55 protein-coding genes (2 of these 55 only partly in view) are annotated in these 56200 nt (G+C 71.3%); 21 read left to right on the top strand and 34 right to left on the bottom strand.

Going from position 1 to position 56200, the window contains the following annotated elements:
• Positions 1 to 473: the 5' portion of an enoyl-CoA hydratase/isomerase family protein gene (locus tag AC1DWR_RS08035; protein ID WP_477624189.1), read on the bottom strand. Its footprint begins 352 nt before the window's first position; 473 of the gene's 825 nt are visible here — the first part of the coding sequence; it begins with the start codon at positions 471 to 473; the stop codon falls past the left edge of the window.
• Positions 474 to 604: 131 nt separating this feature from the next.
• Between AC1DWR_RS08035 and AC1DWR_RS08030 the strand changes: the two genes are divergently transcribed.
• The 3 genes from AC1DWR_RS08030 (at position 605) to AC1DWR_RS08020 (ending at position 3244) form a co-directional block, all read left to right on the top strand.
• On the top strand, positions 605 to 763 hold the full coding sequence (locus AC1DWR_RS08030; protein WP_091788997.1) for a DUF5679 domain-containing protein: 159 nt from the start codon (positions 605 to 607) through the stop codon (positions 761 to 763).
• Between the two features lie 163 nt (positions 764 to 926).
• Complete coding sequence (locus AC1DWR_RS08025; protein WP_477624188.1) at positions 927 to 1910, top strand: hypothetical protein; 984 nt, start codon at positions 927 to 929, stop codon at positions 1908 to 1910.
• On the top strand, positions 1907 to 3244 hold the full coding sequence (locus tag AC1DWR_RS08020; RefSeq protein WP_477615691.1) for an ABC1 kinase family protein: 1338 nt from the start codon (positions 1907 to 1909) through the stop codon (positions 3242 to 3244). Before AC1DWR_RS08025 ends, AC1DWR_RS08020 begins: the two co-directional genes overlap by 4 nt.
• A 285-nt stretch (positions 3245 to 3529) precedes the next feature.
• On the opposite strand, the gene AC1DWR_RS08015 is transcribed toward AC1DWR_RS08020, so the two are convergent.
• The 8 genes from AC1DWR_RS08015 to AC1DWR_RS07980 all read right to left on the bottom strand — a co-directional run bounded on the left by AC1DWR_RS08015 (position 3530) and on the right by AC1DWR_RS07980 (position 9849).
• Complete coding sequence (locus AC1DWR_RS08015; protein ID WP_477615690.1) at positions 3530 to 3724, bottom strand: hypothetical protein; 195 nt, start codon at positions 3722 to 3724, stop codon at positions 3530 to 3532.
• Positions 3725 to 3729: 5 nt separating this feature from the next.
• Entirely contained in the window at positions 3730 to 4323 is a 594-nt protein-coding gene (locus AC1DWR_RS08010; protein ID WP_477624187.1) for an HhH-GPD-type base excision DNA repair protein, read from the bottom strand.
• Between the two features lie 25 nt (positions 4324 to 4348).
• Positions 4349 to 5830, bottom strand: a complete 1482-nt coding sequence (locus AC1DWR_RS08005) for an alkaline phosphatase family protein (RefSeq protein ID WP_477624186.1) — start codon at positions 5828 to 5830, stop codon at positions 4349 to 4351.
• A 149-nt stretch (positions 5831 to 5979) separates the two neighbouring features.
• Complete coding sequence (locus tag AC1DWR_RS08000) at positions 5980 to 6111, bottom strand: hypothetical protein (protein ID WP_477615687.1); 132 nt, start codon at positions 6109 to 6111, stop codon at positions 5980 to 5982.
• A 68-nt stretch (positions 6112 to 6179) separates the two neighbouring features.
• Positions 6180 to 6467: a WhiB family transcriptional regulator gene (locus tag AC1DWR_RS07995; protein WP_477615686.1), complete on the bottom strand. Its 288-nt coding sequence runs from the start codon at positions 6465 to 6467 to the stop codon at positions 6180 to 6182.
• A 264-nt stretch (positions 6468 to 6731) separates the two neighbouring features.
• Positions 6732 to 6971, bottom strand: a complete 240-nt coding sequence (locus tag AC1DWR_RS07990; protein WP_477615685.1) for a hypothetical protein — start codon at positions 6969 to 6971, stop codon at positions 6732 to 6734.
• A 148-nt stretch (positions 6972 to 7119) separates the two neighbouring features.
• Complete coding sequence (locus AC1DWR_RS07985) at positions 7120 to 9327, bottom strand: ATP-dependent DNA helicase UvrD2 (RefSeq protein WP_477624185.1); 2208 nt, start codon at positions 9325 to 9327, stop codon at positions 7120 to 7122.
• A gap of 36 nt (positions 9328 to 9363) precedes the next feature.
• Positions 9364 to 9849, bottom strand: coding sequence for a PPOX class F420-dependent oxidoreductase (locus tag AC1DWR_RS07980; protein ID WP_477624184.1), 486 nt, complete (start codon positions 9847 to 9849; stop codon positions 9364 to 9366).
• Positions 9850 to 9985: 136 nt separating this feature from the next.
• Between AC1DWR_RS07980 and AC1DWR_RS07975 the strand changes: the two genes are divergently transcribed.
• A complete protein-coding gene (locus AC1DWR_RS07975) occupies positions 9986 to 10255 on the top strand; it encodes a glutaredoxin domain-containing protein (RefSeq protein WP_477615682.1) in 270 nt (89 codons plus the stop codon).
• A gap of 24 nt (positions 10256 to 10279) precedes the next feature.
• On the opposite strand, the gene nudC is transcribed toward AC1DWR_RS07975, so the two are convergent.
• On the bottom strand, positions 10280 to 11257 hold the full coding sequence (gene nudC, locus AC1DWR_RS07970; RefSeq protein WP_477624183.1) for an NAD(+) diphosphatase: 978 nt from the start codon (positions 11255 to 11257) through the stop codon (positions 10280 to 10282).
• Between the two features lie 41 nt (positions 11258 to 11298).
• On the opposite strand from nudC, the gene AC1DWR_RS07965 reads away from it, so the two are divergent.
• Positions 11299 to 12651 (top strand): phosphotransferase, encoded by a 1353-nt coding sequence (locus AC1DWR_RS07965; protein ID WP_477624182.1) that lies wholly within the window; start codon positions 11299 to 11301, stop codon positions 12649 to 12651.
• A gap of 16 nt (positions 12652 to 12667) precedes the next feature.
• On the opposite strand, the gene AC1DWR_RS07960 is transcribed toward AC1DWR_RS07965, so the two are convergent.
• Genes AC1DWR_RS07960 through moeB form a run of 4 tightly spaced genes read right to left on the bottom strand, consistent with a single transcriptional unit; the run spans position 12668 to position 20985 of the window.
• The gene (locus AC1DWR_RS07960) at positions 12668 to 16120 is read right to left on the bottom strand and encodes an ATP-dependent helicase (RefSeq protein WP_477624181.1); all 3453 of its coding nucleotides are present in this window, start codon (positions 16118 to 16120) and stop codon (positions 12668 to 12670) included.
• The gene (locus AC1DWR_RS07955) at positions 16120 to 19329 is read right to left on the bottom strand and encodes a PD-(D/E)XK nuclease family protein (protein ID WP_477624180.1); all 3210 of its coding nucleotides are present in this window, start codon (positions 19327 to 19329) and stop codon (positions 16120 to 16122) included. The genes AC1DWR_RS07960 and AC1DWR_RS07955 overlap by 1 nt, the downstream gene beginning before the upstream one ends.
• 56 nt (positions 19330 to 19385) lie before the next feature.
• Positions 19386 to 19748, bottom strand: coding sequence for an MGMT family protein (locus AC1DWR_RS07950; RefSeq protein WP_477624179.1), 363 nt, complete (start codon positions 19746 to 19748; stop codon positions 19386 to 19388).
• A 10-nt stretch (positions 19749 to 19758) separates the two neighbouring features.
• The gene (gene moeB / locus AC1DWR_RS07945) at positions 19759 to 20985 is read right to left on the bottom strand and encodes a molybdopterin-synthase adenylyltransferase MoeB (RefSeq protein ID WP_477624178.1); all 1227 of its coding nucleotides are present in this window, start codon (positions 20983 to 20985) and stop codon (positions 19759 to 19761) included.
• 91 nt (positions 20986 to 21076) lie between these two features.
• Here moeB and AC1DWR_RS07940 point away from each other — a divergent pair, with 91 nt between their 5' ends.
• The 3 genes from AC1DWR_RS07940 (at position 21077) to AC1DWR_RS07930 (ending at position 22460) form a co-directional block, all read left to right on the top strand.
• Positions 21077 to 21718 (top strand): TetR/AcrR family transcriptional regulator, encoded by a 642-nt coding sequence (locus AC1DWR_RS07940; protein WP_477615675.1) that lies wholly within the window; start codon positions 21077 to 21079, stop codon positions 21716 to 21718.
• 79 nt (positions 21719 to 21797) lie between these two features.
• Positions 21798 to 22019: a DUF3107 domain-containing protein gene (locus AC1DWR_RS07935; protein ID WP_477615674.1), complete on the top strand. Its 222-nt coding sequence runs from the start codon at positions 21798 to 21800 to the stop codon at positions 22017 to 22019.
• A 174-nt stretch (positions 22020 to 22193) separates the two neighbouring features.
• Positions 22194 to 22460 carry a GlsB/YeaQ/YmgE family stress response membrane protein gene (locus AC1DWR_RS07930; RefSeq protein WP_477615673.1) on the top strand — a complete coding sequence of 89 codons (267 nt, stop codon included), beginning with the start codon at positions 22194 to 22196 and terminating at the stop codon, positions 22458 to 22460.
• 64 nt (positions 22461 to 22524) lie between these two features.
• On the opposite strand, the gene AC1DWR_RS07925 is transcribed toward AC1DWR_RS07930, so the two are convergent.
• The gene (locus AC1DWR_RS07925) at positions 22525 to 23217 is read right to left on the bottom strand and encodes a ferritin-like fold-containing protein (protein WP_477615672.1); all 693 of its coding nucleotides are present in this window, start codon (positions 23215 to 23217) and stop codon (positions 22525 to 22527) included.
• A gap of 208 nt (positions 23218 to 23425) precedes the next feature.
• Here AC1DWR_RS07925 and AC1DWR_RS07920 point away from each other — a divergent pair, with 208 nt between their 5' ends.
• A complete protein-coding gene (locus tag AC1DWR_RS07920; protein WP_477624177.1) occupies positions 23426 to 25060 on the top strand; it encodes a DEAD/DEAH box helicase in 1635 nt (544 codons plus the stop codon).
• A gap of 63 nt (positions 25061 to 25123) precedes the next feature.
• Here AC1DWR_RS07920 and AC1DWR_RS07915 read toward each other — a convergent pair whose 3' ends face one another.
• The 7 genes from AC1DWR_RS07915 to AC1DWR_RS07885 all read right to left on the bottom strand — a co-directional run bounded on the left by AC1DWR_RS07915 (position 25124) and on the right by AC1DWR_RS07885 (position 30455).
• The gene (locus tag AC1DWR_RS07915; protein ID WP_477624176.1) at positions 25124 to 25672 is read right to left on the bottom strand and encodes a GNAT family N-acetyltransferase; all 549 of its coding nucleotides are present in this window, start codon (positions 25670 to 25672) and stop codon (positions 25124 to 25126) included.
• 25 nt (positions 25673 to 25697) lie between these two features.
• Positions 25698 to 26744 carry an NAD(P)-dependent alcohol dehydrogenase gene (locus AC1DWR_RS07910; protein WP_477624175.1) on the bottom strand — a complete coding sequence of 349 codons (1047 nt, stop codon included), beginning with the start codon at positions 26742 to 26744 and terminating at the stop codon, positions 25698 to 25700.
• A gap of 101 nt (positions 26745 to 26845) precedes the next feature.
• Positions 26846 to 27586, bottom strand: coding sequence for a ParA family protein (locus AC1DWR_RS07905; protein ID WP_477624174.1), 741 nt, complete (start codon positions 27584 to 27586; stop codon positions 26846 to 26848).
• A 99-nt stretch (positions 27587 to 27685) separates the two neighbouring features.
• Positions 27686 to 28546 (bottom strand): RecB family exonuclease, encoded by an 861-nt coding sequence (locus AC1DWR_RS07900; protein WP_477624173.1) that lies wholly within the window; start codon positions 28544 to 28546, stop codon positions 27686 to 27688.
• A 10-nt stretch (positions 28547 to 28556) separates the two neighbouring features.
• Positions 28557 to 29174, bottom strand: a complete 618-nt coding sequence (locus AC1DWR_RS07895; RefSeq protein WP_477615666.1) for a MarC family protein — start codon at positions 29172 to 29174, stop codon at positions 28557 to 28559.
• Positions 29171 to 30031, bottom strand: coding sequence for a PHP domain-containing protein (locus tag AC1DWR_RS07890; protein ID WP_477624172.1), 861 nt, complete (start codon positions 30029 to 30031; stop codon positions 29171 to 29173). Before AC1DWR_RS07890 ends, AC1DWR_RS07895 begins: the two co-directional genes overlap by 4 nt.
• Positions 30032 to 30080: 49 nt before the next feature.
• A complete protein-coding gene (locus AC1DWR_RS07885) occupies positions 30081 to 30455 on the bottom strand; it encodes a YciI family protein (RefSeq protein WP_477624171.1) in 375 nt (124 codons plus the stop codon).
• A gap of 182 nt (positions 30456 to 30637) precedes the next feature.
• Between AC1DWR_RS07885 and AC1DWR_RS07880 the strand changes: the two genes are divergently transcribed.
• Complete coding sequence (locus AC1DWR_RS07880; RefSeq protein WP_477624170.1) at positions 30638 to 31156, top strand: MaoC family dehydratase; 519 nt, start codon at positions 30638 to 30640, stop codon at positions 31154 to 31156.
• A gap of 46 nt (positions 31157 to 31202) precedes the next feature.
• Here AC1DWR_RS07880 and AC1DWR_RS07875 read toward each other — a convergent pair whose 3' ends face one another.
• Complete coding sequence (locus AC1DWR_RS07875) at positions 31203 to 31742, bottom strand: MarR family winged helix-turn-helix transcriptional regulator (protein WP_477624169.1); 540 nt, start codon at positions 31740 to 31742, stop codon at positions 31203 to 31205.
• A 197-nt stretch (positions 31743 to 31939) separates the two neighbouring features.
• Between AC1DWR_RS07875 and glpK the strand changes: the two genes are divergently transcribed.
• The 8 genes from glpK (at position 31940) to AC1DWR_RS07835 (ending at position 41524) form a co-directional block, all read left to right on the top strand.
• Positions 31940 to 33463: a glycerol kinase GlpK gene (gene glpK / locus AC1DWR_RS07870; protein ID WP_477624168.1), complete on the top strand. Its 1524-nt coding sequence runs from the start codon at positions 31940 to 31942 to the stop codon at positions 33461 to 33463.
• Positions 33447 to 35186 carry a glycerol-3-phosphate dehydrogenase/oxidase gene (locus AC1DWR_RS07865; protein ID WP_477624167.1) on the top strand — a complete coding sequence of 580 codons (1740 nt, stop codon included), beginning with the start codon at positions 33447 to 33449 and terminating at the stop codon, positions 35184 to 35186. The genes glpK and AC1DWR_RS07865 overlap by 17 nt, the downstream gene beginning before the upstream one ends.
• Positions 35187 to 35280: 94 nt before the next feature.
• Positions 35281 to 36696 carry a cryptochrome/photolyase family protein gene (locus AC1DWR_RS07860; RefSeq protein ID WP_477624166.1) on the top strand — a complete coding sequence of 472 codons (1416 nt, stop codon included), beginning with the start codon at positions 35281 to 35283 and terminating at the stop codon, positions 36694 to 36696.
• Positions 36693 to 37451 (top strand): CPBP family intramembrane glutamic endopeptidase, encoded by a 759-nt coding sequence (locus AC1DWR_RS07855; protein ID WP_477624165.1) that lies wholly within the window; start codon positions 36693 to 36695, stop codon positions 37449 to 37451. The genes AC1DWR_RS07860 and AC1DWR_RS07855 overlap by 4 nt, the downstream gene beginning before the upstream one ends.
• 4 nt (positions 37452 to 37455) lie before the next feature.
• Complete coding sequence (locus AC1DWR_RS07850) at positions 37456 to 38496, top strand: NAD(P)H-binding protein (protein WP_477624164.1); 1041 nt, start codon at positions 37456 to 37458, stop codon at positions 38494 to 38496.
• A complete protein-coding gene (locus AC1DWR_RS07845; RefSeq protein ID WP_477624163.1) occupies positions 38496 to 38924 on the top strand; it encodes an SRPBCC family protein in 429 nt (142 codons plus the stop codon). Before AC1DWR_RS07850 ends, AC1DWR_RS07845 begins: the two co-directional genes overlap by 1 nt.
• A 6-nt stretch (positions 38925 to 38930) precedes the next feature.
• Positions 38931 to 39932 carry a DNA topoisomerase IB gene (locus tag AC1DWR_RS07840; RefSeq protein WP_477624162.1) on the top strand — a complete coding sequence of 334 codons (1002 nt, stop codon included), beginning with the start codon at positions 38931 to 38933 and terminating at the stop codon, positions 39930 to 39932.
• A gap of 101 nt (positions 39933 to 40033) precedes the next feature.
• On the top strand, positions 40034 to 41524 hold the full coding sequence (locus tag AC1DWR_RS07835) for an aminopeptidase P family protein (protein ID WP_477624161.1): 1491 nt from the start codon (positions 40034 to 40036) through the stop codon (positions 41522 to 41524).
• 18 nt (positions 41525 to 41542) lie between these two features.
• On the opposite strand, the gene AC1DWR_RS07830 is transcribed toward AC1DWR_RS07835, so the two are convergent.
• Positions 41543 to 42286, bottom strand: a complete 744-nt coding sequence (locus AC1DWR_RS07830) for a PIG-L deacetylase family protein (RefSeq protein WP_477624160.1) — start codon at positions 42284 to 42286, stop codon at positions 41543 to 41545.
• 50 nt (positions 42287 to 42336) lie between these two features.
• Positions 42337 to 43005, bottom strand: a complete 669-nt coding sequence (locus AC1DWR_RS07825; protein ID WP_477624159.1) for a Crp/Fnr family transcriptional regulator — start codon at positions 43003 to 43005, stop codon at positions 42337 to 42339.
• 201 nt (positions 43006 to 43206) lie between these two features.
• Between AC1DWR_RS07825 and AC1DWR_RS07820 the strand changes: the two genes are divergently transcribed.
• Positions 43207 to 43392 (top strand): hypothetical protein, encoded by a 186-nt coding sequence (locus AC1DWR_RS07820; RefSeq protein ID WP_477615651.1) that lies wholly within the window; start codon positions 43207 to 43209, stop codon positions 43390 to 43392.
• Between the two features lie 145 nt (positions 43393 to 43537).
• Here AC1DWR_RS07820 and AC1DWR_RS07815 read toward each other — a convergent pair whose 3' ends face one another.
• From AC1DWR_RS07815 to AC1DWR_RS07790, 6 genes are all read right to left on the bottom strand, one after another.
• Complete coding sequence (locus AC1DWR_RS07815) at positions 43538 to 45118, bottom strand: peptide ligase PGM1-related protein (protein ID WP_477624158.1); 1581 nt, start codon at positions 45116 to 45118, stop codon at positions 43538 to 43540.
• Positions 45115 to 46245 carry a response regulator gene (locus AC1DWR_RS07810; protein WP_477624157.1) on the bottom strand — a complete coding sequence of 377 codons (1131 nt, stop codon included), beginning with the start codon at positions 46243 to 46245 and terminating at the stop codon, positions 45115 to 45117. Before AC1DWR_RS07810 ends, AC1DWR_RS07815 begins: the two co-directional genes overlap by 4 nt.
• Positions 46238 to 46633, bottom strand: a complete 396-nt coding sequence (locus AC1DWR_RS07805) for a response regulator (protein WP_477624156.1) — start codon at positions 46631 to 46633, stop codon at positions 46238 to 46240. The genes AC1DWR_RS07810 and AC1DWR_RS07805 overlap by 8 nt, the downstream gene beginning before the upstream one ends.
• A complete protein-coding gene (locus tag AC1DWR_RS07800) occupies positions 46630 to 49338 on the bottom strand; it encodes a response regulator (RefSeq protein WP_477624155.1) in 2709 nt (902 codons plus the stop codon). The genes AC1DWR_RS07805 and AC1DWR_RS07800 overlap by 4 nt, the downstream gene beginning before the upstream one ends.
• Before the next feature lie 138 nt (positions 49339 to 49476).
• Positions 49477 to 50058 (bottom strand): YflT domain-containing protein, encoded by a 582-nt coding sequence (locus tag AC1DWR_RS07795; protein WP_477615646.1) that lies wholly within the window; start codon positions 50056 to 50058, stop codon positions 49477 to 49479.
• A gap of 97 nt (positions 50059 to 50155) precedes the next feature.
• Entirely contained in the window at positions 50156 to 51358 is a 1203-nt protein-coding gene (locus AC1DWR_RS07790) for an acyl-CoA dehydrogenase family protein (protein WP_477624154.1), read from the bottom strand.
• Positions 51359 to 51753: 395 nt separating this feature from the next.
• Between AC1DWR_RS07790 and AC1DWR_RS07785 the strand changes: the two genes are divergently transcribed.
• Together AC1DWR_RS07785 and AC1DWR_RS07780 are read left to right on the top strand one after the other, a co-directional pair.
• A complete protein-coding gene (locus AC1DWR_RS07785) occupies positions 51754 to 52590 on the top strand; it encodes a serine protein kinase RIO (RefSeq protein ID WP_477624153.1) in 837 nt (278 codons plus the stop codon).
• A 52-nt stretch (positions 52591 to 52642) separates the two neighbouring features.
• The gene (locus tag AC1DWR_RS07780) at positions 52643 to 53431 is read left to right on the top strand and encodes an alpha/beta fold hydrolase (RefSeq protein WP_477624152.1); all 789 of its coding nucleotides are present in this window, start codon (positions 52643 to 52645) and stop codon (positions 53429 to 53431) included.
• On the opposite strand, the gene AC1DWR_RS07775 is transcribed toward AC1DWR_RS07780, so the two are convergent.
• From AC1DWR_RS07775 to AC1DWR_RS07765, 3 genes are all read right to left on the bottom strand, one after another.
• Positions 53425 to 54306, bottom strand: a complete 882-nt coding sequence (locus tag AC1DWR_RS07775) for a L,D-transpeptidase family protein (RefSeq protein ID WP_477624151.1) — start codon at positions 54304 to 54306, stop codon at positions 53425 to 53427. The two genes, AC1DWR_RS07780 and AC1DWR_RS07775, sit on opposite strands and share 7 nt — an antisense overlap.
• Positions 54307 to 54539: 233 nt before the next feature.
• Positions 54540 to 55442, bottom strand: coding sequence for an HpcH/HpaI aldolase/citrate lyase family protein (locus AC1DWR_RS07770; protein WP_477624150.1), 903 nt, complete (start codon positions 55440 to 55442; stop codon positions 54540 to 54542).
• 1 nt (position 55443) lies between these two features.
• Positions 55444 to 56200, bottom strand: the 3' portion of a protein-coding gene (locus tag AC1DWR_RS07765) for an HpcH/HpaI aldolase/citrate lyase family protein (protein WP_477624149.1). Its footprint extends 335 nt past the window's final position; 757 of the gene's 1092 nt are visible here — the last part of the coding sequence; its start codon lies beyond the right edge, outside the window; it ends in the stop codon at positions 55444 to 55446.

Below are 56200 nucleotides of genomic sequence, written 5' to 3'. Positions count from 1 at the left end.
GCCATGCCCGGGTGCAGCCCCAGGGAGGTGAACGGCACGCCCAGGCTCGCGTCCGCGGCGGCATACCGGATGTCGCAGGCGAGCGCGACGGCGCAACCCGCACCGATCGCGGCGCCGTTCACGGCCGCGATCGTGGGCACCTCGAGGTCGCGGATCGAGAGCCACGACCGGTAGAAGGTGAGCATGCGCGTCCGCAGCTCGCTGACCGACGCGTCAGGGTCCTTGACGATCCACGACAGGTCACCACCGCCGCTGAAGGCGGGGGCCGCGCCGGTCACCACCACCGCCGCGAGCGCCTCATCCGTGCGCAGCAGCCCCATCAACCTCACCCATGACCCCGTCATGGCGGTACTCATCGAGTTCCGACGTTCCGGCAGGTTCAACGTCACCACCGCGATTCGCCGGCCCGAGGCCTCTCGCAGCTCGGCCCGCAGGTCCTCGAGCTCGGTCTCCCACCACGGCTGTGCGCTCATGGGGCGAAGACTAGGGGTGGGCCCTGAGCACGACGCACAGGCCCCCCTTGCGCCATTTTGTGCTCAGCATGGTCTAAGTTGGCCGAAGTCCGACGGCGCACCGTGTGCCGTGAACAAGAGGAGACATGGCGATGGCTGAAGAGACCTACAAGGGCGAGTTCTACTGCGTGAAGTGCAAGGAGAAGCGCGAGGCCGAGGGCCGTGTCGTGGAGACGAACGGCCGTCGCATGGCCAAGGGCGTCTGCCCCGTGTGCGGCACCAACCTGAACCGCATTCTCGGCAAGGCCTGACACCAGCACCACCCAGGCTTTCCATCGCGAGGGGCGGGCCCGACTTCGGTCGGGTCCGCCCCTCGCGGCGTTCCCGGCTGAGACGTCCAGCCCTGCTCCGCACGTCGGGCAGCCCTGTGGATGACCGGCAGACGGCCCCGGCGGCTGTGCGAGATTGGGCCGCGTGACCGGACGACCCCTCCTCAAGACCCTGTGGCCTGTCTTGCGGCGGGGCGGCGGATGCGTGCAGTTCGGCACGGACCCGGACCACGCGGTCGTCCTCGACGGGCTGCGCGAGGACGAGGTGTCCGCCCTCGAGTCACTCGACGGGACTCGCGAGGTGCCTGCGGCGCTGCGCTCGCCGGCAGGGCAGGACCTGCTCGACCTGCTCCTCGGGCACGGGCTGGTCGTCGAGGCCGGTGACCCGATCTCGTTGCCGCCACCGGTCCGTGCCCTGCTCGCCCACGACGCCCAGGCGCTGCTGCGCACGGCCACGCCACCACTGCAGGGGTATGCCGCGCTGGCCAGGCGCCGCGCCGCCCACCTGTTCGTCGTGGGTCGCGGAGAGCTCCCGGCAGCGGTCGCTGCCGAGCTGCGCCACGCCGGAGTGGGGACCGTGCGACAAGGTTTCGAGGTGGCCGACGACTGGGAGCAGTCGCTCGCCGAGCGGAACGGCCTGGCGGGGCCCGCGCTCGTCGTCCTCGTCGGCAGCTGCGCCCTCGACCCGGCGGCCGCGGGACCGTGGCGAGACCGCGGCATACCCGTCGTGCCCGTGGTGCTGCATGGCCTGGAGGCCGTGGTGGGGCCGGTCGTCGTGCCGCACGGGCCCTGCCTGCGGTGCCTGGACCTCGCCCGCGCGGACCGCGACCCCGGGTGGCCGGCCCTGCTCGGCCAGCTCCTTCCTGCCCGGGTCGGTGCCGGCACCGAGGTCAGCGGCGAGACCACCCTCGTCGGGCTGGCCACGTCGATGACCGCGATGGTGGCCCTCGCGGTGCTCGACGGACAGGTGCTCCCGCTGGGGCGTTCCCTGGAGGTCTCGCTGCCGTGGCCACGGGTGCGACAGCGGCAGTGGGAGGTGCACCCGCGGTGCGGCTGCGGGGCCGGATCCGACACGTCTGGGCGACCCGCCCACGTCGACACCCGCGCACAGGCGAGAATGGCCGGGTGAACGAACTCCCCCGCCGCGCCGTCACCCGCACGGCCCGCCTGGCAAGCCTGCCCCTCGGGTTCGCCGGGCGCACCGCCATGGGGTTCGGCAAGCGGGTCGGGGGCAAGCCCGCCGAGGCCGTCGCCGCCGAGCTCCAGGCGCGCACGGCCGAGCAGCTGTTCAAGGTGCTCGGCGAGCTCAAGGGCGGGGCGATGAAGTTCGGGCAGGCGATGTCGGTCATGGAGGCGGCGCTGCCCGAGGAGATGGCCGGGCCCTACCGCGCGACCCTGACCAAGCTGCAGGAGGCGGCACCCCCGCTGCCCGCAGCCACCGTCCACAAGGTGCTCGCCGAGGAGCTGGGGCCGCGCTGGCGGACGGCGAAGTTCCAGTCCTTCGAGGACACGCCCTCAGCCGCCGCCTCGATCGGTCAGGTGCACAAGGCGGTCTGGCGGGACGGCCGCGAGGTCGCCGTCAAGATCCAGTACCCCGGGGCCGGCAAGGCTCTGCTGTCCGACCTCAACCAGCTCGCCCGCGTGGCTCGCCTCGCCGGGGGCTGGATCCCCGGCATGGACATCAAACCCATCACCGACGAGCTCAAGTCGCGGATGAGCGAGGAGCTCGACTACAACCTCGAGGCGGCCAACCAGCGCACCTTCGCCAAGGCGTTCCGCGGCGACCCCCACTTCGCGGTGCCCGACGTCCTGGTCAACAGCGAGCACGTCATCGTCTCGGAGTGGATGGATGGCACCCCGCTGTCCCGGATCGTGGCGTCAGGCACCCCGGAGGAGCGCAATGCCGCCTCCGCGCGCTACATGGCGTTCCTCCTGGTGGGACCGGCGCGCGCGGGGCTGCTGCACGCCGACCCGCACCCGGGCAACTTCCGGTTGCTGGACGACGGGCGGCTCGGCGTCATCGACTACGGCGCGGTCAACCGGCTGCCCGCAGGCCTGCCCCCGGCGATGGGTTCGCTCGTGGGCGCGGCCCTGCGGTCGGAGGCAGCGGAGCTGGAGAAGGGCCTGCGGTCCGAGGGGTTCATCAAGCCGTCGATGTCGCTGGACGCCGAGGCCCTGCTCGAGTACCTCCAGCCGTTCATCGAGCCCCTGACGCACGCGGAGTTCACCTTCAGCCGGCCCTGGCTGCGAGGGGTCGCGGCGCACGTCAACGACATCCGGCGGCCCGAGTTCCTCGTCGGGATGAAGCTCAACCTGCCGCCGTCCTACCTGCTGATCCACCGGGTCTGGCTGGGCGGGATCGGTGTGCTGTGCCAGCTCGGGGGGACCGTGCCGGCCCGCCAGATCGTGGTCGACCACATGCCCGGTATGCAGCTGCGCCACCTCCCCCCGCCCGTCTCCTGACGCTGCGACCCCTCTGCCACTTGTTGCCGGCAGATCGTCACGGACCGCCTGTTTGGGGGGCTCCGTGACCACCAGGCGGCAACACGTCCCGCCCCTCCCCGACGTGTTGCCGGCAGATCGTCACGGACCGCCTGTTTGGGGGGCTCCGTGACCACCAGGAGGCAACACGCCCCACCCCTCCCCGACGTGTTGCCGGCAGATCGTCACGGACCGCCTGTTTGGGGGGCTCCGTGACCACCAGGAGGCAACACGTCGCGCGCCGATCGGCTCTGAGGGCAACGCGGTTCACCACCAGGCGGAGTCGAGCTTGCCCTCGATGCTGCGCAGGTGCTCGCGACTGCAACGGTCGCAGGTCCAGGTGTCCCTGCCGTTCTCGACGCCGCGGGTCCAGGTGATCGCGGCCAGCGACGCGTCAGGCGCCACCGTGCCGCAGGTCGCGCAGACCGGTGGCTGCAGGGTCGGTCCCGCGGACTCGGCCACGGCTACTACTTCTTCGTGACGGTGGCGGCTTTGGCCTTGGCCGCTGCCTTGGCGGCCTGCTTGAACTCGCGCACCTTGGCCAGGGACGACGCGTCGACGACGTCGGCCACCGACCGGTAGGAGCCGTCCTCGGCGTACGGGCCGATCGCCTCCTGCCAGCCCGCCGGTCGCACGTCGAGCTGCTTGGCCACCAGTGCCGCAAAGATGCGGGCCTTCTGGTCGCCGAAACCGGGCAGCGCCTTGAGCCGGTCCAGCAGGTCGCGGGCATCCTTTGCGTCGGTCCAGATCGTCTCGGCGCGGCCGTCGTACTGGTCGCGCACGACGGTCGCCAGCTGCTGGACACGCCCCGCCATCGACCGGCCGTAGCGGTGGATGGCAGGCGGCGTCGCGCACAGGTCGGCGAAGGCCTCGGCCTCGGCCGCTGCGATCGCATCGGGCGCCAGCGTGCCGAACCGGTCGAGGATCTTCCACGGCCCCCGGAACGCGTGCTCCATCGGGTACTGCTGGTCGAGCAGCATGCCGACCAGCAGGGCGAAGGGGTCGTTGCTGAGGACCTCGTCAGCGGCCTCGTCCTGGGCGATCCGGATCTGCGTAGCCATGCGCGCCAGCCTAACTGGGCGATGCTCAGAGGAGATAGACGAAGCCGGGGCCCTCGTCCCGATAGGGGATGCCGAGCGCGTCCAGCGCGGGTTTCCACGAACCGGTGACGCTCTGGTCAGCCCCCTCGAACCCATGGTCGGCCGTCAACAGGAAGGTCACCTCAGCGAGTACCCCCAAGGACTCCAGGTGGTCGAGGAACGCCACCAGCCGGGCATCGCTCTGCCGCAACGAGTCGCGCGCCATCTGCGAGCGCGGGCCGCCCGCGTGGTGCCCTGCGTCGGTCACGACGTGCGCCCACCAGGTCAGGGTCGGCGCCCCTTCGGCGTCCTCCCAGAGCTGGAGCATCTGTTGCAGCCCCATGTCGTCGACCTGCACCCCCCAGCGGAAGTAGGCGTCCTCGAGGTCCTCGGCGCGCTGCACGAACGGCGAAGCATCCGGGTCCGGAAGGAGGTCGCCCATGCCGTTCGTCGACGCCTCGAACCCGCCCGCCGCCCGCAACAACGCCATCGTGCCGTAGTCGGCCCCCCGGTCGATCGCCTCGTCCACACTCGCCGTTCGCGGCGAGTCCCCTTGCTGCACATGGTCGTTCACCATCTCGAACACCGTGCGCACACCCGGCCGCAGCCACTCTGCACTGCGGTGCCAGGTCTCGGCATTGTTCGGCACGACCTGCTCGTCCAGCGCTCGGTCGTAGTAGACGTTCCCCAGCACGCCGTGCCGCCCCGGTCCGACTCCGGTCAGGATCGACGTGTGGTTGGTGAGGGTCACGCTGGGGAACTCCGCCACCGCACCGCCCCGCAGTGCCAGTCCGCGAGACAAGAGTCTGGCCACCCCGGGCAGCTCGCCGGCCTGGGCGAGCTGCAGCAGGTCGCCGCAGTGCGCACCGTCCCACAGGATCCCCACGACCCTGCGCCGCTGCCCTGCGGGCAGTGGTTCGAGGTATGCCGTGAGCGGCCGACCGTCCAGTGCCTCACCTCGGCCGTCGCGCAGGTCCGCCTCCGGCACCCCGGACATCACGGCCAGGGTCGGGGCCACGTCGACCAGCCGGGCGTGGTCGTCGACGAGACCGAGTCGTGCGACGCCTGGTCCGGACATCACCAACGGCGCCCGCGACTGGATCACGTCGAGCGAACCGTGCTCGCCGAGGTGGCCGCCCTCGTCGGGGAAGTAGTGCCTCGGTGAGTGCACGACCGCGACGTCGGGGCTGCGGTCGGCGTCGCCGAACAACGACAGGATCCGTTGCGCGGCATACGGGTAGGCGTTGTCGGTGGACACCCGCGGACCGGCGGCCGCGATCTCCGCCTCGTAGGGCAGGAACGCCATCGGGTCCTCGCTCGCCACGGGATCGAGGCCCGCCACCACCTCGTGGCTGCCGTCCTCGTGCAACCGCACCACTCCCAGGTGGTTGGCGGCGTGGGCGACCCCCTCGTCCACCCAGAGAACGAGGTCGACCACGGCGGACAGTTCGGGGGCGGTCAGCGCCGTGACGACGGCTTCGCGGGACATGCCCGGACGATAACGAGTCGAGAGTGCACGACACGCTGACGACGCGGGCCGGCCGTCAGCGTGTCGTGCACTCTCGACGGCCCCGGACATGAAGAACCCGCCGGGACGACCTCCAGAGCGGAAGGTCCCGGCGGGTTCGGGCACGGGGGTCACCGGGCCAGCATGCGAGGCAGGGCGAGCAGCATGTCGTGCTGCGCCTGCGCCTCGAGCCGGCGCTGGTACTCCCGTTGACGGCGCTTTCGATGAGCGCGCGCCAGGTCGGCGTACAAGGCCTGGAACATGGTGAAGCTCCTGGTGGGTGAGAACTGGAAATGGGTGATGTGGTCGGCACCGTGCGTCGTGGACGACATCAGGCGGCGACCGGGTTCTTCCGCGGCCTGCCCCGCGGCCGCTTGCGTGCGACGACGGCTCCCTGGACGAAGAGCTCACCGCCCCACACGCCCCACGGCTCCGACCGCTCGAGGGCACCCGCAAGGCAGGCGGCCAGGGCCGGACACGTGTGGCACAGCGCCTTGGCGAACTCGACGTCGGCCGGGCTCTCGGCGAACCACATCTCGGCGTCGTTGTCTCGACACGGGATGCCGGCGCCAACGCTCGCGGCCTGCTCGTTCAGGTCGTGGAGTGCGCTCAGATGCATCGGGTGTCACCTCCCTCTCGTCGTCCCGCCACGGTGGTGGCGAGTTCTGGTTCCGTCTGGCCGGCTGGTCCCCGGTGGGGGGCCGACCCGTTCTCTTCGGTGTCGAACTTCATCTGGTGGTGCTTCTTCCTGCTTGCGGTGGTGCGGAAGAAATCTGTGCTGCTGTCTGACCGGCTGGGCGACCAGCCGTCGGGACAAACAGAAAGGCCGCGGATCCCGGATATCGGGTTCCGCGGCCTTGGAGAGGGCCTGCTGGCTGGTGGCCTAGACAGGTGGCTCTCCGAAGGGACGGAACTCGAGATCCTTGGTGGTGGCGCCGAAGCTGCCGACGTAGAACGTCGGAACCGGGGCATCGGTGATCACACGGGCGGCGACGGGCGCGGGCACAGTGGTCCCCTGGACCCATCCACGGTTGCCTGCGAGGAGGACACGGCCGACCTCGGGGCACACGGAACGGACGCGGGACATGTGAGTCGCGTCGATCGTCATCGTGATGTTCTCCATTGGGACCTTCCCTCCTTCGGCTGCTCGTGGACGCCGGCGCATCGCGCGCGACCCCCTGGGCTGGTGTGTTCATCCAGAGTAGGGGACGCCCTGCGGCGGCAGCAACGCATTTAACGAGATTTCCCGCAAAGAATTGGTGAACGAACGCCTAGTCGTCGGAATCCGTTGCGGTAGAACGACTTTCGAGCACGGATTCGACGTCCTCGCCACCGATGAGGGCCAGCACCTGCGCGCCGTAGAGTCCGAGCTTGCGGGCGCCGACACCCGAGATCTGGGTCAGCTCCCCCTCGGAGGTGGGCTCGCGCTCCGCGATCGCCGTGAGCGTGGCGTCGGTGAAGACGACGTATGCCGGCACGCTGGTCTCGCGCGCGACGGCCAGTCGCCAGGCACGCAGGCGCTCGAACGTCTCCTCGGAGTAGGTCGGTGGGCAGGTGTCACACCGGCCGGTCTTGCGCTGTGCCGCCGTCGTCAGCTCGGCGCCGCACGTGCGGCAGTGGACGGGGAGAGCGGCCTTGAGCTGCTTGCCCCGGCCTCCCCTGCCGGACCCGCCCGACCCGGACCCGCCGACCTTTCCGGAGCCCTTGGGGGTCGACCGGGCGCCGTCGCCGAGGATGCTCGCCGCACCGTCGAGGAACCGGGACGGGCGGCGGCTTGCCCGGGCCCCCGGCGTCCGCGCGCCCGACCAGGACAGCCGCAGCTCGCGCCGGGCACGGGTCACCCCGACGTAGGTGAGGCGCCGCTCCTCCTCGATCGCCTCAGGGGTCTCGGCCATCATGATCGGCAGGTAGCCGTCGGAGACTCCGGCGAGGAAGACGACGTCCCACTCCAGCCCCTTCGCCGCGTGCAGGGAGGCCAGCGTGACGCCCTGGACAGCCGGTGCGTGCTGGGCAGAGGCGCGCTCGTCGAGCTCACGCACGAAGTCGGGCAGGCGGGCTTCGGGCGACGCCACCACCAGGTCGTCGGACAAGGCGGCGAGCGCGCTCAGGGACTCCCACCGCTCGCGGCCGGCGCCCCCCGAGGCCGGCGCCTCTCGGGTCCAGCCAGCCCCGAGCAGCACGTCGCGGACCAGCTCGGGCAGCGGCTTCGACGCGTCGTCCGAGCGGGCCGCCCCGCGCAGCAGCAGGATCGCGTCGCGAACCTCCCTGCGCGAGAAGAACCGTTCCCCTCCCCGGACGAGGTAGGGAATCTCCTGCTCGGCCAGCGCGGACTCGAACGCCTCGGACTGCCCGTTGGTTCGAAAGAGCACGGCGATCTCGGCCGGGGACACTCCGTCGGCCACCCGCTTGGCGATCTCGCCGGCCACCGCCGCCGCCTCGGCCGGGTCGTCCGGATGGGAGCTCAGCACCGGTGTCGGGCCGTCGGCGCCCTGGGCCTGCAGCTGCACGGCGTTGCTCCGCATCGAGCCCGACGGCCCACGCACGACGAGGTTGGCCAGCCCCACGATCTGGGGGGTCGACCGGTAGTTGCGGACCAGTCGGACCACCTGGGCCTTGGGGTGCCGGGCCTGGAAGCCCAGCAGGTGCGCCGGGCTCGCCCCGGTGAAGGAGTAGATCGTCTGTGCCGGGTCGCCCACGACGCACAGGTCGTCGCGCTGTCCCACCCACAGGTCGAGCAGCCGTTGCTGCAGCGCGTTGACGTCCTGGTACTCGTCCACCACGAAGTGGCGGTACTGCGAGCGCACCGCACGGGCGATGTCCTCGCGCTCCGCGAGGATCCCGACCGTCAGCAGGAGCACGTCCTCGAAGTCGATCACGCCGCGTTGGGTCTTCACCTGCTCGTACGCCTCGAGCACCCGCGCCATCGCGGTCGCGTCCAGACCGGGAGGCTCGCGGCGCGCGGCACGCGCCCCCGCGGCATACGTCTCCGGGGTGAGCATCGAGACCTTGGCCCACTCCACCTCGGCGGCGAGGTCGCGGATGGCGGTGCGGTCGCGGGCGAGGTCGAGCCGCAGCGACGCGGCGGCCTGGGCCACTGCCGCGGCCTTCTGGCTCATCACCTCGGGAGCTGCGCCGCCGATCGCCTGCGGCCAGAAGTAGTGCAGCTGCCGCAGGGCGGCCGCGTGGAAGGTGCGTGCCTGCACGCCGGCGACGCCGAGCGTCCGAAGGCGGGTGCGCATCTCACCGGCTGCGCGCGCGGTGAAGGTCACCGCCAGCACGCGCTGGCCCTGGTAGGCGCCGGAGTGCACGCCGTAGGCGATGCGGTGGGTGATCGCCCGCGTCTTGCCCGTGCCGGCACCGGCCAGCACCACCATGGGCCCCAGGGGGTGCGCGGCCACCTCGCGCTGCTCGGGGTCGAGAGCGTCGAGGATGTCGTCTGCGGAGGCGTGCACGGGTATGCCGCGGGGCTGGATAGGCATCGGCGCGATCCTGTCATGGGCGACCGACGCCCGTCGTCACTGGATCAGGCCGTAGACCCGGGTCACGCGCAGCCGCAGGATCCGCCGGTGGTCCTGCACCATCGCGCGCCGGTAGTCGTCCCAGTCCGAGTGCTCCTCTCCCCGGATCGTGCGGAACAGCTCGACCAGCTCCTCCACGGTCTCGTCGTCCCGCGCCCTCGCCACGGGCGAGAACTCGACGTCACCCTCGAGCACGGCATACGACCAGCCGTCGGGTGAGGTGACCAGGAGCGAACCCCTCGGGTCGCGCAGCAGGTTGGCCACCTTGGCCCGGCCGTCGACCACGGACACCCGAACGGTGGGGTCGGTGGGGCTGGTGAGGTCAGCAGGGCTGGTGGGGCTAGTGGGGTTGGCCTGGTGCAGGGCGAAGTTGACCATCGAGAGCTGGGGCCGGCCGTCCCGCTTGAGGGCGGCGAGGGTGCCCAGGTTGCGCCCCGCAGCCAGGGCGAGCAGGGCGGGGTCGTGCGCGGAAGTCTGCGGCATGGGACATCATGGTCACAGAGATCACACTCCGGCACGGAAGGTCAGCGGCCCGGTCGGTGTTGACCAACGCGTAGACCCCCGGTCCGTACGACCGCCCCCACCTGCGACCCCACCTTCGAAAGAGACGACGCGACGCATGAGCGCCACCGCCCTGAAGTCCCCTGCCCCCGGCTCCGTGACGATGTTCAGCACGTCCTGGTGCGGGTACTGCAACCGCCTCAAGGCCCAGATGGGTCGCGAGGGCATTGCCTTCACCGAGGTGAACATCGAGGACGTGCCGGAGGCCGTGAAGTTCGTGATGGACGCCAACGACGGCAACCAGACGGTCCCCACGCTGCTCTTCCCGGACGGCTCCTCGGCAACCAACCCCTCGATCCACGAGGTCAAGAAGAAGCTCGCGTCCTGACGCGCTGAGCCCCCCGGACACCCCTCAGCCGGGTGTCACGTCCTCGAGGTCGTGGCCCAGCCAACGCTCGATGATCCGGCGGGCGATCGACAACCGGGTCGACGCGCTGACGTGACCCGCGGCCAGGATCTCGCGGTACTCGTCCCGGGTGAACCACCGGGCCTCGGCGATCTCGGACTCCTGCAGCCGCAGCTCGCTGGAGGCCGCGCGCGCGGTGAACCCCACCATGATCGAGTTCGGGAACGGCCACGGCTGGTCCCCCAGGTACTCGACGTCGCTGACCACCAGGCCGACCTCCTCGTACACCTCTCGCGCGACCGCCGCGGCCAGGCTCTCGCCCGGCTCGAGGAAGCCCGCCAGCACCGAGAACCGCCCTGTCCCCCAGCCCGCGCCCCGGGCCAGCAGGATCCGGTCGCGGTCGTCGATGACGGACATGATGACCGCGACATCGGTCCGCGGGTAGTGCTCGCTGCCGTCCCGCTCGCACCGGCGCAGCCACCCTCCCTGGACAGGCGCGGTCGGGGCGCCGCAGCGCGGACAGTGGGTGTGGGTGGCGTGCCAGTTCGCCAGCGCCAGCGCGGTGGCGAAGATCGTCGCGTCGCGGTCGGACAGGTCCGCGCCGACCTGACGCAGCGAGCGCCAGTGGTCGCCCTCACCCTCCAGCCCCTCACCGTCCGGCACCTCACCCTGCGCAGGGACCGGCTCCGCCACCGCGAGGTATGCCGTGCCCTCGCCGTCCTGCCCCAGGTAGAGGACCAGCGCGGCCGAGTCGGACGCCATGGGAGGTCGCAGCAGCAGTGCCGGATCGTCCGAGGCCGCGTCACCCGAGCCGACCACGGAGGTGACCACGGGGACCTTGTCACCGCGGACCACGAGCACCCGGGTGGCGGGCTGGGCCAGCAGCTGTGGCACGAGGTCCGGATCAGCCCGGCGCTCCGCGTGACGGTCCAGGCCGGGACGGGCGAGCGAGACATTCGCGAGAGTTTCGGTCAGGAGGCCCACGCCTCCACCCTAGGCGCGCCCGCACGGCATACGGTGACGGTGTGGACCGCAGCCCCCTCTTCCTCGCCGCTCTCGCGAGTGCTGCCGTGCCGGGCCTCGACCCCGCGAGCGTCGAGGCCCTCCCCGGTGCGCACGAGCACCCCGAGCGCGCCAACAGCTACGACGTGGCGTTCGTGCAGGACACCCAGCACCGACGGTGGGTCGTGCGCGTGCCGCGCAGCCAGGCGGCCGCCGCCCAGATGGAGTCGACCTTCGGGCTGCTGGCCCTGTTGGCGCGACGGCTGCCGTTCAGCGTGCCGACGCCCAAGGGTTTCGCCGCGCTGAAGGAGGGCGGCCGGGCCGCGATCTACCCCTACCTGCCGGGGCAGAACATCGACTTCTCCCAGCTGTCGGGCGGTCCCGGGCTCGCCGCCGAGCTCGGGCGGGCCATCGCGGCCCTGCACAACGCTGACCACGGGCTGTTCGACGAAGCCGGGCTCCCGGCCTACGACGCCGACACCTACCGCACTCGGCGACTCAGCGAGCTGGACCGGGCGGCGGCCACCGGACACGTGCCGACGGGGCTCCTGGCGCGCTGGGAGAAGCTGCTGGAGGACGTCACCCTGTGGCGGTTCGCGCCGACCCCGACCCACGGGGACCTCACCGGCGACCAGGTGCTGGTGGTCTTCGACGACGAGGAAGACGCCTCGACCGGCCGGGTCAAGGCGCTCACCGGCTGGGAGGACGCCAAGGTCGCGGATCCCGCGGACGACTTCTTCGCACTGGTCACCCAGGCGTCGCCGAGGGCCATGGAGACGTTGATGGAGGCCTATGCCCACGCCCGCGCCGAACGCCCTGACGTCCACCTGTTGACCCGGGCCCGGCTGTGCGCCCAGATGCGGACCCTGTCACAGCTCATGTCCGCCGTGACCGGAGGCGACCGGCTGGAGGTCGAGCGCCACGCCTCGGCGTTGCGCCGACTGGACGCGCGGGTGCATGCCGAGGAAGAGGAAGCCAACGACTACCGGCGCGCGGGTCTGACGCCTGCTCGGCCCAAGAGCCCGGTGCTCGTGCCGCCGACGGTCGTCGATGACGAGGACGACGAAGAGGACGACGTCGAGGTGATGTTCGGCCGGACCGCTGACGCTGACCCTGACCCTGACCCTGGAGACGGCGAGGACAGCCGCGACAGCGACGACGAAGCGCTGGCGGCGCCGGACGAGGAGGACAGCGATCTCGAGGACGACGGGTCGCCTCAGTTCGGGCTGGCCGAGAACGACGTCACGGCAGAGATCGACGTGTCCGAGCTGCGCGCTCCCGAGCCGATCGAGGGCGAGGACCCCGGACCGGAGTTCGAGCCCGGCTACAGCCCGCGGTCCTCGCAGCGCGGCCCAGTCGGGCACGCCGACTCCTAGCCGCGCACGCCGACTCCTAGTCGGGCACGCCCGCCAGCAGCTGTGCCAGGGCGTCGGCGTCGGGTAGGTCCGGCCAGACGGTCTCGCCCGTGGCGGCGTAGTAGAACGCCGCATCGACGGAGTCCAGCTCGAGGCCGCGAAGGCGCGCAAAGGCGACGCGGTAGGCCGCGAGCTGCAGGGCACGTGCCGCCCCGGAACCACCCCGCGGCGTGGCACCGGTCTTCCAGTCGACGATGGTGAAGCCACCGCCCGGCCGGGGGAAGACCGCGTCGATGCGGCCCCGGACCGCGATCCCGTCGATCACCGTCTCGACCGCGATCTCGATCTCGGCCGGGGTGCGGTGTGCCCAGTCGCTGGCGAGGAACCGCTCCTTCATCAGGGGAAGGTCGTCATCATCACCGGGGTCGTCGTCGGCGCTGCCGGGCAGGTCGAGGATGTCGACCATCGCGGCTTGGGCGAAGTGCTGCTCCACCCACGCGTGGAAGGCCGTTCCGCGGCGAGCGGCCAGCGCAGGGGGTTCGGGCATGGGGCGCCGCAGGGCCGACGCGAAGCGGGCAGGATCCTGGGCCAGTGCCACCACGGCCGACGCGGAGAGGTGCCGCGGCATGAGGACGGTGACGTCGCCACGGTGGGCCAGCCGGCGGCGTTCTTCGAGCAGGAGGTCGAGCTCCTCGAGCACCGGCAGCGCGGCGCCGGGCATCGGCAGGATCCCTTGCTCGGCGGCCTCACCGGGTTGGCTCGACCCCTCGGCGTGCGCCTGTACGGCGGACCGGACGGCAGCCGCACCGGTCGCCAGGGCGGCACGGCGCTGGGCGAGCGGGTCGGCCGGCCACTGGACGGACACCGCCTCGGCCGCCGAGGGGTTCACCGCCTCGTCGGGCAGCGCGGGGTCAGGAAGGTCGACCCACGCGAGGCGCTCGACGGGCAGGACCTGCTCGGCCTCCACGACCTCGGTGAGGAACCGCGAAGTGACCTTGGGCGTCTTGCCGTCGGTCCAGACCGGCGCCGTCAGCAGCATGTCGGACCGGGCCCGGGTGAAGGCGACGTAGGCCAGCCGACGTTCCTCGTCGACACCGTGGTGTCCCCCGGCGCGCAGGAAGTCCTCGACCCGAGTGTCCATGTCCTTCCAGTCCGACGCTGCCTGCCAGTCGAGCAGGGGGAGCCCGTCACGGTCGCCACGCAGGGCGTAGGGGATGCCGCCGTCGGACAACCCACCGATCCACCCGCGCTGCTTGGGCGGCGACATCCGCCACTGCTCGCCGTCGGAGCGACTGGCCGCCGAGGACAGCGCCGGGAACGAGCCCTCCACGAGCCCGGGGACGGCGACTGCGTCCCACTCCAGGCCCTTCGCCGCGTGCACCGTCAGGATCTGGACCGCGTCGGAGGAGGCCTCGATGTAGCCCTTGTCGAGCCCTCGCTCCTCCTTGAGGGCGGCGGCCAGCCAGGCGAGGAACCCGCCGAGGTTGGGTCGGTCAGCGCTGACGGTGAAGGTCGCTGCGACGTCGGCGAAGGCGTCGAGGTGGGCGCGAGCGGCGGCCGGCGTGTAGCCCTCTCGGGCCAGCACCTCGATGTCGAGGCCCAGGGCGCGTTCCGCCTCTCCCACGAGATCGGCCAGCGGCAGGGCCGACAGGGACCGAAGCCGGCGGATCGCCTGCTGCAGCCCGCGCAGCCGACCCAGCCCCACCTCGCTGACGCCCTTGCCGTCCCAGCTGGTCCAGCCCGGACGGGGCGGGTCGTCGACGGCCTCGACGATGCTGACCCGGTCGGAGCTGTCGGGCGCCTGGTCACGGGTCGTGCGAGCGGCTGGCCCCGCCACCGCCCCTTCGGCGTCGTCGTCGTCCTGTGGCGCGTCGCGGTCGTCGACACCCAGCCTCAGGTCCTGCTGGTGACGGGCCCACGCCATCAGCCCGTCCAGGTCGGCCGCCCCCAGACGACACAGAGGGCCGGTGAGCAGCCGCATGAGCTGGTCCCCCCGACTCGGGTCGTTGACGACGTGCAGCAGGGCGGTGATGTCCTCGACCTCGGGGGTGAGCAGCAGCCCGCCGAGGCCGACGACCTCGTGGGGGATCCCCCGGGAGTCGAGCGCGTCGATCAGGGCAGCGAACTGGGACCGCTTGCGGCACAACACCGCGGACGACGTGGCCCCGGCCGCTCGACGGTCCTGCAGCCACGTGGCAACCAGGGCAGCCTCGTCGCCCGCCGTCTCGACACGGGCAGCCACCACCCGTCCGGGCCCTGCGCCCGCACGCGAGACGAGCTCGTCGACGGGGACCTTGGACCCCGCCCGCAGGGGACCGGCCACCGCGTTGGCCACCCGGAGCACCCCCACGTCGTTGCGCCAGCTGGTCGCCAGGGGCAGGACCGGAGCCAGCCCGCCGTCGGGGCCGAACGCGCTGCGGAACTCGCTCAGGGTGGTCGCGCTGGCCCCTCGCCAGCCGTAGATCGACTGGTGCGGGTCGCCCACGGCGGTCACCGGCGACGGCTCCCCCGGCGCGACGAACAGCGACCGCAGCAGCTCGAGCTGGGCGGCCGAGGTGTCCTGGAACTCGTCGAGCAGGACAGCGCCGAAGCGCTGCCGCTCGATGGCGCCGATGTCGGGGAAGGTCATCGCCAGTCGGGCGGCCAGCGCCATCTGGTCGGCGAAGTCCATCGCGTCACGAGTGCGCTTGAGCGCGAGGTAGCGCTCGACCATCGGCAGCACGCCGGCCCGCGCCCGCAGCTGCTCGCGCATCTTCTTGACCTCGCCGGGCAGGTCCTTGCCACGTGCCCCGGCGTGCGGGGGCAGCGCGGCCAGTGCATCGAGGACCCGGTCGAGGTATGCCGCGACGTCACCGACGCCGACCAGGTGCTCGGCCATCTCGCCGGCCAGGTCGACGACGGCTGCCGTCACGGTGGACTCGGCGAACTGCACGTCGTCCATCGGCCCGTCGTAGGCGGCGACCACCTCGGACGCGTACTGCCACGCGGCGGCCTCGGACAGCAACCGTGACTCGGACTCGTAGCCCAGCCGCAGCGCGTGCTCGCGCACCAGCCGCCCTGCATAGGAGTGGTAGGTCGACACGGTCGGCGTCCCGCCCAGGACCTCGGCCCCCGTCTCGGCGTCGTCGGTGCGAGGGTGCCACACGTCGCGCTGCTGGAGCAGCCGCAGGCGGGCCCCGATGCGCTCGGACAGCTCGGTCGCGGCCTTGCGGGTGAAGGTGAGGCCGAGGACCTGGTCGGGCTCCACGAAGCCGTTGGCGACCAGCCACACGACGCGGCCGGTCATCGTCTCGGTCTTGCCCGACCCGGCTCCGGCCACGACGAGCAGCGGCGACATCGGCGCCTCGATCACCTCGACCTGCTGAGCCGTGGGCTCAGGTTGGCCGAGAGCATGGGCAATCTCCTTGGCGGACAACAGATCTCGCCCCATCGGCACCTGCGTTGCCAGATCCTGCGCTGTCAGGTCCTGCGTTGTCGGGTTGTGCGCCATCAGAGCACCCGTCCCTCGGGCTGCGCCGGGCAGGAGGCCCTGAGCTGGCACAGCTTGCACCAGTCCCCGACCGTCGCCTTGAAGGTCGAGCCGGCCATCCCCTCGGCCGTCGACGTCACGAGGTCGGCGGCCCACTGCGGATCCGCGTCGTCGCGGAGCGGGCCCTGCGTCTGCAGGGTCGTCTTGACCAACGCGGCCTTGCCGACCTGGAGCAGGGCGGCGCCGGCAGACCGGTCGCCCAGCTCGCCGAAGGCGCCGCTCTCGACGCCGAGCTGGTAGGCACCGAGCTGCGGGTGACGCGCGAGCTCCTCGGCGCGGGGCTTGCTGCTGCCCGTCTTGTAGTCCACGACGCGCAGCGCCGTGCCGTCCGGCGTCCTCTCGATGCGGTCGACCTTGCCGCTGAGGACGGCCCTGCCGAGGACGACCTTCATGTCGATCTCGGCACCGAGCCGCACCCAGCCGCCCGCTCGCGCCTCGTCGAAGTAGGTCGCCAGCCTGCGGACCATGCCGTGCGCCTCCAGGCGCTTGCGGTCCGAGACCCAGCCGGCCGGCATACCGAGGCGGCCCCAGCGGGCATCCACCTCGGCGACCAGGGTGTCGGCATCGACGTCACCCAGCTCGGCGGCGATGTCGTGGACGAGCGTGCCGATGTCGGCGGCGCCGACGGACGGCCCGTCCCCGCCGACGGAGCCGAGCAGCCAGCGCAGCCCGCAGTTGCCGAACGACTCGACCTTGCTCGGCGAGACCCTGACCTCCTGGTCGTCGGACCGCAGTGGACGGTCGTCGGACACCTCGCGCAGCGCCCACCACTGGCCGGGGTCGGCCCCCGGCACACCCTCGCGGGTGAGCCGGGACAGCGCGGCCACCGCAGTGGCGCGCACCGCAGGGTCCTCCGAGACGAGCTGGCGGCGCAGCTCACCCACGAGGGTGGGCAGGGTCATCGTGCGTGCGACCTCGGCGAACCGTCGATCTCCTTGAATGGCAATGGTTTCCGGGTCGACGACGTCGAGGTAGACCGAGGGCTGCTCGTCGTCGGAGCGCACCGCGGTCACGATGACGCGATCGCTCGCCCGGGTGAGCGCGACGAGGAACGACCTCGTCTCGTCGTAGCGGACGGCCGCCTGCGCCGCCCGGAACGTCGTCGCCCGCCCCGCCACCACGTCGACCAGGTGCTCCGAACCCAGCAGCGAACCCCGCAGCCGCAGGTCTGGCCAGACGCCTTCCTGCACCCCCGCCACGACCACGAGGTGCCACTGACGCCCGGCAGCCGCCTGGGGTGTCGTGACGGTGACGGACTCTCCCACCGGCGACCGGGCGACCAGGGTGTCGCCCGGGATGTCCTGGCTGCCGATGTGCGTGAGGAACTCCTCGGGTCCGGCCTGCGGAAGCCGGTCGACGAACTTCGCCGCCGCGTCGAACAGCCCCACGACGGCGTCGAGGTCACGGTCCGCCCGCGCTGCACCCGCACCACCGCCGAGGGCGGTCGCCTGCCACTCGGCTCCGAGCCCGGTCGCGGCCCACATCGCCCAGAGCACCGACTCCGCGCTGACGCCGGCCTCCCAGCGCCAGACGGCGCCGTCCCCCTCCCCCTCCAGGACGCCCCGCGCCTCCTTGACCCCGGCGGCGATCGTCGCGGCGACCCGCCGAGCAGGGGTGGCTTCCGGCCCGAGCTCGATCAGGGCACCGGGCATGACGAGGGCTTCGGCGAGCAGCTCGTCACTCGTGCGCCCCCCGCCGTTCTCGAGCTCGAACCTGCGCAGTGCCCGGCGGAGCCGTCGCAGCCCGACCGCGTCGGCACCACCGATGGGGGACAAGAGGGTGTCGACGGCTACCTCGGGGTGGAGCGCCTCGGTGGCACCGCGGGCCAGGTCGAGGACCACGTCGAGCAGCGCCAGCAACGGCCGGACTGCCACCTCGTCGCGCACGGGCAGGTCGGTGGCCGTCCCGGCGACGGGCACCCCTGCCGCCATCAGCACACGGCGCAGGGTCGCGGTGCGCCCCTGGCCGCGGACGATGACGGCCATCTCCGACCACGGGATGCCGAACCTCAGGTGCGACTCGCGCAGCTCGGCGGCGACGTAGCTGGCCTCCTGGCTCACGGCGCGCAGCAACCGCACGTCGAGCTGGCCACCGGGACGCCCGGCGGCGGCGCCGCGCTGGAGGCCACCCCCGAGGGCGCCGATCTTGGGGGCAACCCTGGCCGCCGCGTCGACGACCGCCTGCGGGAGCCGGTATGCCGTGGGCAGCACCAGCGTGCGGGGCCCACCGGAGCGTGCTTCGACGCCGGTCGCGCCCACCGCGTGCTCAGAGGTCGCGGCCAGCTGCGTCCAGCCGTCGCTGAGGTGGCGCGGGTCCGCCCCGCGGAAGGTCTGCACCGCAGCGTCGGGGTCGCCGAGCAGGACCAGGTCGAGGCCCGGGGTCGCCATGGTGCGCAGCAGGCGGGCCGCGGCCGACGTGAGCTCCTGGGCGTCATCGACCACCACCAGGCGCAGCCCGTCGACGAGCCGCGCACGGGCCGCCGGGTCCTCCTCGAGCAGATCAGCCGCGGCCCCGAGGATCCACGCCGGGTCGTAGGCACCCGGTGCGGACAGCGCGGTGACCTCGTCGTACTCGGCCAGCACCTCCGCCGCGGCGACCCACTCCGGCCGGTCGTGCTCGCGCCCGAGCTGGACGAGGTCTGCCGGCTCGAGGTCGTGCTCGACCGCGCGCATCAGCAGGTCGCGCAGCTCACCCCTGAAGCCGCGGGTGCCCAACGCCAGGTGGACCCGCTCGGGCCACGCCGGGCCGGTGCCCTCCTCCACGTGGCCGGCCAGCAGCTCGCGCAGGATGACGTCCTGCTCGGGTCCGCTCAGCAACCGGGGCGTTGGATCCCCTCGCAAGGCGGCCGCCTGGCGCAGGATGCCGAAACCGAGGGCCTGGTGCGTCCTGGCGAGTGGCTCCGTCGACGTGCCGCCGAGCCGGGCCGTCACCCGCTCGCGCAGGCTGCCGGCCGCGACCCTCGAGGACGTGAGGATGAGGCACTGGTCGGGCGTCGCCTCACCCGACTCGACCCGGGCGACGACGGCCTCGATCGCCGTGGTCGTCTTGCCCGTGCCCGGACCTCCGAGCACGCGCAGCACACCACCGCGGTGAGCCAGGACAGCCAGCTGGACGTCGTCGAGCGGGGGCGCCTCGGCCACCACGCTCGGAGCGCGGCGCAACGTCAGCATCCGCTCATCCCACCATCCGCGACCGACAGTCGACCGGCCGCCACGCCCTGCGGAGCTCAGGAGTCCGGCGGCGGGACAGGGATCTTCGCCTCCAGCCACCGGGCCCGCGACAGGTCGACCCGTCGCCCCTCGACCTGACCGCGGACGAGAGGGGTGCCCTCCTCGCGGTAGTGCGCCAGCGCCTCGGCCTCGAGGCCTTGCGGAAAGTAGCCGCCGGACCGGATCACCCGCCACCAGGGCACGTCCGAGCCGTATCTCGCCATGACGGTTCCGACTCCGCGGGGGCCGCCACGCCCGAGCAGCTCGGCGATGTCGCCGTACGTCATCACCTTGCCCTCGGGAATCGTGTCCACCACCTCGAGCACGTCGTCGGCGAAGTCGCTCGGGGCACCACCGACCCGCCCTGGCTGCGTAACCATGCCAGCCCCTTCAGTAGACCGGCAGGCTCGGGTCGACGTCCTTCACCCAGGCCAGCACGCCCCCGGTCAGGTTGGCGACGTCGGCACGGCCCCCCGCGGCGAGCAGCCCGGCAGCCTCCGCTGACCGCACACCGGACTTGCACATGACCACGACCGGTATGCCGAGTGGCAGCTCGTCGGCGGCCGTCCCGTCGCGGAACCGGTCGAGGTGCAGGGCCCGGGCGCCGGGGATCGACACCACCGCACGCTCCCCCGGTTCGCGGACGTCGACCAGCTCGAACTCCCGGTCCCCGCTGTCCCGCTCCGCCAGCATGGCGGCCAGGTCCGTCGCCGACACCTCGGCGAACGCGGCAGCCGGCGCGCGGCTGCCCTCGCCCTCAGTCTGGACGGACCCCGACACGGAAGCACCCGGCATACCGCAGAACTGCTCGTAGTCCACCAGCGAGGTCACGGTCGGCGACTCGCCGCACACGGGGCAGTCGGGGTCGGCGCGGACGGTGAGCGAGTCCCAGGTCTGGCGCAGGGCGTCGTGCACGAGCAGGCGTCCTACGAGCGGATCACCTTGTCCCACAATGAGTTTCACTGCCTCAGCCACTTGGACGGACCCGATGGCCGCGCACAGCACGCCGAGCACACCGCCCGTCGCGCAGGAGGGAACGGCATCGGGCGGCGGGGGTTCGGGGAAGACGCAGCGGTAGCAGGGGCCGCGGCCGGCGAACCAGACCGACACCTGGCCGTCGAAGCGGTAGATCGAACCCCACACGTGCGGCATACCGAGCAAGACGCACGCGTCGTTGACGAGGTAGCGGGTCGGGAAGTTGTCGGCCCCGTCGAGGACGACGTCGTAGTCGGCCAGGATCTGGAGCGCGTTCTCGGAGGTGAGCCGCACGTCGTGGCGGACGACGGTGACGAGCGGGTTGATGGCCGCCACCGTCTCGGCCGCGGACTCGGTCTTGGGACGACCGACGTCGGCGACCCCGTGCACGACCTGCCGCTGGAGGTTGGAGGCGTCCACGACGTCGTCGTCGACCACCCCGATGGTGCCCACTCCAGCGGCCGCGAGGTACATCAGCGCGGGCGAGCCGAGCCCCCCTGCACCGACGACCAGCACGCGGGCGTTGGCCAGCCTTCGCTGACCCTCCAGGCCGACCTCGGGGAGCAGGATGTGGCGGGCGTAGCGGGCCTTCTGCTCGGTCGTCAGCTCCGGTCCGGGCGCAACCAGCGGTGGGATGGCCATGTGATGCAGGTTACCCACCCGTACGATGTTCACGACACCGCAGTCAGGCCGCACCACCGCCGAACGCTGCACCATCGAACAGAAGGTCCCCATGTCCCTTCGAGCAGTTCCAGGCACCGACAACGCCCGGGGCCAACGCCTCCCACGCTCCGCCCGCCGCGCCCAGCTCCTCGAAGCGGCCCAAGCCGCCTTCGTGGAGTCCGGCTACCACGCGGCCGCGATGGACGACATCGCCGATCGTGCCGGCGTCTCCAAGCCGGTGCTCTACCAGCACTTCCCCGGCAAGCTCGAGCTCTACCTCGCCCTGCTCGACAAGCACAGCGAGGCGCTCGAACAGCTCGTCCGCGAGGCCCTCGCGTCCACCCAGGACAACCGGGAACGGGTCTACGCCACCATCGCGGCCTACTTCGACTTCGTCTCCCGTGACGGGGCGGCCTTCCGGCTGATCTTCGAGTCCGACCTCACGAACGAGTCCGCGGTCCGCAACCGCCTCGACGCCGTCGGCCTGGTCTGCGCCGAAGCCGTGGCCGAGGTCATCGCCGAGGACACCGGGCTGACCGACGAGGACGCCTCGCTGCTGGGTATGGCGCTCACCGGGATCGCGCAGGTCAGCGCCCGCCACTGGCTCGCGCAGGGGTCCGACGTGCCCAAGGAGGAGGCCGCCCTGCTCATGGGTGCACTCGCCTGGCGAGGCCTCGGGTCGTTCCCCAAGGTGGGCGGGGAAGGTTCCTGACACACCGCTCGTTAGCCTTGTCGAGAGTTCCGCACGCGCTCGTATGCCGCGTGCCCACCCAACCCTGAAGGGAACCACCGTGGAGGTCCGCATCGGCGTCCAGAACGTCTCGCGCGAGGTCGTCTTCGAGTCGACCGAGAACGCAGCCGACATCGCTGCCGCCGTGAGCAAGTCGCTCGAGAAGGGCACCGTCCTCACACTCGTCGACGACAAGGGGCGCCAGCTCCTCGTCCCGGCCGCGGTCCTCGGCTACGTCCAGATCGGCGAGTCCGACAAGCGCGGCGTCGGCTTCGGCGTCTGACCCTCCCCTGGCAGGCCCCTCTCGCGGCCCTGACCTGCACCGATACCGGGCAGATCGTGTCCGCACCGTGACGCAACACGCCGTTGGAGTATGTGCGGTTTGGCGCGATTCATGGTGGGGTAATGACGCAATGCGATCGGTCAGCCGCTCGCTCACACGAAAGTGAGGCAGCACATGGAGATCATCGGTGTCATCATCGCGGGTGCCATCATCGGCGCCCTCGCCAAGCTAGTCATGCCGGGTCGCCAGGCCGGCGGGATCATCGTCACGATCGTCCTCGGCATCATCGGCGTCATCATCGGTTACTACCTCGCAGCGGCGCTGGGGGTCGAGGCCACCAAGGGCGTCGACTGGCTCCGCTGGATCATCAGCATCATCGTCGCGGTGGTGCTCATCGCCATCTACGGTGCGGTCACCGGGCGAAGGAACACCACGGTCTGAGACCACCCGCCTCACCCGAAAGGGCCCGGACCGCAACGGACCGGGCCCTTTCGCATGCCCGCCCTCAGGCGGCGAGGCCGAGACGACCCATCCGGCGGGTGTGCTCGTCAGTGAGGCGGGCGAACATCCGGCCGAGCTCGGCCAGGTCGGCGCTCGGGCGATCGGGACCGCCGATGCCACCCACCATGAGCGAGGCCAAGGCGTCGCGCTCGACGGCCACCTGCTGGGCCTGGGAGAGCGCCTCCCCCACGAGCCTGCGGCCCCACAGCGCCAGGCGCCCGGCGATCTTGGGATCCGCCTTGATCGCCTCGCGCACCACCTTGACGACGAACTCGGCCTGCCCCACGTCCTCCATGGCCGAGTGCACCAGCGCCTGCGTCGAGGGGTCGACGTACGCGGCGATCTCGCGGTAGAAGTCGGTGGCGATGCCGTCGCCGACATAGGCCTTGACCAGGCCCTCGTGCCAGCTGCTCGGCTTGGTGCGCTCGTGGAACGCGTCGATCGGGGCGATGAACGGCGCCATCGCGACCTCGGGGTCGATCCCCATCTCGTCCAGTCGGGCGACGAGGATCTCGTAGTGCCGGAACTCGGCCACCGCCAGCCCGGCCACGGCAGCCTTGAGCGGCTGGGTCGGCGACAACTCGCTGTCCCCGGCAAGTCGGGTGAACGCAGTGAGCTCGCCGTACGCAAGCACTCCGAGGAGGTCGGCGACTGCGTCGCGGTACTGCGGATCGGCCAGCCAGTCGTCCTTGGTCATGCCCGTCACCCTAACGTCGGGGCCCTCGGTGACCCTCGCCGATGCGGGGATGTCGGGGCCGCACCGCTAGACTCAGGTGGTCAAAGGTGCCCGGTCGGCACGAATCAGCCGCGGACACGGTCCGCGCTACCCATGACGAAGACCTCCGATCGGCCCGCTGTGCGAGCGCCACCCCGACTGTGGGGGCGCCCCCGATCGAGAGAACTCCATGACTGAGACCACCTCGGGCACCCACGCGCCCGACGCCGAGCTGTCCGATGCCACCACGCCGGACACCACCGCCGACGCTCCCGTCGCCGCACCGGCCGACCCGACGTTCGCCGACTTCGACGTCCACCCCGACATCGTCGCCTCGCTGGGCGACGCCGGCATCGTGACGCCCTTCCCCATCCAGGCGATGACCCTCCCGGTCGCGCTCAGTGGGCACGACATCATCGGCCAGGCCAAGACCGGCACGGGCAAGACCCTCGGCTTCGGCGTCCCGATGCTCAACCGCACCGTCGCTCGCGGCGACGCGGCCTGGGACACCTTCCCGCACGCCGGCAAGCCGCAGGCCCTCGCCGTCGCCCCGACGCGCGAGCTCGCCGTCCAGGTCGCCGCAGACCTCGAGCGCGCCGGCAAGCGGCGCGGCATCCGCGTGCTCACCGTCTACGGCGGCCGCGCCTACGAACCCCAGATCGAGGCGCTGAAGAACGGCGTCGAGATCGTGGTCGGCACGCCCGGTCGCCTCATCGACCTGGCCAAGCAGGGCCACCTCGACCTCTCGCAGACCAAGTCGGTCGTGCTCGACGAGGCCGACGAGATGCTCGACCTCGGGTTCCTCCCCGACGTGGAGAAGCTGCTCGCGATGACCTCGCCGGCCCGTCAGACGATGCTCTTCTCGGCGACCATGCCCGGCGCCGTCGTCGCCCTCGCCCGTCGCTACATGCGTCAGCCGACGCACATCCGCGCGATGGGTGACGACCAGGAGAACGCCCACACGGTCAAGGCCGTCGAGCAGTTCGTCTACCGCGCCCACGCGATGGACAAGGTCGAGATGCTGGCCCGCATGCTCCAGGCCGACGGCCGAGGCCTGACCATCATCTTCAGCCGCACCAAGCGCACGGCCGCCAAGGTGGCCGACGACCTCACCGAGCGCGGGTTCGCCGCCGCGGCCATCCACGGTGACCTCGGTCAGGGCGCGCGCGAGCAGGCCCTGCGCGCGTTCCGCAACGGCAAGGTCGACATCCTCGTCGCCACCGACGTCGCGGCCCGCGGCATCGACGTCGACAACGTCACCCACGTCATCAACTACCAGTGCCCCGAGGACGAGAAGACCTACCTGCACCGCATCGGTCGCACCGCCCGCGCCGGCAACACCGGCATCGCGGTGACCTTCGTCGACTGGGACGACCTGCCGCGCTGGGGCATGATCAACAAGACCCTCGACCTCGGCATCCCCGAGCCCGAGGAGACCTACTCCTCCTCCGACCACTTCTACGAGCAGCTCGACATCCCGCGCACGGCCAAGGGCCGCCTGCCCAGGGCCGCGCAGAAGCTCGCGGGCCTGGGCGCCGAGGTGCTCGAGGACCTCGGCGAGACGGGCAAGTCCGGTGGGCGTCGCCCCGGCGCCGGCCCGAGCCGCGACGGTGGCGGCCGTGGCCGTGGCCGTGACGGCGGCAGCCGCGACGGCGCTGGCCGTGGCGGTCGTGACGGCAACCGTGATGGCGGCGGCCGTGGTGGCGAACGTCGCGCGGAGAGCGCACCGGCCGAGGGCGGCGAGGCTGCGGCCAAGCCGCGCCGCAACCGCAACCGTCGCCGCACTCGTGGTGGCGCCGGCGCGGGCGAGGCCACCCAGGCCTGACGCCCCCACCCACTGACAGACCAGGTATGCCGCGCGGCGCACGCCGCGCGGCATACCTGTGTGTCAGGCCGGGCGGTCGAGGCGCAGGATGTAGTGCAGCGGGTCGTCGACGGGGTTGTCCGGCGCGAGGTCGCCCTCGGCGACCCGGCGGAACCCTGCCTTCTCCAGAGCTCGCCACGAGGCGACGTTGGCCGCCACGACCGACACGAGAACCGTTGGTGCGTCAGGGAACTCGTCGAACGACCGGGCGACGAACGCAGCGATCATCGCCGTGCCAAGCCCCTGGCCGTATGCCGCGGGGTCACCCAGCAGGTAGTCGATCGTCAGTGCGCCCTCGGGGACCGCGACGAGCGAGGAGAAGTCCGCGAGGTTCTCGGCGTAGTCACTGACCCGGGAACGCTGCACCAGCCCGACCGGTCGACCGTCCACGACGGCCAGCCAGTCCTGGTTCGGTTCCGTGCCGTCGACCGAGGGCCCGAAGTCACGCTCGACCGCGCCCCGCGACCACTCGTGGTTCCACCACCGGGCCACGGGCGGGGCGGCCAGCCACCGGGAGAGCAGCGCGAAGTCGGCGCGCGTCACGCGCCGGAACTCCACGGCATACCCGCTCATCGGTGGCTCGGCCGCGCCGAGGGCCTCAGGCGCCGATCGTCGCGGTGTCGATGACGAAGCGGTAGCGCACGTCGGAGCCGACGACGCGGTCGTAGGCCTCGTTGACCTGGTCGGCGCTGATCGTCTCGATCTCGGTCGCGATGCCGTGCTCGGCTGCGAAGTCGAGCATCTCCTGGGTCTGCGGGATGCCGCCGATGTTGGAGCCGGCGAGGACCTTGCTGCCGCCGAGGAGGGAGAACGCCTGGAACGTGCTCGGCTCGCTCGGCGCCCCGACGTTGACCATCGCACCGTTGGGTCGCAGCAGGGACAGGTACCGGTCGAACGGCAGGTCGGCGCTGACGGTGTTGAGAATCAGGTCGAACTGGCCGCGCAAGTCCTCGAAGGTCGCGTCGTCCTTGGTGGCCCGGTGCTCCACGGCGCCGAAGGCCTTGCTGTCAGCCTCCTTGGCGGTCGTCTGGCTGAGCACGGTGACCTCGGCCCCGAGGGCGGCGGCGAACTTCACGCCGAGGTGGCCCAGGCCGCCCAGGCCGACGACGGCGACCTTGGTGCCAGGGCCGGCCCCCCAGCGCTTCAGCGGGTTGTAGGTCGTGATGCCCGCACAGAGCAGCGGTGCGGCGACGTCGAGCTCGAGGGCGTCGGGGATGCGGACGGCGAACCGCTCGCTGACGACGACCTGCTGGCTGTAGCCGCCCATCGTCTCCTCGCCGTCGTAACCCTTGCCGTTGTAGGTCATGACGGCACCCGCGACGCAGAACTGCTCCTGGCCGTCCTTGCAGTACTCGCACTCGCCACAGGAGTCGACCATGCAGCCGACGCCGACGCGGTCACCCACCTTGTGGCGGGTCACCCCGTCACCCACGGCGGAGACGACCCCGGCGATCTCGTGGCCGGGAACCATGGGGAAGATGGCGCTCCCCCACTCCTCGCGGACCTGGTGGATGTCGCTGTGGCAGACGCCGGCAAAGGCGATGTCGATGGCGATGTCGTCGTCACGCAGCTCGCGGCGCTCGATCGTCGTCGACGTCAGCGGGGCGCCTGCGGAGGCGGTGGACAGTGCAGCGGTGCGGGACATGATGCTCCTCGGGGGTCGGGTTCAGTCACCGTCCAGTGACAAGTCGGCTCGGCGCATCGCTATTCCGCCGCCGCGGGCCGGATCGCCCAGTGGGCGCCGGGTCAGATCTTCTTCGCGAGCGCTGCGGCGACGTCCCGGTAGGCCTTGGCGCCCTTGGAGGTGCGGGAGGTGGCCAGGATCGACCGCCCGACGGCCGGCGCCTCCGCGAAGCGCACCGTCTTGGGGATCGGCGGGTCCAGCACCGGCAGGTCGTAGCGCTGACCGACGTCGGCGAGCACCTCGCGGGCGTGGTTGCTGCGACCGTCGAACAGGGTGGGCAGGATGCCCCACACCTCGAGGTCCTTGTTGAGGATCTTCTGCACGTCGGTCACCGTGTCGAGGAGCTGGCCGACGCCGCGGTGGCTGAGCATCTCGCAGGGCATCGGGATGATCAGGCCCTGGCTGGCGGTGAGGGCGTTGAGGGTCAGGACGCCCAGGCTCGGCGAACAGTCGAGCATGATCACGTCGTACTCGCTGCGCACCTCCTCCAGCACCGTCCGCAGGATGTACTCGCGGCCGGGGCGGGGCAGCAGCTGGGCCTCGGCGCCCGCGAGGTCGATGACGCTGGGCACCAGGTCGACGCCGTCATCACAGGTGACGCGCACGTCGGCGATGCTGGCCCGCCCGAGCAGCACCTCGTTGATCGAGCTCTCGACCTCGTCCGGGTCCACACCGAGGCTGAACGTCAGGCAGGCCTGGGCATCGAGGTCGACGAGCAGCACCCGCTTGCCCTGCTCGGCGAAGGCAGCACCGAGGGAGGCCACGGACGTCGTCTTCGCGACGCCGCCCTTCTGGTTGGCCACCGAGACGATGGTGGCCGGTTTCGCGGATGTCCTGGCCACCAGTGGCTGCCCTTCTGCTGTGATTGCCTCGAGAGTTGCGCGTGCCGGTGGCCAAGTCTGTCAGGTGCGGACCGCGGGCTGCTCCAGGGCCGCCCAGTCGGACTTCTCCGGACCGAAGGCCTGACCCGCGGGGCAGTGGGCGCGGAAGTCGCACCACTGGCAGAGGGGACCGACGTTGGCCGGGAAGCGGCCCGAGTCGATGCCGAACTCGGCGTAGTCCTCCTCGGCCCTGCGCGCGTCCTGCGCGATCGACTCGGCCTCGGCGATCTTGCGCCTGAGCGACTCACCGGTGTGCTCGTGGGTGGCGACGGCGCCGGTCGGGAGGTGGTGCAGCTCGACCCGGACGCACTTGCGTCGGAACATCTTCCACGCGGCAGCGGCATAGAGCGCCAGGGGCAACGACGTGCGGGCGTCGTCGTCGGTCGGCTCCGAGCGGCTGGTCTTGTAGTCGACGACCGCCAGCTCACCGCCACGGTCGTCGAGCCGGTCGATGCGGCCCTGAAGGGTGAACACCTCGGTCTTGAGGGAGACCGTGCGCTCGATGCCGAGCGGCTGGTGGGCCGGGTCGACCTCGTCGAGGTAGTCGACGACCTGCTGCTGGGCCCGCTCGCGCCACTCGCGCGACTGGTCGGCATCGCGGAAACCGAGGTCGATCCAGGACGTCCGGACGAGCTCGGCGCCCGCAGCCGGGGTGCGCTGCTCGGCCGGCAGGTCCCACCAGTCGCGGAGCGCGTTGTGCACAGCCACACCGAACGAGGTGTGCGCACGCTGCGGACGCGAGGCCGGCGCCGGACGGTCGAGGTACTGCATGCGGTAGCGCCGTGGGCAGTCGACCCACGCCAGCAGCTTGCTGGGGCTCGCCCGGAACAGGCGCCGCGGCATACCCCCGAACTCCTGCTGCACGAACTCCCCCACGCTCACCTCGCCCACGTTAGGGGGTGCCGCTGACAAAGGCTCGGATGCTGTCGGCCACCATCTGCACGGCGATCGCCGAGAGGAGCAGTCCGGCGATCCGGGTCACCAGCACGGTGCCGCTGTCCTTGAGCACCCGGTGCACCTGGCTGGCGAAGCGGAAGAAGAGCCAGACGACGAACATCGTGGCGACCAGTCCGGCTGCGACGGCGACGTAGTCGCTGACCGCGTCGGCCCGCTTGACCTGGAGCATCGTCGCGACGATCGCACCGGGACCGGCCAGCAGTGGGGTGCCGAGCGGCACGAGCGCGACGTTGACCCCGGCGTCGGCGTGCTGCTCCTGCTCAGACCCCGTCAGCAGCTGCAGGGCCACGAGCAGCAGGAGGAGCCCGCCGGCTCCCTGGAGGGCCGGCAGCGAGATGTGGAGGTAGGTGAGGATCTGCTGGCCGAACACGGCGAACAGGACGATCACGCCGAGCGCCACGAGCGAGGCGCGGCGGGCGGCTGCGACCTTCTGCTTCTGGGTCAGCGAACCCGTGAGCGCCAGGAAGATCGGGAGCGCGCCGGGCGGATCCATGATGACCAGCAGGGTCACGAAGACCGAGCCGAACGTCTGGAGGTTGATGATGTCGTTCACGTTCGTCCTGCCCTGACCACGTCGGTGCTGCTGGTTGCCTGCTGCTCGATCTGGGCGAGGACGTCGGCCGACGTCGTGTTCTCGCCGAGGCGGTTCTCCTTGCCCACGCCGTGGTAGTCGCTCGACCCGGTGACGAAGAGCCGCAGGCGCGCCGCGAGCTCCTCCGCGTGGCGCACCTCGCCCGGCCGGTGGTCGCGGTGGTACGCCTCGAGCCCCGCGAGCCCGGCCGCGCTCATCTCCTCGATGACCGCGTCGTCGACGGTCCAGCCGCGACCGTTGGCGAACGGGTGCGCCATCACCGGCACCCCGCCAGCCTCGCGGACGAGCTGCACCGCAAGCACCGGGTCGGGTGCGTAGTGCGAGGTGTAGTAGCGGCTGCCGTTGCGCAGGACGTCGGCGAACGCCTCGTCCCGGGTGCGCACGTAGCCGCTGGCCACCAGGGCGTCGGCGATGTGGGGACGCCCCATCGTCGTGCCCTCGCCCGCCTGCGCCCGCACCTCCTCGATCGTGACCGGTATGCCGTCGGCGGCCATCAGCTCGACCATCCGGTCGATCCGGGTCACCCTCGACTCCCGCGCCCGCTCCAGCTCGCGGAGCAGGCCCGGGGCCTGCGGGTCGACGAGGTAGCCGAGCAGGTGGACGCTGACGCCCCGGCGTGAGCAGGAGACCTCGACGCCACGCACCAGGTCCACGCCCACCTCGTGGGCGGCGGCCACGGCAGCCGGCCACCCGGCATACGTGTCGTGGTCGGTGAGGGCCACCACCTCGAGACCGGCGCGCGCCGCCTGGGCGACCACCACGTCGGAGGGTTCGGTGCCGTCGCTCGCGGTGGAGTGGGTGTGGAGGTCGATCGGCACGTGCCCAAGGGTAGGGCCCGGCAGGGATGCCTCGGGACAGCCGTCCCGGTCACTCCGCGACGGGGCGGAGCTCGACGGTCTCGCCGGGACCGGAGAACTTCTGCGCGACCTCCTCGGCCCGTTGCTGGGTGGGGACGTCGATCAGGAAGAAGCCGGCGAAGTGCTCGGTGGTCTCGGCGTAGGGACCGTCCGTGATCTTGCGGCGGCCGCCCGACCAGCGGAACAGCCTCGCGTCGTGGGGGCTGCCGAGGGCTTGGCCGCCCACGAGCTCGCCGCGATCGGACAGGTCCTCCAGCACCGCCTCGAAGTCGGACTGGAGGGCCGCGCGCTCCTCGGCCGACAACGCCTGGTGCTCGGGGATGAAGTCGCTGGTCGGGTGCCCCCAGGGCTGGGGGTTGGAGTGGATGAGGATGACGTACTTCATGGTTGCTGCTCCCTGGTCGGCGTGGGTTGGCCGTGCGGCCCTGTCACCACCCTGACGGGCGGGCGCTGGTCCTCTCGATCTTTGCGACGAAAACTTTCGCCCAGGCTCGACCACGCCGGCTGTGAGGGAACGCACGCGGCATACCGGTGTCCTTGTCCGGCTGCCATCGGCAGGATGGGCCCATGCAATTCGGACGCAGCTACGAGGAGTTCGAGGTCGGTGCGGTCTACAAGCACTGGCCCGGCAAGACGGTGACCGAGTACGACGACCACCTGTTCTGCCTGCTCACCATGAACCACCACCCCCTCCACCTCGACGCGAACTATGCGGAGAACACCACGCAGTTCAAGCGCAACGTGGTGGTGGGCAACTACATCTACTCGTTGCTGCTCGGCATGTCCGTGCCCGACGTCTCCGGCAAGGCCATCGCCAACCTCGAGATCGAGTCGCTGCGCCACGTCGCGCCGACGTTCCACGGTGACACGATCTACGGCCAGACCGAGGTGCTCGACAAGTGGGAGAGCACGTCCAAGGACGACCGCGGTGTCGTGTACGTCGAGACCAAGGGCTACAACCAGGACGGCACGCTCGTGTGCATCTTCCGCCGCAAGGTGATGGTGCCCAAGAACTCCTACCTGGAGGCGCGCGGCGGCGAACAGCCCGGTCGACCGACGCTCACCGAGCCCGAGCCCAAGGCCTGACCCCGCGCCACCTGACCCCGCGCCACCTGACCCGGCGCGGCACGGCTCACCACCGATTCCACGGATGGCGGCCACGGTCGACGTCGGCGACGCGGGCCAGGTCTTCGGTGAGGTCGGCCAACCTCCCTTCGGTGACGTCCTCGGCCACGACGTGGAGGGCGTCGTCGATCGCCCTCCGTGCGCACTCGTGCAGCCGACGACCTTCCTCGGTTGTCGACACCGTCACCGTCCGCTGATCGAGATAGCCGGTGGTCTTGTCGACCAAGCCCTGACCTGCAAGGTTTCCGACCGCCTGGCTGACCGACTGCGGCGCTATCTTGAGCCGGTCGGCGAGATTGGCGATGGGACGGGGGTTGGCCGCCAAGCCCAGGATGTCGAGCCCGGTCAGCGACACGTGCGACATGCCCTGGGCGTTCAACGTGCTGCGCACCAGCCCGTCGACCGCTCGCGACGCCAGGCGGAGGACGGACGGCAGGTCGACGACGGCTTCTTCCCTGGCCAGCGCCGCGGCCCGCTCTTCTGCCGCGAGCTCCCGGCGCTCAGCCCGCTCGTCCGCCTCGGACCAGAAGCCCTCGTTCTCGCTCACCGCGACAGTCTCTCTGCAGAACGTGAAACGAGCCTTCAGATATCCACAGGCTCGTTTCGCGTTCTGAATCGCCAACCGCCGCGCCCGCCGGTTTCCCGGCGCCAGGCGCGTGCCGGACCGGATCCAGAGGCGTGATCCCGAACACCCACGATCGGGTATGCCGGGCGGCTGGCAGAGCGCCGCACTAGGGTCGCGGCATGGCCGATTTCGTTGGCGCGGTTGACCAGGGGACGACGAGCACGCGATTCATGGTGTTCGACCATGACGGTGCCGAGGTCGGTCGGCACCAGCTCGAGCACGAGCAGGTCATGCCGCGGGCGGGCTGGGTCGAGCACAACCCGCTCGAGATCTGGGAGCGCACCCAGACCGTGATCGGTTCGACGCTGTCGCACCTCAACCTCCAGGCCGGCGACCTGTCCGCGCTCGGCATCACCAACCAGCGCGAAACCACCGTCGTGTGGAACCGCCGCACGGGACGGCCCCTGCACAACGCGATCGTCTGGCAGGACACGCGCACCGACCGGATCGCCCGCGCGCTCGACCAGTCCGGCCAGGGCGACGTGATTCGCGAACGCGCCGGCATCCCTCCCGCTGCCTACTTCTCGGCGGGCAAGGTCCAGTGGATCCTCGACAACGTCGACGGTGCCCGTGCGGTCGCCGAGAGCGGCGACGCGATCTTCGGCACGATCGACACCTGGCTGCTCTGGAACCTCACGGGGGGAACCGACGGGGGCGTGCACGTCACCGATGTGACCAACGCGAGCCGCACCATGCTGATGGACCTCAAGACCCTCGACTGGGACGACGAGCTGCTCGGCTTCTTCGGCATCCCGCACACGATGCTCCCGACGATCCGGCCCAGCTCCGACCCCGATTTCTACGGCCACACCCTCGCGAACGGCCCGCTCGGCGGCGAGGTCCCGCTCGCCGGCGACCTCGGAGACCAGCAGGCCGCGACCGTGGGCCAGGTCTGCTTCGCGCCCGGCGAGGGCAAGAACACCTACGGCACGGGCAACTTCATGATCCTCAACACCGGCGAGGAGATCGTCCGCAGCGAGTCGGGACTGCTGACCACGCTCTGCTACCAGCTGGGCGACGCCAAGCCGGTCTATGCGCTGGAGGGTTCCATCGCCGTCACCGGGTCGGCCGTCCAGTGGCTGCGCGACCAGCTCGGCATCATCTCTGGCGCGGCCGACATCGAGCGGCTCGCCAACCAGGTCAAGGACACCGGTGGCCTCTACTTCGTTCCCGCGTTCTCCGGCCTGTTCGCGCCCTACTGGCGTCCCGACGCCCGCGGCGCCATCGTCGGGATGAGTCGGTTCAACACCAACGCCCACCTGGCGCGGGCCACCCTCGAAGCCATCTGCTACCAGACCCGCGACGTCTCGGACGCGATGACCAAGGACTCCGGCGTCGAGCTCGAGGTGCTCAAGGTCGACGGCGGGGTCACGGCCAACAACCTCTGTATGCAGCTGCAGTCCGACATCCTCGGCGTCCCCGTGTCCCGGCCCGTGGTCGCGGAGACGACCGCGCTCGGTGCGGCCTACGCTGCAGGTCTGGCCACCGGCTTCTGGTCAGGCACCGACGAGCTCCGCGCCAACTGGCAGGAGTCCCAGCGGTGGTCACCGACCTGGTCGGACCAGCAGCGCGCCGACGGGTACGCCGGGTGGCGCAAAGCCGTGGAACGCACCCTGGACTGGGTGGATGTCGACGAGGGGTAGCACGATGGGACTGGCAGGCACGAACACCGCGCTCTCACCGCAGGGGCGCGAGCACGCCATCGACGTGCTCGGCAGTGGCGAGGAGCTCGACCTGCTCGTCATCGGCGCCGGCGTGGTCGGGAGCGGCACGGCCCTCGATGCCGTGACGCGGGGGCTGTCGACCGGCCTGATCGAGCAGCGCGACTTCGCCAGCGGCACCTCCTCACGGTCCAGCAAGCTGATCCATGGCGGTCTGCGCTACCTCGAGATGCTCGACTTCGCCCTCGTCAGGGAGGCCCTGCACGAGCGCGGCCTCCTGCTCACCCGCCTCGCGCCCCACCTCGTCCGTCCCGTCCCGTTCCTCTACCCGCTGACGCACCACGTGTGGGAGCGCGCCTACGTCGGATCCGGGATCGCGCTCTACGACGCCATGTCGATGAGCTCCGGCGGTGGCTCGGCCCTCCCCCACCACCGGCACCTCACGCGGCGCCAGGCGCTGCGACTGATGCCCAGCCTCAAGAGCAGCGCCCTCACGGGTGCGGTCCAGTACTACGACGCCCAGGTGGACGACGCCCGCCACACGATGGAGCTCGCACGTACCGCCGCCAGCTATGGAGCCCACATCGCGAACCGCGTTGCTGCCATTGGTTTCCTGCGTCAGGGCGAGCGCGTCACGGGCGTGCGCGCCATCGACAAGCTGACCGATCGCGAGTTCGAGATCAACGCCAAACAGATCGTCAACGCGACGGGGGTCTGGACCGACGACACCCAGGCGATGGTCGGCGAGCGGGGACAGTTCCACGTCCGGGCCTCCAAGGGCATCCACCTCGTGGTGCCCCGCGACCGCATCCACTCCTCCACCGGGCTGATCCTGCGCACCGAGAAGTCGGTGCTGTTCGTCATCCCCTGGGGCCGCCACTGGATCCTGGGCACCACCGACACCGACTGGGCCCTGGACAAGGCCCACCCCGCGGCCACGCGCGCTGACATCGACTACATCCTCGACCACGTGAACCGCGTGCTCGCGACGCCACTGACCCACGAGGACGTCGAGGGCGTCTACGCGGGCCTGCGACCACTCCTCGCCGGCGAGTCCGAGTCGACGAGCAAGCTCTCGCGCGAGCACGTCGTCACCCACAGCGCCCCGGGCTTGGTCGTCGTCGCCGGCGGCAAGTACACGACCTACCGCGTCATGGCCAAGGACRCCGTCGACGAGGCGGCCCAGGCCATCGCCGGCCGGATCGCCGACTCCACGACCGACACCATCCCCCTGCTCGGCGGCGTCGGCTACCAGGCCGCGTGGAACCAACGCCAGTCGCTGGCCCGTGCCTCTGGCCTGCACGTCGCGCGGGTCGAGCACCTGCTGCGTCGCTACGGCTCGCTCACCCAGGAGATCCTCGACCTCCTCGCCGAGCGACCCGAGCTCAAGGAGCCACTGGACGGTGCCGAGGACCACCTCAAGGCCGAGGTCGTCTACGCGGCCTCGCACGAGGGCGCCCTGCACCTCACCGACATCCTGACCCGGCGCACCCGCATCTCGATCGAGGCCTGGGACCGGGGCGTCTCCGCCGCGCCGGCCGCCGCGGCTCTCGTCGCTCCCGTCCTCGGCTGGGACGAGGCGCGCACGAAGGAGGAGGTCGACATCTACCTGGGCCGGGTCGCGGCCGAGCGAGTCAGCCAGACGATGCCCGACGACGCCTCGGCCGACGAGGCGCGTCGCAGCGGCCCCGACGGCACCCTCTGACCTTCAACACACATTGAACATCGCAGGTCAGCGGGTTACCGTGAGCCGTCCCGGGTCTCCCTGAGCCTTTCCAGCCCCATGAAGGAGCGTCCGCGTGTCCCCCTCGAGCATCCTGTGGTTGCGCCGGGACCTGCGTAGGGGCGATCTCCCGGCACTGGGCGCAGCCCACGAGGCCGCCCAGGACGCCGCCCCTGCCGCGGCGGGTGGTGGCGGGCAGGGCGAGGTGGCCGTCGTGTTCGTCCTCGACCCGGCCCTGTGGCGAGGCGCAGGAAACGCGCGCCGCGCCTGGCTGGCCGAGAGCATCACAGCGGTCGACGCGGCATACGAGGGGCGGCTCTGTGTGCGGGAGGGCAATCCCGCGACGGTGCTCCCGCAGCTGGCGCAGGAGGTCGGCGCCGGTTCCGTGCACGTCTCCCGCGAGACCACGCCCGCGGGTCAGCGCCGTGACCGCAAGGTCGCTGCCGCCCTCGCCGAGACGGGCGTCGACTGGGTCGAGACCGGTTCCCCGTATGCCGTGGGGCCGGGTTCGGTGGTCAACGCCGAGGGGGCGCCCTACAAGGTCTTCACGCCGTTCTCGCGCGCGTGGCGCGACCACGGGTGGCCCGCGCCGGCGATCGAGCCGAACGGGCTGCGGTTGGCGCGGGTGCGCTCCGACCAGTCAGCGCTGAGCACCCTGCAGAAGGCGCGGGCGGCCGCGGACCTCCCGAGCCTGCCCGAGGCCGGCGAGGGCGCGGCGCTGCGACGGTGGGCGGACTTCCGCGACGCCGCCCTCGCCGACTACGCCACCGACCGTGACCGCGCGGACCTCGACGGGGTCTCGAGGCTGTCGCCCTACCTCAAGGTAGGGGCGGTCCACCCCCGCACGTTGCTGGCGGACCTGGCAGACGGGCGCCGTCACCTCGGCGACGGAGCCGAGCGGTTCGCGACCGAGCTGGCGTGGCGCGAGTTCTACGCGGACGTGCTGTGGCACCACCCGTCCTCGACGTGGCACGACCTGCGCACACCCCTGTCGGGGATGGACTACGACGAGGCGGGTGACGCGGTCGACGCGTGGCGCCAGGGACGCACCGGATACCCCGTCGTGGACGCGGCCATGCGCCAGCTGCTCCAGGAGGGCTGGATGCACAACCGGATGCGGATGGTCACCGCCAGCTTCCTCACCAAGGACCTCCACGTCTGGTGGCCGATCGGGGCGAGGCACTTCCTGGACCACCTCATCGACGGCGACATCGCGTCGAACAGCCACGGCTGGCAGTGGGTCGCCGGCACCGGCACCGACGCCTCCCCCTATTTCCGGGTGTTCAACCCGGTGACGCAGGGTCTGCGCTTCGACCCCCAGGGTGACTACGTCCGGCGCTACGTGCCCGAGCTCGCGCACCTCTCGGGCAAGGCCGCCCACGAGCCCTGGAAGTGCGCCGACGGCTTCGCCCGCGGTTATCCCGAGCGCATCGTCGACCATGCCGAGGAACGCCGCGAGGCACTGCGACGCTACGACGCGGCACGCGCATGACCGGCCCTGCGACCCCGCACCCGGCTCAGGGCCTCAACCCCGTCCGGGAGGTGCGTGACTTCATCCGGGCCGCGCTGGTGCAGCCGGTTGCCCGTGACCACACCGAGAGCGACCAGGCCTTCCGCCGCCGTCGTCTGGTCGCGTTGGTCACCCTCGTGATCGGCGCCGTCGTCCTCGGTTTCGCGTTGCGGATCCGGCCCGGCGACCCGCTGTTCTACGTCGCGACGCTCGGTCTCGCTGGCGTCTGGACCGCTGGTGCGCTCGTGTCCGGACCCCTCCACCTGGGGCGAGCGCACACCCGTGGCGGAGGGGAGGACGCCCGGCCCATCGTCCAGTCCCTCGCCCTCGGGGCGCTGTTGCTCGTCCTGTTCCTGGCCGGTGCCGCGGTCGTCGCCCACGTCCCGGTCCTGCGCAACCCCGTGGAGCACCTGCTCGACCATGCACGCCTGGGGTCCCTGGCCCTCGTCACCCTGCTCACCGCGGTCAACGGCGTCGCCGAGGAGCTCTACTTCCGCGGCGCGCTCTACTCCGCCGTCGGACGGCGCCACGCAGTGGCGATCACCACGGTCGTCTACGCGCTGACCACGGCCGGGGCCGGCATACCGCTGCTCGTCCTCGCGGCCGCCCTCCTCGGCCTCGTCACCGCACTCCAGCGGCGGGTGACCGGCGGCATCCTCGGCCCGATGATCACGCACCTGACGTGGTCGCTGGGGATGCTCTTCCTCCTACCCGTCGTACTGTCCACCGGAAGCTGATCCCATGACCTCCCCCGCACCCCGCACCGCCCTCGTCACCGGCGCCACCGGCTACATCGGCGGGGTGCTCGTCCCTGCCCTGCTCGACGCCGGCTGGTCGGTGCGGGTCCTGACCCGCAGCAGGGCGGGCCTCGAGCGCCATGGGTGGCGCGACGACGTGGACGTGGTCGAAGGCGACGCGACCTCACCCGACGACCTGGCGCGGGCGCTCGACGGAGCCGAGGTGGCCTACTACCTGCTGCACTCGATGGACGGCCAAGGCAGCTTCGTCCAACGCGACCGCACCATGGCCCAGGGATTCGCGGCGGCGGCGGCCGACGCCGGCACCGGCCGGATCGTCTACCTCAGCGGGCTGCACCCCCAGGGCGACCTGTCCGAGCACCTGGCCTCGCGCGTCGAGGTCGGCGAGATCTTCCTCGACGCACCCGTGCCGGCGGCGGTGCTGCAGGCCGGGGTCGTGCTCGGCGACGGCTCCGCGTCCTTCGACATGCTGCGTCACCTCACGGAACGGCTGCCGGCGATGGTGGCCCCCCGGTGGGTCGACAACAACATCCAGCCGATCGCCGTCGACGACGTCGTCCACTACCTCGTGGGAGCAGCCGACCTGCCGTCCGAGACCAACCGGACGTTCGACATCGGCGGCCCGGACGTCCTGACCTACGCCGAGATGATGCAGCGCTATGCCCTGATCGCGGGCATCGGGCGCCGGCTCATCGTCTCGGTCCCGGTCCTCACTCCGCGGCTGGCCGGGCTGTGGGTCGGCCTGGTCACGCCGATCTCGGCCGGCATCGCACGCCCCCTGGTGGGCAGCCTGGTCCACGACGCGGTCTGCCACGAGGACGACGTGCAGTCGGCCATCGGCCCTCCGCCCGGCGGACAGACCGGCTACGACGCGGCCGTCCGCGCGGCGCTGCGCTCGGTGGACCCCCTGCGCTGGCGGCACACAGTCCGGCGCACGGCAGCCTCGGTCGGCGCCGCAGCACTCGTCCTGGGCACGACCGCCCTCACCACCCGCCGTGCCCGTCGCAACCACAGGAGCTCCTGATGCCTACCGTCCAGCGCACCGTCGCCACGTCCGCCACCCCCGCACAGGTCCTGCCCTACCTGCTCGACTTCGAGAACGCCGTCGAGTGGGACGCCGGCACGGTCAGGTGCGAGCTGCTCTCCGGTGACGGGTCACCGGGCACGGTCTGGCACAACGTGTCGAGGTTCGCCGGCCGGACCGTCGACCTCGACTACACCCTTGAGAGCGTCTCCGACCACGGGTTCGTCATCGTGGGGCGCAACGAGACCACGACCAGCCGCGACACCATCACGGTGGCTCCTGACGGCTCCGGGTCGTCGGTGGACTACCAGGCCGAGTTCTCCTTCACCGGGCTGGGCCGGTGGCTCTGGCCGGTGGCGATGCCGCTCCTCAACAAGCTCGGCAACGACACCGCCGGCACCCTGAAGTCGGCCCTGGACAGGCTGTAGCCCGCGATGCCCAGGCTCCGGAAGGTCTCACCCCAGTCGAAGGGGTGGACGCGCCGCCGTGCCGGCAAAGGGTTCGTCTACCTGGACGAGAACGGCGAACGGCTGGGTGGCGCCGACGTGGAGCGGATCCGCTCCTTGGCCATCCCGCCGGCGTGGGAGAACGTCTGGATCTGCCCGCTGCCCCAAGGACACATCCAGGCAGTGGGCACCGACGTCGCGGGACGGCGGCAGTACCTCTACCACCCCGTGTGGCGGCTCAAGCAGGACCAGACCAAGTTCGACCGGGTGCTGGCCGCGGCGGCCAAGCTGCCCGCGGCCCGACGCCGGATCCTCAACGACCTCACGCTCGAGGGCATGCCCCGCCCCAGGGCAGCCGCCACCGCCGTCCGACTGCTCGACCTCGGCTACTTCCGCATCGGCAACGACGCCTACACCCAGGACAACGGCTCGTTCGGCCTCACCACGCTCGAGCGCCAGCACGTCCGCCGCCGGGGTGAGGTCATCGTCTTCACCTTCGTCGGCAAGTCGGGGATCGAGCACACCATCGAGATCGACGACGCCGCCGCCATCGCCGCACTCGACCGGATGCGCCGCCGCAAGTCGGCGAGCAAGCGGCTGCTGGCCTACCAGGACGCCCGGCGCTGGGCCGACCTCGACTCGACCGTGGTCAACGCCTACCTGGCCGACCTGCTCGGTGGTGAGCTGACGGCCAAGGACTTTCGCACGTGGCACGCCACCGTCCTCGCCGCCCTCGCCCTCGGCGCCAGCGACGAGCCGGGTGACACCAAGGCTTCGCGCAAGCGGGCCATCAAGGCCGCCGTCGACGAGGTCGCGGGCTACCTCGGCAACACCCCGACCATTGCGAAGAACTCCTACATCGACCCGCGCGTGCTCGACCGCTACGAGTCGGGCTCCACCGTCGACGTCGACCCGTCCCGCTACCGCACCCCCGAGCGCCGCCAGGCAGCGATCGAGAAGGCCGTGCTCACGCTCCTCTCCGACGCCTGAGCGGCGAGCGCCGACGCTCGCCGAGGCGCTTCGAAGCGCCGCCCGAGGTGCCGCGACCGGGCAGGCTGCGACGCGGCATACGCGCGTGGCACGATGGCGGGGTGAGCGAAGAGCAGAAGAACGCCGAGAACCGCGCCCGCCCCACCACCGACGAGTTCCGTGCGTTCGTCGCGGAGGACTGGGCGCCACGTCGCCCCGGCCCCAGCGCCCTGAGCGAGGCCGCGAGGTATGCCGCGGCGCGCCGTGACGCCGTCAGCGCGGCGTTCGCCGGCGACCGGCTGGTCATCCCCGCCGGTGGCCTCAAGGTGCGCAGCAACGACACCGACTACGTGTTCCGGCCGCACACCGCGTTCGCCCACCTCACCGGGCTCGGCGGCGACCGGGAACCCGACGCCGTGCTCGTCCTGGAGCCCCGCGACGACGGCACCCACGAGGCGATCCTGTACTTCCGCCCGCTCGCCGGCCGCGACACCGACGAGTTCTTCGCCGACACCCGCTACGGCGAGTTCTGGGTCGGCGCGCGACCGACCATCGAGGACATCGAGGTCGAGCTCGGGCTGACCGGACGCCACATCGACGAGCTCGCCGACGCGGTCGTCAAGGACTCGGGCGAGGTGACGGTGCGCCTGGTGCGCGACGCCGACCGCGACCTGACCCGTGAGCTCGACGCGGCCCGCACCGCCGAGGCGACCGAGCAGGACGATCTCACCGAGGCCGACGACGAGCTCGCCCACTTCCTCTCCCGCCTGCGCCTCACCAAGGACGAGTGGGAGGTCGAGGAGATGCGCAAGGCGGTCGAGGCGACCCACCACGGGTTCGAGGCCGTCATCGCCGACCTGCCCGAAGCCCTGGCGAAGGGCCGCGGCGAGCGCTGGGTCGAGGGCGTCTTCGGCCTCACCGCACGGCACGAGGGCAACGGTGTCGGCTACGACTCGATCTGCGCTGCCGGCGACCACGCCACCACGCTGCACTGGATCAAGAACACCGGTGAGCTGCACGAGGGCGACCTCATCCTGCTCGACGCCGGCGTCGAGGTGGAGTCCCTCTTCACCGCCGACATCACCCGCACGCTCCCCGCCAGCGGCACCTTCACCGAGGCGCAGCGCGAGGTCTACGACGCGGTGTATGCCGCGCAGGAGGCCGGGCTCGCGGCGGTGAAGCCGGGGAACAAGTTCTCGGACGTCCACGCCGCGGCGATCCGGGTCATCGCGGAGCACCTGCACGCGTGGGACCTGCTGCCCGACGGTGTCTCGGTCGAGGACACGCTCGACAAGGACCACGGCCAGTACCACCGGCGCTGGATGGTGCACGGCACCAGCCACCACCTGGGCCTCGACGTCCACGACTGCGCGCTGGCCACCCGCGAGGAGTACATGGACGCCGACCTGGAGCCCGGCATGGTCCTGACGGTCGAGCCCGGCCTCTACTTCAAGGCCGACGACCTCAAGGTGCCGGAGCGGTTCCGCGGCATCGGCGTGCGGATCGAGGACGACGTGCTCGTCACTGCCGACGGCTGCGAGAACCTCTCGGCCGCCATGCCACGCACGTCGACCGACGTGGAGACGTGGATCCGCGAGGTCCAGTCCCGCTGAGCTGCAAGCGCCGAGGACTCAGCGGCGCTCGACGACGTCCAGCGTGAGGGCCCTGTCGACGCCTGCGGCCTGACCACCCCAGCCCAGGATCATGCCGATCAGCTCGGCCGGCTTGGGGAACGCCTCAGGCAGAGCCGAGTTGTAGGCCTGGTGCGCCTCGAGCGAGGCCACCGCCTGGTCGAAGTGGTCGCCCACGTCGACGTAGTGCGTGGCCGTCGGTGAGCCGGCGAAGCAGAGCCGCTTGGCGTTCCACGGCTCGAAGCCCTCGTCGACCAGCTCGGGGAAGATCCACCGGTTGCCCGCGTCGGCGACCGCATCGACCGTCGCCAGCCCGACGGCCCGGTGGTCGGCCTGGTTGAGCATGCCCTGGACGAACCGGTCGCCGTAGTGCCCGGTGATGACGACGTCCGGCTTGCGACGACGGATCTCGCGGGAGATGTCCCGCCGCAGGGCCAGGCCGTACTCGACGTTGCCATCCCGGTGGGTGCCGAAGTCGACCTCGGTCACGCCGACGATGGCGGCGCCGTCGCGCTCCTCCTGTTCGCGCACGCCGGCCGCCTCGTCCGGGTGCATCGTGTCGATCCCCGCCTCGCCGCGGGTCAGCAGGAAGTACGTCACCGTCTTGCCCACCGCGGTCCACTTCGCCACGGCGGCGGCGGTGCCGTACTCGATGTCGTCGGGGTGCGCGACGACGCACAGCACCGACGAGAAGTCGTCGCCGAACTCGGCGAGAGTGGGCTTGTCCCCAGCAGGCTCAGTCATGGACAGAGGGTATGCCGCCGGGCCGAGTTCGCGCCTCCCTCACCGGCGGGTCAGCTCCCGGCGGTCGCGCGGCGGTGCAGCCCGTGGCGGTCCTGCACGTCGACGCCCCCGCGGCGAAGCGTGACGAGCCCGTCGGCCACCAACGCCTGGAGCACCCTGTTGGTCGTCGCCCGGGAGGCACCGCAGAGTTCACCGATCTCGGTCTGGGTCAAGGGAATCCGGACCGGTTGCCCGTTCCCGAGCGAGCCGTACTGCGCGCAGAGGCCGTCGAGGCGACGCAGCACGCGCTGCTCGGCGGGCAGGTACAACGCCTCGACGAGGTGGTCGGACAACCGCAGGACCCGCTCTGCCAGCACGTCGACGAGAAGTCTCTCGACGCCCGGGTGCGCTGCACGCAGCCGCTCGAACTCGGCATACCGGAGGGTGAGGGTCACCGCCGGCTCCAGGGCCGCGACGGTGGACGTGCGCCGCGCCTGTGGCGAGAGCATCGCCATCTCGCCGAACGCCTCTCCCGGCCCCATCACGGCGAAGGTCGCGTTGTCACCGGCTGCCGTGGTGCGCCGCGCGACGAGGCGACCCTCCGCGACGAAGTGGAGGGACTCCGCGAGGTCGCCCTCGTGGAAGACGACCTCACCCGAGCGGTAGCGGTGCCGCTGGGTGCCCGCGATGACGAGCCGGCGCTCCTGCTCCGACAGACCCCCCAGCAGCCGCCACTCCATGCGTTCAGTGCAGCACGGGTCGGCCCGCCGTGTCACCGCCGGCACCGTGTCACGGCGGCTCTGTGTCACGGCGGCTCTGTGTCACCGGCGGCACACAGCGGGCGTGTCGGCGCCCACAGACCGTCCGGCTCGCCGACGGGAGGGTTGAGGTGTCCCGCAGGGGGCGGCCGGCCCACCGGCCACGACACGAGGGAGCACCCCATGAGCACCATCGCCCGCCACCGTCCCGACATCGCCCACCACCACCCCACCGTGCGACAGGTCGGCGCCAAGTGGGTGTGGGAGTGCCGCTGTGGTGGCGCTTCCTGTCGCACCGCGACCGAACGGACCAGCTGGCGCCAGGTCGTCATCGAGGCCCTGCTGCACGCCACGGCCATCGCGCCGTGACCCCATGAGCGCCCCCTGACCGCCCCCAGGGGAAATGCCGGGGCGGTCAGGAGGGCACAGTGCCCCGAGGGACGGGGTCAGGAGGGGACGGGGGTCAGGAGGGGACGGGGGTCAGGAGGGGACGGGGGTCAGGAGGGGACGGGGGTCAGGAGGGGACGGGGTCGGCCCGCAGGGCGGCGCGGGCCTCCTCGAGCAGGGCGCCCTCGGCGGCGGCGTAGAGCTGGTCCGCCGCCGCGGGCGACTCCCCGATCGCCGTCATCCCCACCCGTCCGTAGGCCGTCAGGGCACTCATCATGTGGAAGACGACGCCGGTCTGCCGGGCCTGATCGAAGTGCAGGCCGGCCCGGGCGACGAGGTCGAACAGGTCCTCGACCCGCAGCCCGCGCAGGCTCGGGTCCTGCAGGTGGTCCGTGGCCACGAGGTGTCGCTCCTCGCCGTTGGGCGTGACGAACCGCCCCTCCTCGGCGTCGTACCGGCCGTCGGTGAGGAACTGGAGGGTCAGGAACGGGTGGGTCGTCCCGCCCTTGCGCAGGTTCACCTCGATGGCGTGCGCCGTCCACGAGTCGCCCTCGCGCACCGTCACGAAGTCGAGGGCGAACCGTCCCAGCACGCCCTTCTCGGCCAACAGGTCCCCGACCCGCTGGGCGTCGCGAGTGATGAGCCCGGCGTACTCCGGGTCTGCGGGGAAGCGACAGCCGAGGTAGGACTGCCCGCTCGGGCCACCGAGGATCTGGTCGTGGGTGGACAGCAGCTCGACCTCACCGAGAGGGGTGACCCTGAGCTGGACGCTCGGGCTGCGGATCTCGTCGCCGGCGATGCGCTCCTCGACGATCCCGCCGCGCTCGAGGAGCTTGGCGAGGTAGGTGTCCACCGAGATCCGCGTGTCCTCCAGCTCCATCTCGTCGATGCGGCGAGCCAGCTCCGCGGACTCGTCCGCGGCACCCACTGGGGGGAGCTCGTCGAGTCGCACGAGGGCGTTGCCCGCGCCGGAGACACCCTCGTTGAGCTTCACCATCGCACCGCTCGCGTTCGGTCGGTCGTGGCGCAGGGACTGCAGGGCCGCTTCGAGGTCCGCCCGTGAGTGCAGGTCCTCGTACCCCGCGGGATAGGACACACCGGCCTCGCCGAAGAGGCGGCGACACCCCGTCTTGGTCCCGAGGGGGAAGAGCCGAGGATCCGCGCCATACATGGGGATCCCCAGGACGAGCGCCAGGTCACGTTCGAGCTCGGTCGTGTTGTAGGGGATGAGGTGCGAGCGCAACCGGTTCGGGACGAGCGCCCTGATCTGCGCGAGCACGCGGGGCCGGGCCAGGAGCTTCTCGGTCAGCGGCTCAGGGCCGGTGTCGCCGATGGAGACCAGGGACAGCCGTGCCCTGGCGTGGCTCGGGATCACGCCCGGCAGCAGCGACAGGTAGTACTCCACGACCATCGGGTTGATCGGCATCGAGGTGACATAGACCATGCGCAGTCGCGGCTGGCGCAGCAGCAGGAGGAGGAACAGGAAGCGCTCCTCCAGGGCCTGGTTCATGCCGCCCGAGCTCGCGACGACCCGGTCCACCGTCATCGAGGGGATGACCACCACGGACTCGTCCGCCGCGTTGGTCCCGATCGCCCGCCAGACCTCGGGCATCCGGGCCTGGAGGGCGTCGAAGGCGGCGTTCCGGGCCGCGTCGTCGAGGTCGTCGAGGGTGCGACCGGACATCGTGCCCTCCGCTGTGGTCGTCATTGCACTACCTCCGCATTCGTCAGTCCGAGGATCTCGTGGGCGTCCACGGGTCGGCTGAAGCCCCGCAGCGCCAGTGGCCCCACACTCCGGCTCGTCGCCGTGGCCCCGGCGCCTGTCAGCACCCGCTGGGTCACCAGGATCTGGCCGGCGGCCGCTTCCGAGCACAGCCGTGCGGCAAGGTTGGTCACCGTCCCGATGGCCGCGTAGTCGTACCGCCCGGGAAAGCCCACGCGGCCGAGGGTCGCGTACCCCTGCGCGATTCCCACCCCGAAGCCGAGGTCGTGACCGCGGCTTCGCCAGGCCTGCGCCAGCTCGGTCACCCGCTCCCGCATGGCAACGGCCATCCGCACGGCACGCTCCGGGGCATCCGGGCAGGGAACGGGATCGTTGAAGAAGACCAGCAACCCGTCACCGGCGAAGTGCTCGAGAGTCCCTTCGTACGCGAAGACGAGCTCCCCCAGGGCCAGGTGGTACTCCCTCAGGACGGCCATCGTCTCCTCGGGTTCGGCCGTCTCCGCGAACGGTGTGAAGCCGCGCAGGTCCGTGAACACCGCCGTGATCTCACATCGGTGGCTCTGGAGGAACGACTCGTCGCCGCTGTCGACGACCAGCCCTGCGATCTGTGGCGACAGGAACCGGCGCAGTCGTCCGAACCGCTCCAAGGTCTCGACCTGGGCGCTCACGCGGGCCTCCAGCTCGCGGTTCCAGGACGCGAGCGCCTCCGCCTGGGCGGTCACGGTGTCGTGGTAGCGCTTGACCCGGACCAGGGAGCGCACCCGCGCCAGCAGCTCGGGCTGGTCCAGGGGTTTGGTGATGAAGTCGTCGGCGCCGGCCTCGAGTGCACGCAACCGCTCCGCGTCGCCACTGGCCGTGACCATCACGACGGGGAGGAAGGACGTGGCCGGGTCCGAGCGGATGCGCCGACACGTCTCGTAGCCGTCGATGCCCGGCATCATCACGTCGAGCAGGATCACGTCCGGCAGGTGGGCGGCGATCAGCTCCAACGCCTCCTCGCCGGAGCTGGCACCCACCACGGTGTACCCACGGGGCGAGAGCACCGCGTCCATGAGGCGCAGGTTCTGGGGGAGGTCGTCGACGACCAGGACCGTGCCGGCCACTTCAGTCACGAAGACCCCCCGACCGACCGGCGCGCAGGTGGCTGCGCACCTGGTCGGGGAAGTCACGGACGTTGATCGGCTTCTCGAGGTAGCCGTCGAAGCCCGTCGACAGGGCGTGCTCGCGATCCGCCCGCATCGCGAAGGCAGTGAGCGCCACGACGGGAATGGCCGCAGTGCGGGGGTCGTCCCGCAGCCGGACCAGTGCCGCGTGACCACTGATCCCGGGCAGCTGGAGGTCCATCAGGATGAGGTCCGGCAGGGTCCGGGTCGCTTCGATGACCGCCTCCTCGCCCGTCGTGGCGACGGTCACCGTGAACCCGGCGTACTCCAGGACATCGCGCGCCAGCTTCAGGTTGCGCGGGTTGTCCTCGACGAGCAGCACGGTTCCCTCGCTCATCCCGCCGCCTCCGTCGCGCCCGCCGCTTCCGTCACGCCCGCGGTGCCGCCGCGCGTGGTGGCTACCTGGGCCAGCCGTCGGGCCAGCACCCCGAGGTCGAGCTGGCTCTTGGAGGCCACGAACTCGATCCGCCCCTGCAACCGCGCCCGGTCATCCTGCGTGAGCGACTTGGCCGTCAGGACCACCACCGGCACTGCGGCGGTCGTGGGGTCGGCACGCAGCGCGTCGATGACGGCGAACCCGTCGGTGTCGGGCATGAGCAGGTCGACCAGGACCACGCTCGGCGCGAGGGCCGCAATGGACCTCAGTGCCTCGGCCCCGCGGGTGAACGTCGCGACCCGCCAGCCCTGGGGCTCGAGCGTCGCGCGCACGATCTCCAGTGCCCGCGGGTCGTCGTCGATGACGACCAGCGTGCGCTCCTCCCTCCCGGCGCCCGCACCCGCACCCGCATGGTCCGCGTGGTCGGCGACCGCGCGCCATACCGCTCCCAGCAGCACCTCGCGGGCGACCGGCTTCAGGAGGTAGTCGGACGCGCCGAGGGCGAAGCCGCGACCGCGGTCCGGCAGGACGGAGACGACGACCACCGGAGTGCCCGCGAGCTCCGGGTCGGCCTTGATCTGGCCCAGGACGTCCCAGCCGTCCATGCCGGGCAGCCGGATGTCGAGGACCACTGCTGTCGGCCGCAGCGCCCGGATCGCCTCGAGACCTTCCTCGCCGCTTCGCACCGGCACCGGCCGCAGGCCCGCCGCGGTGAGATGGACGCCGACCAGCTCGGACGAGCTCGGGTCGTCCTCGATCACCACGACCGTCGGCCGGGTGTCGTCCACGGCTGGGAGGGTCCAAGCCTGCTGCGCCTCGTGCGGCGCGGCCGCCGGCTGCGGCAGGGCGAAGCCGAAGGTGCTGCCGACCCCCACCTCGCTGGTGAGCCAGACCCGGCCGCCGTGCAGCTCGACGATGCGACGCGTGAGGGTGAGGCCGAGGCCGGTGCCTTCGGTCACCGAGGGGGTGCGGGGACCCTGCTGGAACGAGTCGAAGATCCGCTCCCGGTCGCCCTCCGCGATCCCGATGCCGGTGTCCGTCACGGTCACGGTCAGCTCGTCCCCCTCGCGCGACGCCGACACGGTCACGGTGCCACCCTCGGGCGTGAACTTCACGCCGTTGCCAACGAGGTTGAGCAGCACCTGCTTGAACCGCAGCTGGTCGGCGGTGACGTGGGACAGGCCCGCAGCGATGTCGGGGCGCAGGTCGATGCCGCCCCGTCCGGCTCGTTCGCGCAGCAACGACAGGACCTGGTTGACCGCGTCGGCGATCGGGAAGGTGGTGAGCTCCAGCTCCATGTGGCCGGACTCGACCTTGGACAGGTCGAGGACGTCGTTGAGCAGGTCGAGCAGGTGGCGGCCAGCGCCGAGGATGTCCTGCAGGTAGTCCTCCTGCCGCTCGTTGAGGTCCCCGAACATCCGCTCGAGCAGGACCTCCGAGAACCCGATGACGGCGTTGAGCGGCGTCCGGAGCTCGTGCGACATGCTCGCCAGGAACTCGGACTTGTGCTCGCTCGTGACCGCCAGCTCGGCCCGCTGGCGCTCCAGCTCGCGGTAGAGCCGGGCGTTGATCAGGGCCACCGCAGACTGGCTCGCGAAGGCCGCCAGCATGTCGCACGTCTCGTCCGTGAAGGCACCGGTGGTCTTGCGGCGCACGACCAGCACACCGACGATCCGGTCGGGCCGCGCCATGGGGATGGCCACGAGCGAGCGCCACCCGTTGTCGTGGAGGACCTTGAGGTGCGCATCCAGCTCGACATCACCCAGGTCGGGGACCTGGATCGGGTTGCCGGACAGGGCCGCTCGGCCGACGAGCGTCTCGTCGACGTGGATCCGGGTCTCCTTCAGTGCCTGGATCACCTCCGGGCCGGTCCCGTAGGCAGTCCGGACGCGGAACAAGCCCGAGTCCTCGTCGAACTCCATGAGGGAGCCGCCGTCGGCCTCGGAGAGCTCGACGGCGTGGAGCACGATGGTGCCGAGCACCTCGTCCGGGTCCAGGGTCGAGCTGATCGCCTGGCCGATCTCCGCGAGCGCCTCGAGCTGGTCCACCTTGCGCGCGAGCTCGGCCCGCCCGGCCTGGAGCTCCTGCACCAGGCGGACCCCGTTGATGGCCAGCGCCGCCTGACCGGCGAACGCCGTGACGATGGACAGCTCCCGCTCGGCGAACGGGCTGACCTCGTTGCGCCACAGCACCATCGCCCCGACGACCTCGTCGTCCACGATCAGGGGGGCGCCCATGGTCGTCCGGAAACCCGCGACCCGCTGCAGGTCGAGGCGCCCGTACTCCGGGTCCGCCACGACGTCCTCGATCTGCTGGGCCCTGCGGTCCAGCGCAACCCGACCCATCAGCGTGGCCCGGTCCAGCGGCAGCGGGTGCTCGGCGATGTAGGCGATGGCCTCGTCGCTGATGCCCACCGCCTTGATCAGCTGGAAGATGCGGTCGTCGTCGAGGAGGCAGAGCTGCGCGGCGTCGGAGCGGCACAGGCGCCGGGCGCTGTCGACGATCGTGGCGAGCACCGTCTCGGGGTCCCCTGCGGATCGTCCGACCGCCGAGAGCACCTCGTTGACCGCCGCGAGCCGCTCGTGCGTCTCGCGCAGCCGGTCCGCCAGCGTGGCCGCGTCGACCGACTGCACGGGGTCGACGGGGACGTCGGCTGACCGGGCCATGGGGGTCTCCCGTCGAGAGCCGGGCTGCGAGACAGCGGTGCGGATGCCTCTAGCAGTGTGCTCCCCGCAGCGCGGACTTGCCTACGGTTGATTGCGTATGCCGTGCGCCCCGATGACGTATGCCGGCCGTGCCGCGGGTCAGGCGGAGGGCGGCGGCGGTTGCTGGCCCGCAGCACGCTGACGCTCGGCCTCGCGCGCCGCGTCGACCTGGGCCTGTGCCGCGGCCATCGGGTCCATCGTCGTCAGCAGCTCACGCGCCTGGGCAGCGAACTTGTGCTCCACCAGCACCTCGTACTGGGTCGCGACGACCTGCATGACAGAGGTGAAGTCGCGGTTGCCGCCGGTCAGGGCGTAGCCAATCAGGGCCCACACGAGCCCGAACACCGCTCCGAAGGCCACCGTCAGCAGCACGCCCACCAGGCCTGCGCCGCCGCTGGTATCGAGCAACGAGAAGATCAGCCCGACGAACAGACCCAGCCACGCGCCGGAGACCAGGCCGCCGATGGCGACCCGCTGCCGGGTCAGCCGGCCGGTCACCCGTTCGAGCTGCTTGAGGTCGGTGCCCACGATGAGGACGTTCTGCACCGGGAACTCGTGGTCCGACAGGTAGTCCACGGCCTTCTGCGCCTTGGCGTAGGTGTCGTAGCGGCCCAGGGACATCGGGTACTCCAGCGCCAGGACCGCGCGGGACCTCGCCATGGCATTCGGCTGCGTGCTCATGGCACCAGTGTGTCAAAGCCGGCTGGGAGTGCGCTGATCGGCACCCGATCGCGACGTGGGTATGCCGCGGGGCCGGCCCCGCGGCATACCCTCGCCATCACTTCTTCAATGCAAAGTCCTCGAGCAGGCGTCGGCCGATGATCATCTTCTGGATCTCGGCGGTGCCCTCGCCGATCAGCAGCATGGGGGCCTCGCGGTAGAGGCGCTCGATCTCGTACTCCTTGGAGTAGCCGTAGCCGCCGTGGATGCGGAAGCTCTGCTCCACCACGTCGGCGCAGTTCTCGGCGGCGAGGTACTTGGCCATGCCGGCCTCGAGGTCGTTGCGCGCGCCGGAGTCCTTGAGCCGGGCCGCCTTGACCATCATCTGGTGACTGGCCTCGACCTTGGTCGCCATGTCGGCGAGGCGGAACAGGATCCCCTGGTGCTCGGCGATCTTCTTGCCGAACGTCTCGCGCTGCTGGGCGTAGGAGATGCCGAGCTCGAACGCCCGCATCGAGACGCCACAGGCGCGGGCTGCGACGTTCACGCGACCCACCTCGACGCCGTCCATCATCTGGTAGAAGCCCTTGCCCGGCTCACCACCGAGGATCTGGGCGCTGGTGGTCCGGTGGCCGTCGAGGACCATCTCGGTCGTGTCGACGCCCTTGTAGCCCATCTTGTCGATCTTGCCTGGGATGGTGACGCCCTGCGCCGTCTCGCCGAACCCGGCGGTCTTGTCGATCAGGAAGGTCGTCATGTTCTTGTAGACCGAGTCGGCGCCGAGGTCCGTCTTCACAAGCACCGCAACGAGATTCGCGCTGCCGCCGTTGGTGAGCCACATCTTCTGGCCGGTGATGGACCAGTTGTCGGTGTCGCCGTCACGGACAGCCTTGGTCTTGATGGCCGACACGTCCGAGCCCAGCCCCGGCTCGCTCATCGAGAACGCGCCGCGGATCTCGCCCGTCGCCATCTTGGGCAGGTAGCGCTGCTTCTGCTCGTCGGTGCCGTGCTGCAGCAGCATGTAGGCGACGATGAAGTGGGTGTTGACGATGCCGCTCACCGACATCCAGCCGCGAGCGATCTCCTCGACGACCAGGGCGTAGGTCAGCAGCGACTCCCCCAGGCCGCCGTACTCCTCGGGGATCATCAGCCCGAAGATCCCCATCTCCTTCATGCCCTCGACGATCTCGGTGGGGTACTCGTCCTTGTGCTCGAGCTCCTGCGCCACGGGGATGATCTGCTCGTTGACGAACTCGCGCACGAGCTTCACGAGCTCGGTCTGCTCCTCGGTCAGGCCATCGGTCTGCTGGAGTCGGGACATGTGGTTCGCCACCTTGCGATTTCGTGACCGGGTCGTCGCGGTCAGCGGGAAATGGACCTCCCGCGAGTATGCCGAGTGCCCCAGTCCCAGCACAGGTTCCCGCCATGTGAGCCTCCCCACCCAGACCCCACCTTTATCGGGTTTAGGGACTTGTGTCGGCTTCACCCTGGAACGGTTCCGGGGTGAAGCATCCCTTTGTCCCTAGACCCGATAAAGGTGGGGCGCGGTTAATTCGGTGGCGGGAGGGGCGCCGCGTCTGTCACGCTCTCCGGGTATGCCGCGCGGCACAGAGCCGCGCGCACGACTCCCTCTCGAGGGGGAATGGAGGCACGAGATGTCCACGACGGTCCTGGGCGCATCCCGTGCCCTTTCCCTTCTTTGTCTGGAGTCCACCCATGCAGTTCCAGGAGCACATCTCCTTTTCGTTTGACAGCCTTCCCGACGCACCCCCCGAGGGTGAGCGCTGGTCGAGCTGGGACGGTGCCACGCACGGTCCGCAACCCCGGCCCGACTGGGTCATCACCGCACTCGGCGCCGTCGAGTCCGACCTCGGCGTCCTCAAGACGGGCAAGGAGGCCGACGTCCACATCGTCCGGCGCTGGATGCCGGACGGCACCACCACGCCTGCCGTCGACTCGTTCCTCGCGGCCAAGCGCTACCGCACCGGTGAGCACCGCATGTTCCACCGGGACGCCGGCTACCACGAGGGGCGCCGAGTCCGTCGCAGCCGCGAGATGCGTGCGATGGCTCGTCGCACGGAGTTCGGCAAGGAGCTGCTGTCAGGGCAGTGGGCGGTCGCGGAGTTCGAGGCCCTGGGCACGCTGTGGGACATGGGGCTACCCGTGCCCTACCCCGTCCAGCTGAGCGACCGCGAGATGCTCATGGAGTTCATCGGCAGCGACGGCGAGGCCGCCCCCCGCCTCTCCCAGACCCGGCCCGAGCCGGGGCTGCTCGCCGACCTGTTCGAGCAGCTTCGGAGCTCGATGGTCGTCCTGGCGCAGCGCGGATGGACCCACGGTGACCTGTCGCCCTACAACGTCCTGCTCCACGGCGAGCGCCTCGTCATCATCGACTGGCCGCAGATCGTCGACATCATCGGCAACCCGCGCGGATTCGAGTTCCTCGAGCGTGACGTCGCGAACATGTGCCGGTGGTTCGTCGCCAAGGGTCTCGAGGTCGACGAGGGCGAGCTGCTCGGCGACCTCGTCGCGGAGGCGACGTCGCGCTGGTAGCCGGCAACGCGGCATACCGAGGTCTGGCCGTTCTCGCCCCTAGGGTGAAGTCATGGCCACGATCACCCGCCGCACCCTCCTCGGCGGGGTGGCCGGTGCGGCTGCCCTGGGTGTCGCGGGGTGTGGCCCGTCCGCGGTCGAGGTCCGCTCCGGGTCCCTGACGAGCAAACACTGGCCCGGCCGCGACATCACGTGGCGGATCGCCCAGCAGACCGAGGGTGCCGCCGACCAGAGGCCGGTCGTGGTCGTGCTGCACGGCAAGGGCGGCGACGCGAGCCACGCGTTCCGGATCATGAACCTCCAGGACCACGTGATCTCCACGCGCCTGACGCTCGCCTCCGTCGACGGCGGCGACTACTACTGGCACGCGCGCCGCGCGGGCGTCGACACCGGGGCCATGGTGGTCGAGGACTTCCTGCCCCTCGTCCAGCGCGAGACGGGGTATGCCGGGAAGGTCGCCTTCCTCGGCTGGTCGATGGGCGGCTACGGGTCGCTGCTGCTCGCCAGCCAGCTCGGCCCGAAGCGGGTCGCCGCCGTCGTCGCGGAGAGCGCTGCGCTGTGGACCGCCCCGGGGCTCAGTGCCGCGGGCGCCTTCGACGACGCGGAGGACTTCGAGGCCCACGACGTCTTCGACCCCAGCCGCACCCAGGTCCTGCGCCAGATCCCGGTGCGGCTCGACTGCGGCCGCTCAGACCCGTTCGTGCCGGGCAACAAGGCCTTCGCGACGGCACTTCCCTCGGCGAAGCTGACCCTCGACGAGGGCGGACACACGGCTGACTACTGGACGAGCCATGGCGGTGCCCAGCTGCGCTGGGTCCGCGACCAGTTCGACCGTCAGTAGACGGTGACGGAGCTGCCGAGCGGCATCAGGTTGGCGGCCCAGATCATGTCCATCGCGGGGTTGCTCACCCGCGCGCACCCGTGCGAGGCCGGGTAGCCGGGCACGTTGCCCGCCCCGTGGACGGCGATACCGCCGTTGAAGTACCGCGGACGCCACAGGTCACCGAGCGGACCCTTGTCGAGGTGGTTGACCGCCCGGTACGCGCTGTAGCTGCCGGCCGGCGTGGTGGCGACCCGGGTCGTGCCCTGGCTGGTGTACGGCTGACCGCTGCCGGTGCTGGTGTTGAGGATCAGGGTGACCCTGCCGCCCCGCACGACGAGCAGCAGCTGGCGGGCCTTGTCGATCTCGATGCCGGTGCCACCGGTGCGGGACTGCGGGCGGACGCCGTTCTGGAGGGCACGTCGCGTCGAGGGACCGAAGACGCCGTCACGGCCCAGGCCGGCCGCCTTCTGCAGGGCCATCACCGCCTGGGAGGTGAGTCCGCCGTAGGACCCGTCGGCCGAGCCGTTCCAGTAGCCGAGGGCCGACAGCTGCTGCTGGACCTGCTTGACGTACGGACCCGAGTCGCCCGCGTGGAGGGTGTCACCCGCCGTGGGGATCGGCCTCGGGGTCGGCTTGGGCGAGGGCTTGGGGGTCGGCTTGGGCGCGGGTGTGGTGGTCGACGGCGCCGGGCTCGTGGACGTGACCGTGTCGCTGGGCGCTGGGTCCACGACAGGGGACGAGGGGTCCGGCACGGGGGTCGTGCCCTGCGCAGCCGACGGCGTCGCCGAGGTGTTCTGCCCGAACGTGATCCCGCCACAGGCGCTCAACGCGAGCACCCCGGCCAGCACGGCTGCTGCCAGAGCGGTGCGGGCTCCCACGTCCTTGCGATCCATCGACTCCCCTTCCCTGGCCGGCAGACCGCTGTCCGCTGGCAACGCCTTGTCAGTCATGGTGACGCACGCGAGGGCGATCCGGTTGTCCCCCGCGCCGAATCGTGACCGTCGAAACCGTGGGCGGCACATGGCGCGGTCGCCCTCCCCCGAGGACGACCGCACTCACCTAGACGCCGCCGAGAGCGCAAAGGTTGCCTCGGCCCGCCCACCTTTTGTCCCGCCGGTCGAGCGGCTCAGGTCTGGTCGGCCAGCGCCGCGATGGCCTTGTCGATGGCCAGCACCCGCTGGGCCGTCTCGACGTGCAGGCTCTCGATCAGCCGGCCGCCGAGTGTCGCGACCCCACGTCCCTCCGCCTGCGCCGACTCGAACGCCGCGATCACCGCGCGCGCGTCCTCCACGGCTGCGGGGCTCGGCGCGAACGCCGCGTTGCACGGGTCGACCTGGCCGGGGTGGATGAGGGTCTTGCCGTCGAACCCCATCTCACGTCCCTGCCCTGCCTCCGCGAGGAAGCCGTCGGCGTCCTTGACGTCGTTGTAGACCCCGTCGAGCACGGCGACACCGGCAGCCCGCGCGGCGAGCAGGACCAGCTGCAGGCTGACCGAGATGGCCGCGCGCCCCGGGGCGAACGAGGCCCCCAGCTCCTTGTAGAGGTCGTTGGTGCCGAGGACCAGGCAGGCGAGGCGGTCTGACGCCCGGGCGATCTCCTCCGCGTGCAGCACAGCCGCGGGCGTCTCGACCATCGCCCACAAGCGGGTGCGCTCGGGAGCCCCAGCCGCTTCCATGGCCGCCACCAGGGCGCGCACCTCGTCGGCCGAGCCGACCTTGGGGACGACGATCCCGTCCGGACCCGCCGCACACGCGGCGCCCAGGTCGGCGTCGTGCCACCGCGTGCCGAGGCCGTTGACGCGGATCGTCAGCTCGCGGCGGCCGTACTCGCCCGACCGCACCGCGGCGCAGGCGTTCTCGCGCGCCTGCTCCTTGGCGTCCGGCGCCACCGCATCCTCGAGGTCGAGGATCAGGGCATCGACCGGGAGGGTCTTCGCCTTCTCCAGGGCCCGCTCGTTGGACGAGGGCATGTAGAGGACCGAACGACGTGGCCGGTATGCCGGGGCGCCGGCTTCGCGTGTCTTCGCCACGTCAGGCACCGGCACCTTCGCCGGGAGCCGGCTCAGCGGCATACAGGGCGGCGAGCTGCGGGTCGGTGGCCGCGAGGCGCTCGGCGAGCTCGAGCATCACCTGGCACTGCTTGAGCGACGCGTCGTCCTCCATCTTGCCGTCGAGCATCACGGCGCCCGTGCCGTCGCCCATCGCCTCGACCACCCGGCGCGCGTGCGCGACGTCCTCGGCCGAGGGGCTGAAGACCCGCTTGGCGATCTCGATCTGCACGGGGTGCAGCGACCACGTGCCCACGCAGCCGAGCAGGAAGGCGTTGCGGAACTGGTCCTCGCAGGCCACGACGTCCTTGATGTCCCCGAACGGGCCGTAGTACGGGAAGATCCCGTGCATCGCGCAGGCATCGACCATGCGGGCGATCGTGTAGTGCCACAGGTCCTGCTGGTAGGTGGTTCGCGGCGCATTGACCGCGTCCTCCACGCCGACCGGAGGGTCCTGGCGGACGATGTACCCGGGGTGGCCCCCACCGACCCGGGTGGTCTTCATGCGGCGGTCCGCGGCGAGGTCGGCCGGACCGAGCGACAGCCCCTGCATGCGAGGACTCGCGCCGGCGATGGCCTCGACGTTGGCCACGCCGCGCGCCGTCTCGAGGATGGCGTGCACGAGGATCGGCCGCTGCAGCCCAGCGCGCGCCTCGAGCTGGGCGAGCAGCCGGTCGACGTAGTGGATGTCCTCCGGCCCCTGCACCTTGGGGACCATGATGACGTCGAGCTTGTCGCCG

The organism is Pedococcus sp. P2_E2 (assembly GCF_056403955.1).
This window is presented reverse-complemented; position numbering and strand designations above follow the sequence as displayed.

Bases quoted from the DNA above. Each gene is read 5' to 3' on its own strand.
- AC1DWR_RS08030 (WP_091788997.1), top strand. From the start codon at position 605: ATGGCTGAAGAGACCTACAAGGGCGAGTTCTACTGCGTGAAGTGCAAG.
- AC1DWR_RS08010 (WP_477624187.1), bottom strand. From the start codon at position 4,323: ATGGCTACGCAGATCCGGATCGCCCAGGACGAGGCCGCTGACGAGGTC.
- AC1DWR_RS08005 (WP_477624186.1), bottom strand. From the start codon at position 5,830: ATGTCCCGCGAAGCCGTCGTCACGGCGCTGACCGCCCCCGAACTGTCC.
- AC1DWR_RS08000 (WP_477615687.1), bottom strand. From the start codon at position 6,111: ATGTTCCAGGCCTTGTACGCCGACCTGGCGCGCGCTCATCGAAAGCGC.
- AC1DWR_RS07995 (WP_477615686.1), bottom strand. From the start codon at position 6,467: ATGCATCTGAGCGCACTCCACGACCTGAACGAGCAGGCCGCGAGCGTT.
- AC1DWR_RS07990 (WP_477615685.1), bottom strand. From the start codon at position 6,971: ATGGAGAACATCACGATGACGATCGACGCGACTCACATGTCCCGCGTC.
- AC1DWR_RS07985 (WP_477624185.1), bottom strand. From the start codon at position 9,327: ATGCCTATCCAGCCCCGCGGCATACCCGTGCACGCCTCCGCAGACGAC.
- AC1DWR_RS07980 (WP_477624184.1), bottom strand. From the start codon at position 9,849: ATGCCGCAGACTTCCGCGCACGACCCCGCCCTGCTCGCCCTGGCTGCG.
- AC1DWR_RS07975 (WP_477615682.1), top strand. From the start codon at position 9,986: ATGAGCGCCACCGCCCTGAAGTCCCCTGCCCCCGGCTCCGTGACGATG.
- AC1DWR_RS07960 (WP_477624181.1), bottom strand. From the start codon at position 16,120: ATGGCGCACAACCCGACAACGCAGGACCTGACAGCGCAGGATCTGGCA.
- AC1DWR_RS07955 (WP_477624180.1), bottom strand. From the start codon at position 19,329: ATGCTGACGTTGCGCCGCGCTCCGAGCGTGGTGGCCGAGGCGCCCCCG.
- AC1DWR_RS07950 (WP_477624179.1), bottom strand. From the start codon at position 19,748: ATGGTTACGCAGCCAGGGCGGGTCGGTGGTGCCCCGAGCGACTTCGCC.
- moeB (WP_477624178.1), bottom strand. From the start codon at position 20,985: ATGGCCATCCCACCGCTGGTTGCGCCCGGACCGGAGCTGACGACCGAG.
- AC1DWR_RS07940 (WP_477615675.1), top strand. From the start codon at position 21,077: ATGTCCCTTCGAGCAGTTCCAGGCACCGACAACGCCCGGGGCCAACGC.
- AC1DWR_RS07930 (WP_477615673.1), top strand. From the start codon at position 22,194: ATGGAGATCATCGGTGTCATCATCGCGGGTGCCATCATCGGCGCCCTC.
- AC1DWR_RS07925 (WP_477615672.1), bottom strand. From the start codon at position 23,217: ATGACCAAGGACGACTGGCTGGCCGATCCGCAGTACCGCGACGCAGTC.
- AC1DWR_RS07920 (WP_477624177.1), top strand. From the start codon at position 23,426: ATGACTGAGACCACCTCGGGCACCCACGCGCCCGACGCCGAGCTGTCC.
- AC1DWR_RS07915 (WP_477624176.1), bottom strand. From the start codon at position 25,672: ATGAGCGGGTATGCCGTGGAGTTCCGGCGCGTGACGCGCGCCGACTTC.
- AC1DWR_RS07910 (WP_477624175.1), bottom strand. From the start codon at position 26,744: ATGTCCCGCACCGCTGCACTGTCCACCGCCTCCGCAGGCGCCCCGCTG.
- AC1DWR_RS07885 (WP_477624171.1), bottom strand. From the start codon at position 30,455: ATGAAGTACGTCATCCTCATCCACTCCAACCCCCAGCCCTGGGGGCAC.
- AC1DWR_RS07880 (WP_477624170.1), top strand. From the start codon at position 30,638: ATGCAATTCGGACGCAGCTACGAGGAGTTCGAGGTCGGTGCGGTCTAC.
- glpK (WP_477624168.1), top strand. From the start codon at position 31,940: ATGGCCGATTTCGTTGGCGCGGTTGACCAGGGGACGACGAGCACGCGA.
- AC1DWR_RS07855 (WP_477624165.1), top strand. From the start codon at position 36,693: ATGACCGGCCCTGCGACCCCGCACCCGGCTCAGGGCCTCAACCCCGTC.
- AC1DWR_RS07850 (WP_477624164.1), top strand. From the start codon at position 37,456: ATGACCTCCCCCGCACCCCGCACCGCCCTCGTCACCGGCGCCACCGGC.
- AC1DWR_RS07845 (WP_477624163.1), top strand. From the start codon at position 38,496: ATGCCTACCGTCCAGCGCACCGTCGCCACGTCCGCCACCCCCGCACAG.
- AC1DWR_RS07840 (WP_477624162.1), top strand. From the start codon at position 38,931: ATGCCCAGGCTCCGGAAGGTCTCACCCCAGTCGAAGGGGTGGACGCGC.
- AC1DWR_RS07830 (WP_477624160.1), bottom strand. From the start codon at position 42,286: ATGACTGAGCCTGCTGGGGACAAGCCCACTCTCGCCGAGTTCGGCGAC.
- AC1DWR_RS07825 (WP_477624159.1), bottom strand. From the start codon at position 43,005: ATGGAGTGGCGGCTGCTGGGGGGTCTGTCGGAGCAGGAGCGCCGGCTC.
- AC1DWR_RS07820 (WP_477615651.1), top strand. From the start codon at position 43,207: ATGAGCACCATCGCCCGCCACCGTCCCGACATCGCCCACCACCACCCC.
- AC1DWR_RS07815 (WP_477624158.1), bottom strand. From the start codon at position 45,118: ATGACGACCACAGCGGAGGGCACGATGTCCGGTCGCACCCTCGACGAC.
- AC1DWR_RS07805 (WP_477624156.1), bottom strand. From the start codon at position 46,633: ATGAGCGAGGGAACCGTGCTGCTCGTCGAGGACAACCCGCGCAACCTG.
- AC1DWR_RS07800 (WP_477624155.1), bottom strand. From the start codon at position 49,338: ATGGCCCGGTCAGCCGACGTCCCCGTCGACCCCGTGCAGTCGGTCGAC.
- AC1DWR_RS07795 (WP_477615646.1), bottom strand. From the start codon at position 50,058: ATGAGCACGCAGCCGAATGCCATGGCGAGGTCCCGCGCGGTCCTGGCG.
- AC1DWR_RS07790 (WP_477624154.1), bottom strand. From the start codon at position 51,358: ATGTCCCGACTCCAGCAGACCGATGGCCTGACCGAGGAGCAGACCGAG.
- AC1DWR_RS07785 (WP_477624153.1), top strand. From the start codon at position 51,754: ATGCAGTTCCAGGAGCACATCTCCTTTTCGTTTGACAGCCTTCCCGAC.
- AC1DWR_RS07780 (WP_477624152.1), top strand. From the start codon at position 52,643: ATGGCCACGATCACCCGCCGCACCCTCCTCGGCGGGGTGGCCGGTGCG.
- AC1DWR_RS07775 (WP_477624151.1), bottom strand. From the start codon at position 54,306: ATGGATCGCAAGGACGTGGGAGCCCGCACCGCTCTGGCAGCAGCCGTG.